Annotated in this window: 41 protein-coding genes (1 of these 41 cut by a window edge); 18 read left to right on the forward strand and 23 right to left on the reverse strand. The window is 69.1% G+C overall.

Features of this window, described 5'->3' with window-relative positions; all coding sequences use genetic code 11:
* The 3 genes in view from kdpB to MBA17_RS44730 are tightly spaced (each overlapping or abutting the next) and all read right to left on the reverse strand, a layout consistent with a single transcriptional unit that may run on beyond the window.
* Positions 1 to 1,137, reverse strand: partial view of a potassium-transporting ATPase subunit KdpB gene (gene kdpB, locus MBA17_RS44720; RefSeq protein WP_274386914.1) — the 5' portion only. It extends 969 nt beyond the left edge of the window; the window shows 1,137 of its 2,106 coding nt (coding positions 1-1,137); the start codon lies at positions 1,135 to 1,137; its stop codon lies beyond the left edge, outside the window.
* Complete coding sequence (gene kdpA / locus MBA17_RS44725) at positions 1,137 to 2,783, reverse strand: potassium-transporting ATPase subunit KdpA (protein WP_238504624.1); 1,647 nt, start codon at positions 2,781 to 2,783, stop codon at positions 1,137 to 1,139. The genes kdpB and kdpA overlap by 1 nt, the downstream gene beginning before the upstream one ends.
* On the reverse strand, positions 2,783 to 2,872 hold the full coding sequence (locus MBA17_RS44730) for a potassium-transporting ATPase subunit F (protein ID WP_238504626.1): 90 nt from the start codon (positions 2,870 to 2,872) through the stop codon (positions 2,783 to 2,785). The genes kdpA and MBA17_RS44730 overlap by 1 nt, the downstream gene beginning before the upstream one ends.
* 792 nt (positions 2,873 to 3,664) lie before the next feature.
* Between MBA17_RS44730 and MBA17_RS44735 the strand changes: the two genes are divergently transcribed.
* Positions 3,665 to 6,490 (forward strand): AfsR/SARP family transcriptional regulator, encoded by a 2,826-nt coding sequence (locus tag MBA17_RS44735; RefSeq protein ID WP_238504628.1) that lies wholly within the window; start codon positions 3,665 to 3,667, stop codon positions 6,488 to 6,490.
* A gap of 478 nt (positions 6,491 to 6,968) precedes the next feature.
* On the opposite strand, the gene MBA17_RS44740 is transcribed toward MBA17_RS44735, so the two are convergent.
* The 3 genes from MBA17_RS44740 to MBA17_RS44750 all read right to left on the reverse strand — a co-directional run bounded on the left by MBA17_RS44740 (position 6,969) and on the right by MBA17_RS44750 (position 9,853).
* Entirely contained in the window at positions 6,969 to 7,586 is a 618-nt protein-coding gene (locus tag MBA17_RS44740) for an ABC transporter ATP-binding protein (RefSeq protein WP_238504630.1), read from the reverse strand.
* A gap of 182 nt (positions 7,587 to 7,768) precedes the next feature.
* Complete coding sequence (locus tag MBA17_RS44745; RefSeq protein WP_238504631.1) at positions 7,769 to 8,635, reverse strand: hypothetical protein; 867 nt, start codon at positions 8,633 to 8,635, stop codon at positions 7,769 to 7,771.
* Positions 8,636 to 8,836: 201 nt separating this feature from the next.
* A complete protein-coding gene (locus MBA17_RS44750; protein WP_238504632.1) occupies positions 8,837 to 9,853 on the reverse strand; it encodes a GlxA family transcriptional regulator in 1,017 nt (338 codons plus the stop codon).
* Between the two features lie 128 nt (positions 9,854 to 9,981).
* Here MBA17_RS44750 and MBA17_RS44755 point away from each other — a divergent pair, with 128 nt between their 5' ends.
* The 3 genes from MBA17_RS44755 to MBA17_RS44765 are packed head-to-tail and all read left to right on the forward strand — an operon-like array spanning position 9,982 to position 11,690.
* The gene (locus tag MBA17_RS44755) at positions 9,982 to 10,866 is read left to right on the forward strand and encodes an NAD(P)-dependent oxidoreductase (protein ID WP_238504633.1); all 885 of its coding nucleotides are present in this window, start codon (positions 9,982 to 9,984) and stop codon (positions 10,864 to 10,866) included.
* Between the two features lie 38 nt (positions 10,867 to 10,904).
* Positions 10,905 to 11,498, forward strand: coding sequence for a maleylpyruvate isomerase N-terminal domain-containing protein (locus MBA17_RS44760; protein ID WP_238504634.1), 594 nt, complete (start codon positions 10,905 to 10,907; stop codon positions 11,496 to 11,498).
* A gap of 39 nt (positions 11,499 to 11,537) precedes the next feature.
* Positions 11,538 to 11,690, forward strand: a complete 153-nt coding sequence (locus tag MBA17_RS44765) for a hypothetical protein (protein ID WP_238504636.1) — start codon at positions 11,538 to 11,540, stop codon at positions 11,688 to 11,690.
* A gap of 45 nt (positions 11,691 to 11,735) precedes the next feature.
* Here MBA17_RS44765 and MBA17_RS44770 read toward each other — a convergent pair whose 3' ends face one another.
* The 3 genes from MBA17_RS44770 to MBA17_RS44780 form a co-directional block, all read right to left on the reverse strand.
* The gene (locus MBA17_RS44770; RefSeq protein ID WP_238504638.1) at positions 11,736 to 12,803 is read right to left on the reverse strand and encodes a peptidoglycan-binding protein; all 1,068 of its coding nucleotides are present in this window, start codon (positions 12,801 to 12,803) and stop codon (positions 11,736 to 11,738) included.
* Between the two features lie 272 nt (positions 12,804 to 13,075).
* Positions 13,076 to 14,011, reverse strand: a complete 936-nt coding sequence (locus tag MBA17_RS44775; RefSeq protein ID WP_238504641.1) for a DUF1838 family protein — start codon at positions 14,009 to 14,011, stop codon at positions 13,076 to 13,078.
* A gap of 183 nt (positions 14,012 to 14,194) precedes the next feature.
* Positions 14,195 to 14,740 carry a dihydrofolate reductase family protein gene (locus tag MBA17_RS44780; protein ID WP_238504642.1) on the reverse strand — a complete coding sequence of 182 codons (546 nt, stop codon included), beginning with the start codon at positions 14,738 to 14,740 and terminating at the stop codon, positions 14,195 to 14,197.
* 619 nt (positions 14,741 to 15,359) lie between these two features.
* On the opposite strand from MBA17_RS44780, the gene MBA17_RS44785 reads away from it, so the two are divergent.
* Together MBA17_RS44785 and MBA17_RS50050 are read left to right on the forward strand one after the other, a co-directional pair.
* A complete protein-coding gene (locus MBA17_RS44785) occupies positions 15,360 to 16,400 on the forward strand; it encodes a hypothetical protein (RefSeq protein WP_238504644.1) in 1,041 nt (346 codons plus the stop codon).
* Positions 16,401 to 16,884: 484 nt separating this feature from the next.
* The gene (locus MBA17_RS50050; protein ID WP_274386915.1) at positions 16,885 to 17,337 is read left to right on the forward strand and encodes a DUF4190 domain-containing protein; all 453 of its coding nucleotides are present in this window, start codon (positions 16,885 to 16,887) and stop codon (positions 17,335 to 17,337) included.
* Between the two features lie 253 nt (positions 17,338 to 17,590).
* Here MBA17_RS50050 and MBA17_RS44795 read toward each other — a convergent pair whose 3' ends face one another.
* Entirely contained in the window at positions 17,591 to 18,097 is a 507-nt protein-coding gene (locus MBA17_RS44795; protein ID WP_238504646.1) for a phospholipase, read from the reverse strand.
* A gap of 334 nt (positions 18,098 to 18,431) precedes the next feature.
* On the opposite strand from MBA17_RS44795, the gene MBA17_RS44800 reads away from it, so the two are divergent.
* The 4 genes from MBA17_RS44800 (at position 18,432) to MBA17_RS44815 (ending at position 22,159) form a co-directional block, all read left to right on the forward strand.
* A complete protein-coding gene (locus tag MBA17_RS44800) occupies positions 18,432 to 19,055 on the forward strand; it encodes a DJ-1/PfpI family protein (RefSeq protein WP_238504647.1) in 624 nt (207 codons plus the stop codon).
* 313 nt (positions 19,056 to 19,368) lie between these two features.
* Positions 19,369 to 20,211, forward strand: a complete 843-nt coding sequence (locus tag MBA17_RS44805) for a hypothetical protein (RefSeq protein ID WP_238504649.1) — start codon at positions 19,369 to 19,371, stop codon at positions 20,209 to 20,211.
* A 99-nt stretch (positions 20,212 to 20,310) separates the two neighbouring features.
* A complete protein-coding gene (locus MBA17_RS44810) occupies positions 20,311 to 21,294 on the forward strand; it encodes a sigma-70 family RNA polymerase sigma factor (protein ID WP_455432973.1) in 984 nt (327 codons plus the stop codon).
* 88 nt (positions 21,295 to 21,382) lie between these two features.
* Positions 21,383 to 22,159, forward strand: coding sequence for an alpha/beta fold hydrolase (locus tag MBA17_RS44815; RefSeq protein WP_238504651.1), 777 nt, complete (start codon positions 21,383 to 21,385; stop codon positions 22,157 to 22,159).
* Positions 22,160 to 22,223: 64 nt separating this feature from the next.
* Here the strand turns inward: MBA17_RS44815 and MBA17_RS44820 are convergent, their stop codons facing one another.
* Genes MBA17_RS44820 through MBA17_RS44835 form a run of 4 tightly spaced genes read right to left on the reverse strand, consistent with a single transcriptional unit; the run spans position 22,224 to position 25,676 of the window.
* The gene (locus tag MBA17_RS44820; RefSeq protein ID WP_238504658.1) at positions 22,224 to 23,423 is read right to left on the reverse strand and encodes an ABC transporter permease; all 1,200 of its coding nucleotides are present in this window, start codon (positions 23,421 to 23,423) and stop codon (positions 22,224 to 22,226) included.
* Positions 23,420 to 24,121, reverse strand: a complete 702-nt coding sequence (locus MBA17_RS44825) for an ABC transporter ATP-binding protein (RefSeq protein WP_238504718.1) — start codon at positions 24,119 to 24,121, stop codon at positions 23,420 to 23,422. Before MBA17_RS44825 ends, MBA17_RS44820 begins: the two co-directional genes overlap by 4 nt.
* 5 nt (positions 24,122 to 24,126) lie before the next feature.
* Entirely contained in the window at positions 24,127 to 25,203 is a 1,077-nt protein-coding gene (locus MBA17_RS44830) for an efflux RND transporter periplasmic adaptor subunit (RefSeq protein ID WP_238504665.1), read from the reverse strand.
* The gene (locus tag MBA17_RS44835) at positions 25,200 to 25,676 is read right to left on the reverse strand and encodes a hypothetical protein (RefSeq protein WP_238504667.1); all 477 of its coding nucleotides are present in this window, start codon (positions 25,674 to 25,676) and stop codon (positions 25,200 to 25,202) included. Before MBA17_RS44835 ends, MBA17_RS44830 begins: the two co-directional genes overlap by 4 nt.
* A 166-nt stretch (positions 25,677 to 25,842) precedes the next feature.
* Here MBA17_RS44835 and MBA17_RS44840 point away from each other — a divergent pair, with 166 nt between their 5' ends.
* Together MBA17_RS44840 and MBA17_RS44845 are read left to right on the forward strand one after the other, a co-directional pair.
* Positions 25,843 to 26,499, forward strand: a complete 657-nt coding sequence (locus MBA17_RS44840) for a response regulator transcription factor (RefSeq protein ID WP_238504669.1) — start codon at positions 25,843 to 25,845, stop codon at positions 26,497 to 26,499.
* 1 nt (position 26,500) lies between these two features.
* Complete coding sequence (locus tag MBA17_RS44845; RefSeq protein WP_238504674.1) at positions 26,501 to 27,640, forward strand: sensor histidine kinase; 1,140 nt, start codon at positions 26,501 to 26,503, stop codon at positions 27,638 to 27,640.
* Between the two features lie 464 nt (positions 27,641 to 28,104).
* Here MBA17_RS44845 and MBA17_RS44850 read toward each other — a convergent pair whose 3' ends face one another.
* Positions 28,105 to 30,294, reverse strand: a complete 2,190-nt coding sequence (locus MBA17_RS44850) for a protein kinase domain-containing protein (protein WP_238504686.1) — start codon at positions 30,292 to 30,294, stop codon at positions 28,105 to 28,107.
* An 11-nt stretch (positions 30,295 to 30,305) separates the two neighbouring features.
* Positions 30,306 to 31,706 (reverse strand): DUF4407 domain-containing protein, encoded by a 1,401-nt coding sequence (locus tag MBA17_RS44855; protein WP_238504694.1) that lies wholly within the window; start codon positions 31,704 to 31,706, stop codon positions 30,306 to 30,308.
* Positions 31,707 to 31,949: 243 nt separating this feature from the next.
* On the opposite strand from MBA17_RS44855, the gene MBA17_RS44860 reads away from it, so the two are divergent.
* From MBA17_RS44860 to MBA17_RS44870, 3 genes are read left to right on the forward strand one after another with little or no spacing between them, the layout of a single operon-like run.
* A complete protein-coding gene (locus tag MBA17_RS44860) occupies positions 31,950 to 33,377 on the forward strand; it encodes a hypothetical protein (RefSeq protein WP_238504695.1) in 1,428 nt (475 codons plus the stop codon).
* Between the two features lie 51 nt (positions 33,378 to 33,428).
* Positions 33,429 to 34,409, forward strand: a complete 981-nt coding sequence (locus MBA17_RS44865; RefSeq protein ID WP_238504697.1) for a hypothetical protein — start codon at positions 33,429 to 33,431, stop codon at positions 34,407 to 34,409.
* Entirely contained in the window at positions 34,406 to 36,334 is a 1,929-nt protein-coding gene (locus MBA17_RS44870) for a hypothetical protein (RefSeq protein ID WP_238504699.1), read from the forward strand. The genes MBA17_RS44865 and MBA17_RS44870 overlap by 4 nt, the downstream gene beginning before the upstream one ends.
* A gap of 31 nt (positions 36,335 to 36,365) precedes the next feature.
* On the opposite strand, the gene MBA17_RS44875 is transcribed toward MBA17_RS44870, so the two are convergent.
* Positions 36,366 to 36,854, reverse strand: coding sequence for an STAS domain-containing protein (locus MBA17_RS44875; protein ID WP_238504701.1), 489 nt, complete (start codon positions 36,852 to 36,854; stop codon positions 36,366 to 36,368).
* Positions 36,855 to 37,129: 275 nt separating this feature from the next.
* On the opposite strand from MBA17_RS44875, the gene MBA17_RS44880 reads away from it, so the two are divergent.
* Both MBA17_RS44880 and MBA17_RS44885 read left to right on the forward strand, forming a co-directional pair.
* Entirely contained in the window at positions 37,130 to 37,873 is a 744-nt protein-coding gene (locus tag MBA17_RS44880; protein WP_238504703.1) for a GAF and ANTAR domain-containing protein, read from the forward strand.
* A gap of 55 nt (positions 37,874 to 37,928) precedes the next feature.
* On the forward strand, positions 37,929 to 38,873 hold the full coding sequence (locus MBA17_RS44885; RefSeq protein WP_238504705.1) for a DNA polymerase domain-containing protein: 945 nt from the start codon (positions 37,929 to 37,931) through the stop codon (positions 38,871 to 38,873).
* 92 nt (positions 38,874 to 38,965) lie between these two features.
* On the opposite strand, the gene MBA17_RS44890 is transcribed toward MBA17_RS44885, so the two are convergent.
* Together MBA17_RS44890 and MBA17_RS50840 are read right to left on the reverse strand one after the other, a co-directional pair.
* Positions 38,966 to 40,141 carry an epoxide hydrolase family protein gene (locus tag MBA17_RS44890; protein ID WP_238504706.1) on the reverse strand — a complete coding sequence of 392 codons (1,176 nt, stop codon included), beginning with the start codon at positions 40,139 to 40,141 and terminating at the stop codon, positions 38,966 to 38,968.
* A gap of 131 nt (positions 40,142 to 40,272) precedes the next feature.
* A complete protein-coding gene (locus MBA17_RS50840; RefSeq protein WP_238504710.1) occupies positions 40,273 to 40,839 on the reverse strand; it encodes a CGNR zinc finger domain-containing protein in 567 nt (188 codons plus the stop codon).
* Between the two features lie 62 nt (positions 40,840 to 40,901).
* Here MBA17_RS50840 and MBA17_RS44900 point away from each other — a divergent pair, with 62 nt between their 5' ends.
* Entirely contained in the window at positions 40,902 to 41,594 is a 693-nt protein-coding gene (locus MBA17_RS44900; RefSeq protein WP_238504711.1) for a maleylpyruvate isomerase family mycothiol-dependent enzyme, read from the forward strand.
* A gap of 132 nt (positions 41,595 to 41,726) precedes the next feature.
* Here MBA17_RS44900 and MBA17_RS44905 read toward each other — a convergent pair whose 3' ends face one another.
* From MBA17_RS44905 to MBA17_RS44920, 4 genes are all read right to left on the reverse strand, one after another.
* On the reverse strand, positions 41,727 to 42,575 hold the full coding sequence (locus MBA17_RS44905) for an LLM class F420-dependent oxidoreductase (RefSeq protein WP_238504712.1): 849 nt from the start codon (positions 42,573 to 42,575) through the stop codon (positions 41,727 to 41,729).
* A 202-nt stretch (positions 42,576 to 42,777) separates the two neighbouring features.
* On the reverse strand, positions 42,778 to 44,157 hold the full coding sequence (locus tag MBA17_RS44910; protein WP_238504713.1) for a glycoside hydrolase family 6 protein: 1,380 nt from the start codon (positions 44,155 to 44,157) through the stop codon (positions 42,778 to 42,780).
* Between the two features lie 428 nt (positions 44,158 to 44,585).
* Positions 44,586 to 45,638, reverse strand: coding sequence for a hypothetical protein (locus MBA17_RS44915; protein WP_238504714.1), 1,053 nt, complete (start codon positions 45,636 to 45,638; stop codon positions 44,586 to 44,588).
* 56 nt (positions 45,639 to 45,694) lie between these two features.
* A partial coding sequence (locus MBA17_RS44920; RefSeq protein WP_238504715.1) for a LamG domain-containing protein occupies positions 45,695 to 45,906 on the reverse strand: 212 nt, incomplete at its 5' end.

Below are 45,906 nucleotides of genomic sequence, written 5' to 3' on the forward strand. Positions count from 1 at the left end.
CAGGCCGTACCTCTCCTTGGCGAAGACCACGATCGAGCGGCCCTCGGGCGTCTCGTCGGCGAGGCTGGACAACTGCGCCGCCTCCGCGAGTTCCTGCTCGGATACGCCCGCCGCCGGCACGAACTCGCCCGCCTGCCGGTTGCCCAGCGTGATGGTGCCGGTCTTGTCGAGCAGCAGCGTGCTCACGTCGCCCGCGGCCTCGACCGCGCGGCCCGACATGGCCAGGACGTTGCGCTGGACCAGCCGGTCCATGCCCGCGATGCCGATGGCCGACAGCAGGGCCCCGATGGTCGTCGGGATGAGGCAGACCAGCAGCGAGATCAGCACGATGCCGGAGACGCCGTCTCCGGTCAGGGCGAGGGAGTCGGGAATGCCGGGGTTCTGACTCTTGGCCCAGATGGCCAGCGGCTGCATGGTCACGGTGGCGACCAGGAAGATGATCGTGAGCGCTGCCAGCAGGATGTTGAGTGCGATCTCGTTCGGCGTCTTCTGCCGGTCCGCGCCCTCGACGAGGGCGATCATCCGATCGATGAAGCTCTCGCCGGGTTTCTGGGTGATCTGGACGGTGATCTTGTCAGAGAGCACCTTGGTGCCGCCGGTCACCGCGGAACGGTCACCGCCGGACTCGCGGATCACTGGAGCGGACTCGCCGGTGATGGCCGACTCGTCCACGCTCGCGATGCCTTCGATCACGTCACCGTCACCAGGGATGATCTCCCCGGCCTCGACGACGACGATGTCGTTCTGCCGTAGCTCGGGCGCGGGGATCAGCTCACCGGTCTGCCTGCGCGCCATGGTGTCGGTCTTGGCCTTGCGCAGCGTCGCCGCCTGAGCCTTGCCGCGCCCCTCCGCGACGGCCTCGGCCAGGTTGGCGAAGACCACGGTCAGCCAGAGCCACACGACGATGGCCCAGGCGAAGAACGAAGGGTCCAGCACCGCCAGGACGGTGGTGAAGGCCGCACCGATCTCCACGATCAACATGACCGGGTTACGCCAGAGCGTGCCGGGGTTCAGCTTCTTGAGCGCGTCGGGCAGCGACCTGAGCATCTGCTTGGGATCGAGCAGACCGCCTCCGACCCTGCCGTTCTTCTTCTGCCCCGGTGTCTGCTCCGGGGCCTCGACCAGTTGGGTCGTCATTACAGGAGTCCTTCTGCGAGCGGCCCCAGCGCGAGCGCCGGGAGGAAGGTCAGGGCGACGAGGATGATCGTCACGCCGACGACCATGCCGACGAACTGCGGCCGGTGCGTCGGCAGCGTGCCGGCGCTTTCGGGTACGGGCTTCTGCCGGGCCAGCGAGCCGGCCAGTGCGAGCACGAAGATGATCGGCAGGAACCGGCCGAGGAGCATGCACAGGCCGAGCGCGACGTCGTACCACGGGGTGTTGACGGTGACGCCACCGAAGGCGGAGCCGTTGTTGTTCGACGCGCTGGTGAAGGCGTAGAGAATCTCCGAGAAGCCGTGCGGGCCCGTGTTGAGCATGGCCGCGAGACCCGCCTCGTTGCCCATCGCCACGGACGTGCCGACCAGCACGAGGATCGGGGTGACCAGGAAGTACATCGAGGCCAGCTTGATCTCGCGGGAGCCGATCTTCTTGCCGAGGTACTCAGGTGTGCGGCCGACCATCAGGCCCGCCACGAACACGGTGATCACGGCCAGCACGAGCATGCCGTACAGACCCGCGCCGACACCGCCGGGAGCGACCTCGCCGAGCATCATGTTGAACAGCGTCATCATGCCGCCGAACGGGGTGTAGGAGTCGTGGAACGAGTTCACGGCCCCCGTGCTCGTCAGTGTCGTCGCCGCGGCGAAGGTCGCGGAGTTGGCGACGCCGAACCTGACGTCCTTGCCCTCCATGGCCGCGCCGACCGCCTGCGGGACGGTCGCGTTGCCGCCGAGTTCGAAGACGTTGGTCAGCGTGACGCTGGCCAGCGCGATGATCCCCATGACGGCGAGGATCGCGTACCCCTGCCTGACCTGGCCGACCATCTTGCCGAAGGTGCGCGGCAGCGCGAACGGGATCAGCAGGATCAGAACGATCTCGAACCAGTTCGTCCACGACGTGGCGTTCTCGAACGGATGGGCGGCGTTGGTGTTGTAGAAACCACCGCCGTTGGTGCCCAGTTCTTTGATGACCTCCTGGCTGGCCACCGGGCCGCCGGTCAGGTTCTGCGTGCCGCCGGTGAGGGCGGTGATCTCGTGCGGGCCGACGAAGTTCTGCACCAGACCACCGGCCACCAGGACCAGCGCGCCGACGAACGCGATCGGCAACAGGATCCGGATCGTGCCCCTGACCAGGTCCACCCAGAAGTTGCCGAGAGTGTCGGAGCCCTTGCGGGCGAAGCCGCGCACCAGCGTGATCGCCACGGCCATGCCGACCGCCGCCGACACGAAGTTCTGTACGGCGAGGCCGGACATCTGGACCAGGTGCCCCATGGTGGACTCACCCGAGTACGCCTGCCAGTTCGTGTTCGTCACGAAGCTGACGGCCGTGTTCCACGCGATGTGGTCGGGGACCGGGTCGAAGCCCAGGCTGAGGAAGAGCTTGTCCTGCAGGCGCTGCAGGCCGAACAGGACAAGCAGGGAGATGACCGAGAAGGCCAGCACCCCTCGCGCGTAGACCCCCCACCTCTGCTCGGCGTCCGGCTGGACGCCGAGCAGGCGGTAGAGGAAGCGCTCGACCACGTTGTGCTTGGTGGTCGTGTAGACCCTGTGCATGTAGTCGCCGAGCGGCTTGTGCACCAGGACCAGCGCGGCGACGAGGGAGGCGACGAAGATCCAGCCCATCAGAATCGCTCCGGGAACAGCAGGGCCGCGACCATGAAGATCACGAGGCCGGCGACCACGAACAGACCAGTGGCGTTGATCGCGCTCACAGGCGCTCCACCGCCTTGACAACGAGCCCGAGGATCACGAACAACGCGATCGTCAGGGCTACGAAGATGACGTCAGCCATCCCCACTCCTCAAATCCGGATGATTGCTACAGGAGTAGCAAAAACCCAGATTTGCCCGGTTTTGTCATTCCTGACGGGTTCCATACGGCCCCGCTCCGAGAATTGACACCGCCCATACGAGGCGGCAGTGCGGGTCAGGGTGGCCAGGCGCACAGTTCGTCGGCGCGCCAACTCCAGCGAGTGGGAGAAGGCGTCTCCCACCCGTCGAGCCCGTTCACGCAGGGCGTCGCTGCTGGTCTGTGGCTCGATGGATCAGCGGGACGGGGCAGGGCGCATGTCGCAGTGCCGGGCGCGGCCGTCCTGCTCGGGTCCGTGGTCCCTTCGGGCACCCCGACGATCAGCGGCGTCCAGGTCCCGGGCGGCTTGAAGGAGTTCGGCCGCCGGAGGGCCGGCACGCGCCTGGGTGAGGATCCTGTGCTGTTCCCCGTCCGCGCCGAATCCGGGGTGGACATCCCGGTCTGGGTGAGCAGGGGTGATCCGCACGTCCGGCCGAGGTGAGTGCTTTGTGAGGGAAATGCCAGCGGGCCTGCCTAGGTTCATCATCGCCCGGGAAACCTGCAAGTCACAGGTAAGCCTGCACGTCTGGACACGCACATGTGAACCAAGACGCCGTAAGTCCGCAGGAAGATGGTGTTCCATCCGTCATCGCCGCGAGTAGGCCCGGCCATCTCGTTATAATGCCGACCCCCTCAAGGAGGGAAGTACACTCCTCATGGCGCTGGAAATCAGATTCCTCGGCCCGTGGCAGGTCCTGGCCGGTGACGAACCGGTCCGGCTCGCCGGGCATCGACGAATCGGTGTGCTGGCCAGACTCGCCCTGGACACCGGGCAGGCCGTACACGCCGAGCGGATCCTCACCGACATTTGGGGAGACAGATCCGCGGCGCCCCCGGCCAAACAACTCCACATCGTGGTCTCCAAACTCCGCGAAACCCTCGGAGCCCACACCACCGAAGAGATCATCCAGACCATGCCCGGCGGCTACCGGCTCGCGCTCGAACCCGACCACATCGACGCCCATCTGTTCCTCCGCCTGGCCAAACGCGCCCGCACCGCCCAGGCGCAAGGGGGCCGCGGCGCCGCGGACGCCCTGTTCCGCACCGCCCTGAAGTTGTGGCGAGGCGAACCACTGGCCGGACTGACCGATCCCTGGGCCCGCATCGAAGCCACCCACCTGGACGAAGAACACCGCACCGTCCTGGAAGACCACGCCGACCTCCGCCTCGCCGCCGGCGACCACCACGCGGTAGCCGCCGACCTGGCCGTACACGTGCGGGCCCACCCACTACGCGAACGCCCCGCCGCCCAGCTCATGCTCGCCCTGCACCGTGCCGGCCGCCCATCCGAAGCGCTCGCCGTCTACCAGAACACCCGCCGGATCATGGTCTCCGAACTCGGCATCGAACCCGGCGCCGAACTACGCCGCCTGCACCAGGCCGTCCTGGTCAAGGACCCCGTCCTCGACCTGACCGCCCCGGCCCAGCAGGTCACGGTCAGCGAGCCGTACATTCCGGCCGAACTGCCCGCCGACACTCAGGCCTTCACCGCCCGCGCCATCGAGATCGACCGCCTGCGTACCGCACTCGGCGCTGCCGGCAGCCCAAGCCAGGGACCGCCCATCACCGTGATCGACGGACCCGCCGGCATCGGCAAATCCGCCCTGACCGTCCACGTCGCCCACGCCATGGCCGCCCGGTTCACCGACGGCGTCATCTACCTCAACCTGCACGGATCCACCCCCGGACTCGACCCGCTGACCCCGGCCCAAGCCCTGCGCCATCTGCTGCGCTCCCTCGGCCTGGACGGCGCCGCCGCCCCCGCCGACCCCGACGAGGCCGCCGGCCGCTACCGCTCCCTGACCGCGACCTGCAACCTGCTGGTCATCCTGGACAACGCCCGCGATGTCCGCCAGATCCGCCCGCTCATCCCCGCCGGCCCCGGCTGCCGGGTCCTGATCACCTGCCGGGACCCGCTGGCCACCCTGGACAACGCCCGCCGCCTCCACCTGGGCGCCCTGAACGCCGCCGACGCCGCCACGCTACTGTCCCGCCTGGCCGGACCCGACCGGGTACACGCCGAACCGCAGGCGGTCGAGCGGATCGTCCACCTGTGCGGCGGCTTCCCCCTCGCCCTGCGGATCGTCGGCGCCCGCCTGGCCGCCCGCCCCGACTGGACCCTGTCCGACCTGGAAGTACGGCTGGCCGACACCACTCGCCGCCTGGACGTGCTGGAGTACGCCGACCTGGCCGTCCGCGCCAGCATCGCGGTCAGCCATCATCATCTGCAAGATGAACCCACCGGCCGCGACGCCGCCCACCTGCTGCCCCTGCTCGGCCTGCTCGACCTGCCCACCCACACCCCCGCCGCCACCGCCGCCCTGACCAGCTGGCCCCACCATCGCGCCGAAGCCGCCCTGGAACGCCTCGAGGACGCCCGCCTCCTCGAGGCCGCCGGACCCGACCGCTACCAGTTCCACGACCTGGTCGGCCTCTATGCCCGCGAACGGGCACACCAGGACCTGCCGGAGGAGGAACGCACCGCCGCCGTACGGCGCGCGCTCCACCACTACCTGACCACCGTCTGGCTGGCCAGCCCCATGCTCGGCCGCGATGCCCTACCACGCTGCCCCGTCGAACTGCCCGACACCCCCTTCAAGGACCCGGACGAGGCGGAACGATGGATCCAGGACGAGCGGGACAACCTGCTCGCCGCCGCGCAGCAGGCGCTGGCCGGCCTCGACCCGGCGACCGCCATCGGCCTGGTCATCGGACTCCACTGGCCCTTCTGCTACCAGGGCTGGCACACCCAACTGGCCGATGTCTACGCGCACGCCATCGAGGTGGCCGATCGCATCGCGGCATGGGAGGACAAGGCCCAGCTCCGCAGCTTCCTCGGCTGGGCTTACCGAGACCAGGGCCGCCACGACGCCGCGATCGCGCAACTGAAGACAGCTCTCACCGACTGGGACCGCGCGGGCCTGCCCCGAAGGAAAGCCGGAGCCCTCAACAGCCTCGGTGTCAGCAACGCGCTCATGGGCCGTCTCGACGACGCGCTCGCCTACCTGGAGTCCGCTTACATGCTCATCGACGACGCCGAACGCCCTGTGGGATCGGTCGTGGTCCGCAACAACCGGGTGCACGTCTACTACCGTCAGGGGCGCTTCGATGAGGCGATCGCGGAAGCACGCCAGTTGGTGGAGTCGTGGCCGAAGGTGGGCCCGCGCACCGATGAAGGCACGCCACACGGTTCGCTGGGCGACGCCTACCGCCACGCCGGCCGACTGACCGAGGCGGTGGAAAGCTACACGACGGCCGTGCGACTGCTCCGCGAGTCGGGATACCGCCTGAAGGAAGCCATATCACGCTGGTGGCTCGGCACCACCCTGCACGACCTCGAACGGCACGGCGAAGCACGGGAACAGTGGGAGGAGTCCGTCCGCCTCCTGCGCGACGCCCGCCTGCTCACACCACGGGAGGCGACCGAGATCCTCGCCCAGCCCGTGCCGGAAACACCCCAGCCGATCAAGAACATGCTCTGACCCTTCATCCGGGCGGGGGGAGCAGAGGATCTCTCCTACGGCCGTACCTTGCAGCCGCGGTTCACCCCCACGGGCGTGGGGAGCACCAGGCGATGACGGGCCCGCCACCGTACGGGCCCGGTTCACCCTCACGCCCAGTGGCGTCGTTGCCACCATGCCCAATCGGCGTCGGGGGACGTAGGCGGCGCCGGTGAGGTTCGACGGAGGTAATACCGGTCGACGGGCAGGACCAGGGCATACAGATGCGGCCTGGCCCACGGAGGTAAGCAGACGAGAGCCTGTTGAAGTCGCCGGCGGGGCGCATCTCCAGTGCACTCATCGCACTCGCACCTACGGATGAGGCGATCAGCGGTTCCCAACAGGGCCGCCTCCTGCCAAGCAACCAGGGCCGCCGCCACCGCGCCCGGCCACATGCGGGTGTGTTCGAGGGCGATCACCGCGGCCATGGGTCGACGGCCAAGCCCGGGAACATGATGGATCACAGCTCTGTGAGTCCGACACGCCGATTCTCGCGTACGGACCTGGGAAGGGCGCCTACGCGGCATAGCCCTTTCTGATCGATGACATGACCAGGATGATCGCATGCCAAGAGCGAGACGTCCAAGCCCCGAGCGCCCAATGCACACCACGCCTCCGGCGGGGGCACGATCTTCGGATTGCCGACCAGAGCGAGCGCGATCGAAAGCCGCTGCTTCTGCCCGCCTGAGAGAGCCTTGTACTGCGTGTTGCGCTTCTCGGTGAGACCAAGGAGCTCCATGAGCTCGCGCCAGTCGGCGGGGTTCCGGTAAAAGGAGCTGTAGAGTTCGAGGGCTTCGGCGACCTTGATCGCGTCTGGGAAGCTGCTCTCCTGCAGTTGCACGCCGAGTCGCTCACGCACCTCCGCCCGGTCCTTGATCGGGTCGAGTCCCAGCACAGAAATCGAGCCCGAGTCGGGCGTTCGCAGGCCGGCGATGCTCTCGACGGTTGTCGTCTTGCCGGCGCCGTTGGGCCCGATGATGCCGAAGATCTCCCCCTCTTGAACGGTGAAAGAGACGTCGTCGACGGCAACGTGCTCCCCGTAGCGCTTGTGCAGATTTCGTACTTCCAACGCGGTCATACTGCGAAGTTACGGGCGCACCGCACCCCGCCACATCGACCGTAGCGTCTGAGCCTAGGTTGATTCGCGCCTCCACCGTTCGGTGGATCCACAGCACCTTGCGGAGCGCCCGAAGCCCTGTTGGTTGTCGCGCTATCTGTCACCGCGGCACGCGGCTGACCTGGGGGACGGAGGTGGAACCGTCAGCGCCTTTGTAGTCCCCGCAGAACTGGCAGGCCCGTGCCGGAGTCGAGCACGAGGCGGTTGCCGAGCGGTCGCGCGAGCGTGACGGTGATCATGGCCGTCTTGAGTATCGCCGGGCAAGGCTCGCCAGAACCGGAGTACTTCTCGTCCACGTCGACCACCACCAGTTGGTCGGTCTCGTAAGCACGCGCCCCGTGAACGGTGTCGCAGGCGCCGTAGCCATACCGGAGAAGCAACTCGCCCGGCTTGCCGGCGACGAGATCGAACGCCATCACCTCCTCGATGCCCGGCTGCACCCGCTCAGGAAGGGCCGTGACGGCCGAAGGGTCGACCGCCACATGGACCTTCTTCTGCTCGACCCCCTCGACGGTGAACTTCCAGGCAGGCACCCGGGCCGTGCCACGGCTGGTCTTCAGCGACACCTCGCCCAGCTCGGTTCCAATCACCCGCAGCGGGCGACATCCCTTGGGCGGGCACTCTTCCTCGATGAGGTCGGCCGGCTTGCTTAACTCCGCGTAAGCGCTGGCCGCCGTGACGAGTGGCACCTGCGAGACCTTGCCGTCCGGCCATCGCACATCCGCGCGGGTCAGGGAGTCCGCGGGCAGCTTGGCCGCCAGATGGTAGGCGCCGTTGTGATCGCTGAGGTTCACCCAGGCCGGAATGTCGCCCACGCGGCCCCACCCCTGCGGGTTCAGCACTTCCAACGCAACGAACCCTTCGCGCCAGGCGCGGTCGTCGGCCGAGCCCTGCCACCGCGTCACCACCTCCCGGGCACGACCCTCGAACCCGCCGGGCGAGACCTGATGCGACGAACCGCAGGAGGACAGAAGCAGCACCAGGGACAGGCACGCGATCGTCCTTCGCACGAGACCTCCTCTGCCCCTGAGATCGGCCGGCGCCCCTCCGTCGCTCAGCTCGACAGCGACCACGCTAGCCCTTCGGGTGCCGACAAACCGGGCGTATCGCTGAACAAACAATTGCACCGCGATCACCAGCAGCACCCGTCCGGCGATCAGAAGGTTATGCGGTCTGGGGGCGTTCTCAGCCTGGCGATCAAGCGCCGGGGGTCACGTCGAGGAGGATGGCGGCTCAGGCGTCGCATGAGGGAAGGCCCGCCGGTAGTCGGTCGGCGATACCCCGATCTGCTTGAGGAAGTGGTGGCGAAGGTTGTTGGCCGTGCCGAGGCCGGTCAGCTCTCCGATCTTCTCGACCGGGAGATCTGTCGATTCCAGCAGATTCTGGGCCCGTGCCAGGCGATGGTTGAGGAGCCACTGAAGGGGAGTCGTCCCGGAGGCCGCCCGAAGCCGCCGGTAGAGCGTACGCGGGCTCATCGCGGCCCGCTGCGCCAGGTCCTCCACCGTCAGCGGTCGGTCCAGGTTGGCCCGGGCCCAGTCCAGTACGGGGCCCAGCCCCTCGTCGTCGGTGTCGGGCACGGACAGGTCGATGAACTGCGCCTGCCCGCCGCCCCGGTGCGCGGGCACCACCATCCGGCGGGCCAGCTGGTTGGCGACGTGCGCGCCGAGGTCACGACGCACCAGATGCAGGCACAGGTCGAGGCCGGCGGTCAGCCCGGCGCTGGTGAGGATGTCGCCGTCGTCTACGTACAGCACCGAGTCGTCGACGTGCACCTTCGGGTAGCGCTCCGCGAGTTGAGCGGTGTGCATCCAATGCGCTGTGGCGCGGCGTCCGTCGAGCAGCCCTGCCTCGGCGAGCGCGAAGGCGCCTGTGCACAGGGAGACCATGCGGGCGCCCGCGTCGTAAGCGCGACGCAGGGCCGTGATCAGCTCCTGCGGCAACGGCCTGCCCTCCTCGACGCAGGAGTCGGGCACCGAGGGCACGATCACGGTGTCCGCGTCGGCGAGGTCGTCGAGCCCGTAGCGGGTACGCAGAGCGAGCCCGGTGTCGGCCGTCGCACCGTTCCGCGCTCCCGCTCCGGTTCCACACAGCCGCAGGTCGTACCAGGGATCGGCCAGATCAGGCTGCGGCTTTCCGAAGACGGTGCAGGGGATGCTCAACTCGTACAGGTCCCAGGAGGGGACCTCTATCTCCTCGGTCACGACCACGGCGACGGAACCAACGCTCATGCTCAGAAGGATATGGCAGCAATTTGGCGATAGCCGTCATCAGTGTCACTGTTTCGGCCCACTGCGCGCTGCGAGCCTGGTTCGTACCTAATCAACCGCCGTGTGCGGATGTACGCAGGAGTTGTGACATGAATTCTGATCTGCAGGCCGTAACCGTTGTCGGGTTGGGTTCGATGGGCTCGGCGCTGGCCGCCGCGTTGCTGGACAGGGGCCACCCGACCACCGTGTGGAACCGCTCGGCTGGCAAGGCCCAGGCGCTGGTCGAAAGGGGTGCCCGCCTGGCCGCGACGCCCGAGGAGTCGATCGCGGCGAGCCCGCTCATCATTGCCTGCGTACTCGACTACGAGGCGCTGCACACCGTGCTCGACCCCGTCGTCGGCGCCCTCGCGGGCAAGGCCCTGGTCAACCTCACGTCCGGCTCACCGGAGCAGGCTCATGAGGCCGCCGCGTGGGCCCAAACGCACGGCGCCGACTACCTCGACGGTGCGATCATGACCACCCCGCCCGGCGTCGGGAGCCCCGAGATGATGTTCCTGTACAGCGGTTCCGACGCGGTCTTCGACGTCCACCGCCCGACCTTGGCCGCCCTGGGCGACCCCCTGCACCTGGGCGCCGACCCTGGCCTGGCCTCTCTTTACGATGCCGCCCTGCTCGGCCTGATGTGGGCCACCATGACCGGCTGGCTGCACGGCATCGCGCTGGTCGGCGCGGAGAAGATACCGGCCACGGCCATCACCCCCATCGCGATCCGCTGGCTGACCGCCGTGAACGGGTTCCTGACCAGGTACGCGGCCCAGGTGGACGCCGGCCGTTACCCGGGCGACGACGCCACCGTCGACGTACAGATCGCGGCGATCGACCATCTCATCCACGCCGCGGCGGACCGGGGCGTCGACAACGCCCTGCCCGAGGTCTTGAAGGCGGCCATGAAACGGGCCAAGGCCGCAGGCCACGGCTCCGACAGCTACGCGAGTCTGATCGAGGTCCTGAAGAACCCGGGGGACGAGAAGTGAGCACGACGCTGACTGCCGCTCATCGCACGTCGGATCCGATGCCTCCGGCCACCGCCGTGCCGTGGACGGACCTGCTGTCGACCGCGACCGAAGAGTGCCTGGATGCCCTGCTCGACGTGGCCGACCAGGACTGGTCACTCGCCGCTCGTGACCTTGACTGGACCTGCCGCCACACTCTCGACCATCTCGCCCTCGGACTGATCGGCTACGCCGGCCTGCTCATCGCCCGGCCCCGCGACCGCTACATCACCCTCTTCGCCTCGCTCGACCCCCAGGCCCCTGTTCCCACCTGCCTGGAGGGTGTCCGTATCGCCGCTTCCCTCCTCACTTCCACCGTCCGGGACGCGGCCGCCGACGCACGCGCCTGGCACCCCTGGGGCCACTCCGACGCCACCGGATTCGCCGCCATGGGAATCACCGAACTGGCCGTCCACACCTACGACATCACCCGCGCTTTCGGCCGCTCCTGGGTCCCACCCGACGACATCGGCTCCGCCGTCCTCGACCGGCTCTTTCCTGATGCTCCGTCAGGGCACGGACCGTCCGACACCTTGTTGTGGTGTACGGGCCGCATCCCACTTCCCGAGTTGCCCCGGCGCGCGACCTGGCAGTGGGCTGGAGCCGTACGCTGACCCGCCCGCGACCTGGCACCGGGATGCCGTCACTCGCGGGTGAGACAGCGGTCGTGCGCGGTGCTCGGCGGGGAGGGAATCGTGCTGCCGACCTTCACGGAGCTGCGTGACCTCGCCGAACGGCTCGGCCGGACCGACTACGACAAGGCCTACGGCCGCGGCAGGAAGCCATCGACGGAGCTGCGCCTATAGGGACGCCATCCAAGGCCGATCAAGGTGAACAACTCCTTGGCCTGGCTACGATATGGCCTGACCAGTGGGTGTACGGCAGGACCAGTGGCGAAAGTCCTTGGTACGGCGCCAGATCTTGTGGGCCGTCTGGATGTTCCACTCAGGGTTGAGAGCCGTCGCCGGTTCAGCGCGGAGAGACTTGAGTTCCAGGTCGGAAAACTGGAAAAGCCCCCACCTCCGCGTGCCGAGGCGATCCGACATGATCCACAACGGATCGAGGAGGGACAGGCATCGAGCCAATTCGGTCGCTCGATCCGGATCCTCGGAGAAGACCTTGCGCAACCGCCGTTCAGTCTGCGCGGAGGTCCATCGTGAAGGCGAGATCTGCTTTCCATCGAGCAGGGCGCGTTTGGTCCGGTGATCGGCCATTCCTGTCGAGGGGAGCCCCATGAGGGTTTGGAAGATCATGACCCGCTGCTTGGTGAACGGTCCGAACCATGCGTCGTCCGGCAGGTCGAGGCCTTGCCTGTGCAGCTGCCGCTGCAGTTCCTGGGCGCAGACCCCATAGGTGCCGACCATCATCGGGTCGGGACACCGGTCCGATAACAGCATGTGTTCATCGGCCGCATCGGTACGGACTCCGCTCACCGCGCCGTCTGCGACGGCCAGCACGAGCAGCCCGGCCACGACGGCAAGCCAACGCCGACCGCGCCTGGCTCTCCCCGCAACGCGACGCTCCTGTTCCACCGTCTCGGGCAGGGACGGGGGAAGCCGGTCCGATTCGCGCGGGTGCCCTGTCGCCGTCGGGTCGGCCGATTCGTCGTCCGGATCATCTCCGGCGGCGGCCGCCGCGATCCGGCGGCGAGCCGCGACCCAGGCGGTCACCTGATCCGGTGTGCACCCGCACGCCCGTGTGAACGCAACGATGAGTTCCACCCGGGGCACCCCCTGCTGGTGCGGGTTGAGCATCCCCCAGCTGGTGCTGATCGGCAGGACGTCACCGGCGACGCGCGCTCGGCGTTCAAGCTCCCGGAACGACAATCCGGACCATGCTTTGAGCCGCCGCAGCTGGATACTGAGCTCTTCGGCGGTCGCGGCATCCGCAGGGTGGGGAAAGGAGCCCTCACTCGCCATCAAGCACTCTCCCTACCGTGTCGGAAGGCCTGTGACCTGCGCAGATGTCGGCGTGAACAATTGTGGACGTTCGTGAACAGCCAGCCTCGCCGATTGTGCGGGATTGATCAATGATAATTCCGACGCCGAAATCGTGCGCCGCACCGCCTTGTCGGCGTCCGACGGCAGGGCTTGGTGCAGCCCGCAAGGGACCGGGCTGGGAGGGTTATCCGTACTGCCGTTCCGGCACGTACGGCGTGGAGCACCGCGTCCCACGTCCATAATCGTGGCCGTCAGGCCCGCCCATTGGCGGCGCACCAGTCGGCCCACGTGGTGGCGCCCTTGCCCAATTGCTTGTTGTAAAACGAAGTCCAGGAGTTCTCGCTTGGGCCGGGCGCGCTGGAAGCGGATTTGAAGAGCGGGTAGGCCGCGTCGACCTCCGCGCGCAGCCACGGCTCGATGTCAACGTAGGACTGCACCGACCAGCTGCGGGCGTGGTAGGTGAGCTGCCCGCGGACGCTGCTCTCCGGCAGGCACATGAACGGCGCCCACGGACTCGTCCGGGACCAGCTGACCTTGGTTTCCATCGCGCCCTTGGGCACCGTGCCCGGAATCGTGCGGGCCGCGACCTCACGGGAGCCGACGTAGAAGTCGAACATCTCCTGGGCCGCGTAGACACCGTTCACCAGGCCGAACGACTCGCCCAACGTGGTGGTGAAGTCCGCGCGCACCGGGATGTCACTGCTCCACACGGTCTCGTCGTGTATCTGCCGCAGGGGCGGGCCGGCGTAGGAGGAGGTGACGTTGAACGGGCCGAAGTTCACCGCGTCGTTGTTGATGGGGACTACGGGATAGGTCTTGAGATCGATCGGGTTCTGCCACTCCCGCAGGATCCTCGTGGGGTCGGCGGGGTCGGTGTAGAAGACGATCTCGCGGGAGAGCTGGTAGAGCTGCGTGGTCCCGGGCACCCGGTATAACCGCCGGATGTTGTAGCCCTCGATGTTGAACAGTTTCCGGCCATGACGCAGCTGCGGATCGTAAGCGTTGCCCTCGATGTTGGCGTAGACGGCTCCCGAGATACGGAAGACCATGTCCCGCCCATCCGGACGTCCGCTGACCTGCAGCGACAGTTGCCCGCTCTTGTCGGTGACCGTCCGGTAGACCGGCCCAGGAGAGGTCGGGCCGTCCGCCTCCTCGCCCGCTGCGGCGCCGGGAACGGCGACGCTCATGAACAGCGCGGTGAGGGCTGCGGACCAGGTTAAACCACGACGCTTGGACAAGAGTGCTCCTGCGGTACTGAGGGGGCGACCGAGACCACGCTGATCATTTCAGCGGATGAGCCTGCGAGTGGAGTTCCGCGAACGCGACGCCCGGCCGGCCCTCTCCCTTACGGGCCTGAGCCCAGGCATCTGTCAGCCGGCGTCCGGAACGTAGGTCAGATTGAGCACGCCGGTCTGGAATGTCTCCGACTTGACCAGCTTCAGCGGGTGGGTCGGGGTGTCCTCGAACAGCCGCTCGCCATGGCCGACGGCGATCGGGTGGACGAGCAGGTTCAGCTCGTCGAGCAGTCCGTTGGCGAGAAGCCAGCGCACGGTCTTCGCGGAGCCGGACATCTGGATGTCGCCGTCGATCCGCTTCTTGAGTTCGCGCAGTTCGGCCTCGACGTCACCGGAGATGACGGTGGTGTTGTTCCAGTCCGCCTTCTCCAGGGTGTTCGACACGACGTACTTGGCGGCGTTGTTGATGAAACCGGCGAAGTCCTGGTCGGCGTCCGTCGTCGTCCAGTACGCCGACCACTCCTCGTACAGCTTGCGGCCCATCAGGAACGCCGCCGCATTCTGCACGCCCCCCTCGACCGCGGCGCCCATCTCGTCGTTGAAGTACGGGAAGTGCCACTGGTCCGGCGACTCGACCACACCGTCCAGCGAGATGAAGAAGTTCGAAACGATTCTGCCCATTGCCTTGCTCCATTGTCGTTTTGGCTATGAGAGTGATCCACAATCCCGAAGTGGACACGTTACTGACGATCTCGCGCGAAGGGAACGAGTCCTCGACTCCGGCTCTTGAACAACCACGTTGACCTGACCGCGGTGCTCCCAGCAGATCAGATCCCAATGGGTCGCCGCAATCGACGTCATCGCCACTGCTCGGCCACACACCCACTCGACGTACGGCGAAACGGACGATCGGCTCTCGACCTTCAAGCCCATCCGCGTCGTTCTCCCTCGTTCCGTTGGCTCCAACTGCCGATATACACGAGATGATCTACCGCGTCCAGTGACATCGGCACCCCGACGGCGCCGACCGTGACGGCAGGGCAGGAATCCTGCACTACTGACCTCACCTCATCCCACAACAGGTTGGGCGCAGCCCTCGTCGTCCCTTGATAACTGGAGCGCTCCAACTCCGGGATGGTCGCGATACCCGTAGTCGGCTGAGGTGGAAACCCGGCCGCCCGCGCTCGACCTACTCCGGCAGGTGAATTTCTTGGAAATTGCCACGAGTTCAAGGAAAGGTGGCCAGCTATTCCGCGCCGCCTAGGCTGATCACCAACTGCGTTATTCTGAGAGGAATGTCATGAATGTGAACCGGCTGGGCAGTCTGGCTGCCGGCACCCTGCTACTGCTGGCCTCGGGCACGGTGGTGTCGGGCGCCGCGTCCGCCTCGGCCTCCACAAGCACCGCGTGCGCCTGGACGCGATCCGCTTTACCCGTGCCGACGGGCACCTTGCGATCCGAGGTCACCGCGACGAACCACCAGGGCGGTTTCTCGGGGCGCGCCGTACTCGCCGACGGCTTCTGGCACGGGGTTTCTTGGCGGAATGGGCAGCTCATCGACTACGGCACCAAGATCGGCAACGAGCCGATAGTAGGTCTGCCGGATGAGACCCGGGCGAGCACCGTGCTGGCCTGGACCGCCATCGCCGCCCCGCCCTACTTCGGGCCCAGCTACGTGATCCTCATCAAGAATGGCCAGACGGAGACACTCGCCCGCCCGGCCAACAATGGATTCATCCGGCCATTCGCCATCAACGAGAAAGGCGATGTCACCGGCCGGAACATGGTAAAGGTCGACAACCAGTACGTGCACCGCCTGCTGCGCTGGCCGGCGGATCAGCCCGGTCAGGTGATCGAGACCGTCCTGCCCGACAAGTACCAGCCCGAGGACGCGGACGAGGACGGCACGGTGCTGCTGAGCAGCCCGAACGGCCCGGCGCTGTGGCGGAACGGCGTGATCACCCCGCTGGCCAAGATCTCGGGGGCGGCCGGCATGTTCGCCACCGACATCTCCAACGGGCGCGTGGTCGGCTCGGTCAGCTACACCTCGCCTTACCGCAGCTACGGAATACTGTGGGACACCGACGGAGTGCCGCGCGTGCTGCCCAACAGCTCCGACACCCAGGCCATCAACCCTGACGGCCTGATCACCGGCACCACGGATGAGGCCACCGGCGGCGGTGAGGGCATCTGGCGTCTCGGCCAGTTCGTCCACGCCGTCCCGAAGTCGCCCACGCACAGCATATGGCTCACGGTCGCCTCGGACGACGGCTCGGTGGCCGGTTACACATACAACGTGAACGACGGCACGGGCGAGTCGTTCGTCCTGCGCTGCGTCTAACCGGGGCAGCGCACGTACGGCACGGGCGGCACCTCGGTGGTGGGGCGCGGCAGAGCCCCCGCGCCCCACCGTCCCGTGGGTGTCGCCGCCTGCGGCAGCGGCATGGTTGAGAGCACACCCCAAGATCGTCACTATTCCGAAATCCACAGGCTCGGCGACGAAGAGCGTTACCTGGCTCGTGAACTTCAAGAAACACGGGCCTACGGTGTCCATTCAAGAACAACCGGAGGTGGGTTTCGATGCTCCCAGCCTCGACCACTCGAACCAGACCAGGGAGTTGCCGCCTTATACCGGGCTGTGTTCCTACGCCTGCCAAAAGGTGCGAGCTTCGACCACCGGCCCCGAACTCTTCGAGGTCCATCCGGAAGTGCGGAATCGTTACTCCCGCCCCGTAAACCCGCCGTGTATTCTGGCTGTCCCATCTCAGGGCGAAGGCGGGTAACTCGCTGCACGAGGGGCGCCCAGGTTTCGACATGGAGATCTCATGGGCTTCCCCTCAGATGACGAGAACAACCGGCCCGGGCCCTACCCGGCTGGAACCGGACCGCACCCCCAGCCCGGCCCGCCGGGTCCGTATGGGCAACCGCCGTACTATGGGCCGCCCGGCCATCAGCAGCCGATCCACTATGTCGGCGCCCCGGGCGTAACGCCCACGTCTGGACTCGCCGTCGCCAGCATGATTTTCGGCCTGGTCGGCTTGTTCGGCGGATGGTGCATGCTCGGCATCCCCTGCTTCATCGCCGTCGTCCTCGGTCACATGGCCACAAGGAAGACCAAACGCGGCGCCAGGTCCGGCCACGGCATGGCGGTGGCCGGGCTCATGCTCGGCTACATCATCATCATCCCCGCCGTCGCCATCTCGCTCATCTTCCTTCTCTATCCGGCGCAGGCCGCCAGCGTCATCAATTCGATTTTTTCGATATTTGACGGCTCCTAGCGACCGCGAGGCCACCCGCTTAACGCGTCCGCGATGAACCGGCGCCTCGGCTTCGTCGACCAGGTCGGCGAAGACCTTCAGGCGAGTTCGAGATCAGACGGGCCCCAGGGTCGCCGTTGCTTCACGTCCGAAGGGGCGACCCAGCCGCCGAGAAGGTGGGCAGCACCGGGCCGGGCGAATGCCCGGCCCGGTGGAAGTCAGCGAGCGGAGGGACCTGCACACGCGGGGGCGGGGTGGGTCACCTCTCGGCGTTCTAGGCTGCTTGTTCGGTGTCCTGGCGGATTCGCTCGATCTCCGCGTCGGTCACGTTGAGGGAGCCGAACTCCTTGACTGCCTGATAGTAAGTCCAGGCGATACCGTTACAGGTGTTCCTGGGGACGCTGGAGTATCCGGCGCACACCTGCTTCATGTCGAAGTAGAACGAGTCGTCGATGCGCGACTTGTTCGCCGGGAAGCGGCTCACCGCCTTGTAGTTGCGGTAGCCGAAGTCGTGACGCCGGCACGACATTCTGAAGTCGAAGCCGAGGGGCTGGTCCGGACTGCTCGAACAGAGGTCGGTCGACCAGTTGAAGGCGTAGTCCCCCCAGCCTGCCTGGTTCTGCCAGGCAGAGACCCAGCTGGCGGCGCTGGCTTGCGTAGGCTGGGAGAATCCGGAGAGTGCACTGAGTTTTTGCTCCAGCGTCACCGCGTGGGCGGGTAGCGCTAATCCGAGTAGGGTGGCGAGGGAGAGGGCGGTGGTTACGAGGGCTCGTTTGAGCATGGGGCACTGCCTTCGTCTGGGGATACCTCTCACGGCATGCGTTCTGCCGTCGCCTAACAATGAGACGAAATATCCCGATCCGCCGGAACGGATAGCAGTCAAGATCGACAAAGTTTCCGTGGACAATTGATATTTACAACCATTGCGGGATCCGGTAAAGACGCGCCCCGAACTCAGACCACGCGGGCAGACACCCGAGCGGTGATCATCAAACCGTGCCGACGGCCCGCCGTCACTGAGAGATATCGGCATGCGCGGGAAACCCCTCGTGCGACGATGCGCGTCGCCATGGCTACCATGAGTGAAAAGTTCGGCATTCGGGTGAGGAGCCTCTGTGCGCATCGTCATACCGCTGTTCGATCGATTCACCGCTCTTGACGCGGTCGGGCCGTACGAAGTGCTCAAATTCCTGCCGGGTGCCGAGATACTTTTCGTGGCCGCACGGTCCGGACCGGTGCGGGATGTTCCCAAGTGGCTGGCCGTTACCGCCGATGCGACATTCGCCGAAACGGACGCCTGCGATGTGCTGCTGGTTCCTGGAGGACCGGGCGCCCGGGGGCTCTTGGAGAACGAGGAGCTTCTCACCTGGATTCGCCGGATGCACCAGGGGAGCACCTGGACGACCTCTGTCTGCACGGGATCGCTCCTGCTCGCCGCCGCCGGCCTGCTGGAGGGACTCACCGCGACGACGCATTGGGCTGCGGTCGACGTTCTGGAGTCGTTCGGGGCCACCTACACGCCCGAGAGGGTCGTTTCACAAGGAAAGATCGTTACCGCCGCCGGCGTCTCTTCCGGCATCGACATGGCCCTCACGCTGGCAGCACGCATAGCGGATCAGACCACGGCTGAAGCAATCCAATTGGCTATCGAATACGATCCTCAACCTCCATTCGACGCGGGTTCCCCCATCAAGGCGCCCCAGGCCGCCAAGGACCTTCTCGTCAAAGGAATCCGTTGAGCGCGGAATCGTCGTAGCGGCCGACGCTCAGGGCGCTGCCTGGTGAACGACGAGAGACCTGGCCGAGCAGGTGAGACCTTGGTGCAATGAGGAGCAGATCCTCCCCCTGGCGCCTACTCTTAGTGAGCAGGCGTGCGACTTGCGTGTTCGCCGGGTCGAGGGAGAGCTGTATATGGCGCGAAGATCGCGTTCGGCTGGAAGGCAGCCTCAGCGGACGTCCGACCAGCCGCAACCGGTCCGTTCCGCATGGCGTACGCGGTTTGTGGGGGCGCGCGGTTCGAAGCGGTCGTGGTGGAAGGGGCCGTTGGTGTGGGTGGGCACGCTCGTCACCGCGGTCGTCACGGCGGTCGTCGCCGCTCTCGCGACGAACGTCAGCCAGAAGGTGTCGGGTGTCGATCGGCCGCCACCCCGGCAGGGGCCGCCGATCAACGTTCAACATGTTGCCGCGGCTCCGACGGGAGGCGATTCCTCCTTCGTGTTTCCGCAGCCTGTCGCCTTGAGCCGGGCCCAGTTGAGGGCCTTTCAGCCGGACGGCGGCCCCGAGAACAACTGGGCCGGCAAGGATTGGAACTATCCGTGGGCCTGGCGGCACGGGGGCGCCTCGATCAACTCCGTCACGATCAAATTGGAGCTGCGCGGCAACCGCGCCGAGCCGATCCGCATCCAGGGGATGGAGCTCGTGAAGCGCTGCACGAAGCCGCACACCGGGACGTTGTTCGAGTCGCCGCCGTCCGGGGAGAATGTGCCGATCTTCATGGGTTTCGATCTGGACGAGTTCCACTCGACGGCCCAGCTGCTGGATGATCAGGGAGAGGTGGCCGGCCCCTACTTCTCCCGTAAAACGATCACATTGACCGACGGCGAGAAGCAGCAGCTCCAGATCACCGCCCGCACGAAACGGCAGGCCTGCGACTTCCATCTGGATGTGCAAGTGCTCGACGGCACGACGATCGTCCATCAGAAGATCGACAACAATGGTCAGCCGTTCCGGGTGAGCGCGTCCGCCGGGCCCCTCTCCGGCTATCAGCGCTTGTACGTGGGAGGTGTCATCAGCCACGACATCGGCTGTGCGGGCTGGGTCGAGGTGAGCCCGCCGAGCGACTTCGACAAGCTGCGCGCCAGGTTCATGGCGGGCAAGCCGAACAGTGGGTGCTGAACGAGTCCTGCCCTGAAGGCCGTCGCCGTTCAGACGCGGTCCGCAGGGGCGCACCGGCATCGGTGGTCCGCCCACACCGGGGTCGGTACTGTCGCCCGCGTGGGTGGATTCGGGCTGAACAAGGTCGTGGACGCGTCCGAGGTGCGGACGGAGCAGTACCGGGCCGAGCTGATCGGATACTGCTACCGGATGCTGGGTTCGCCGTTCGAGGCGGAGGACGCCGTGCAGGAGACCATGGTCCGGGCCTGGAGAAGGTTCGACGAGGACCGGGGGCCGCTGCGGCCGTGGTTGTACCGCATCGCGACCAATGTCTGCCTGGACATGCTGCGGAGCGCTCAGCGACGCGCCCGTGCGATGGATTTCGGCCCGTGGCTGCACACCGGCCCCGACCTCGGCGAGCCGCTTCCGGAGGGCGCCTGGGTGCAGCCGGTCCCGGACAGCCGGGTCGTACCCGCCGACGGGGATCCGGCGGAGGTCACCGCGCAGCGCGAGACGATCCGCCTGGCGTTCGTCGCCGCGCTCCAGCATCTGCCGCCCCGGCAACGGGCGGTGCTGATCTTGCGCGACGTGCTGTGCTGGAAGGCGGACGAGGTCGCCCGGCTGCTGGACAGCACGGTCGCGTCGATCACCAGCGCGCTGCAACGCGCCCGGACGACGCTCCGGACGATCCCGATCGCCCCGGCCGAGCCGTTCCAGCCGATGGACGAGGCGCAGCGGCGGCTCCTTGCCCGTTACTGCGACGCCTTCGAGCGCTACGACATCGAGGCCATGGTGTCGCTGCTGCATGAGGACGCCACGACGTCCATGCCGCCGTTCCGGTGGTGGCTGCGCGGCCGCGCCGAGATCCGCCGAACACTGCTCGCCGCCGGCCGGCCCTGCGCGGGCGCTCGCCTGACGCCGACCGTGGCCAATGGTTCGCCGGCGTTCGCGCAGTATCTGCCGACCGGGCCGGACGGCCGGCACGAGGCGTTCGCGCTCGTCCTCGTCACGCTCTCGGACGGCCTGATCACCGAGCTGACGACCTATCTGGACGCCGACCGCCTGTTCCCGATGTTCGACCTGCCTTCCGTGCTCCCGTCCTGAATCCGCCGACCGACCGATGAGTTTCCGGCTGCCGCTCCGTATTACCCGGTGTACACCCACACACCCGAACGAAGAGGACGGCGGCACGATGGCTGACCACGTAAACGTGAACGGCGTACGCATGTGGTTCGACGAGCAGGGCGACGGGGACCCGCTGGTGCTGCTGCACGGCGGCCTCACCGACAGCAGGGACTTCGCCGGGAATCTCGCCACGCCGGCGAGCCGGTTCCGGCTCCTGCTGCCCGACCGCCGGGGGCACGGCCACACCGCCGACGTGGCGGGTCCGATCACGGTCGGGGTGATGGCGCAGGACACCATCGCGTTCCTGGAGAAGGTCGCCGACGGACCGGTACGGCTGGCGGGTTACAGCGCCGGCGCGGTCGTGGCGTTGTGGGTGGCCGTACGCCGCCCCGACCTGGTCGAAAGGCTCGTGCTGATCAGTGGAGGCTTCCATCCGGATGGCATGATCCTGCGGCCCGACGCCGACGGTACGCCACCGGAGCCCTTGGTCGCGGCCTACGCCGAGGTGTCGCCCGACGGTGCGGACCATTTCCCCGTCGTGCTCGCCAAGATCGCCCGGTCGGTGAACGAGGAACCCGGGCTGACGCCGGCCGACCTGGCCGCCGTCACCTGCCCGGCGCTGGTCATGGCCGCCGACGACGACATCGTGACGTTGGAGCACACGCTGGCGTTGTACCGGGGCCTGCCCGACGCCCAGCTGGCCATCGTCCCCGGCACGTCCCACCTGCTCCTCCACGAGAAGCCGGAGCTGTGCACCCGGCTGGTCACCGACTTCCTGGCCGATCCCCCCGCGCCCACCTGGATGCCGATCCGCCGCGCCGCCGCGCAGGACGCCTCCGGCTGACCCGCGTCGAGATTCGTTCCCACCGGACGGACCGAGCTTCTGGGGCGGCGACGCCGGTTCAGACTCAAGGTGCGGCCAGGGCTTCGGTGGGAGCGAGACGCGCGGCCCGTACGGCGGGCCATAGGCCGGCAATCGTGCCGATCGCGACCGTGACCGCGACTCCCCCGGCGACCGCCGTCGCGGGCACCACGGTCTGCCACCCCTGCGATGTCGCGTACCCGGCGGTCACCAGGCTGCCCAGCACCGCCCCGGCCACGCCGCCGAGCACCGACAGCAGCACCGCCTCCACCAGGAACTGGCCACGGATCTGGCCCCGGTTGGCGCCCAGGGCGCGGCGCAGCCCGATCTCGCCGCGCCGCTCCAGCACCGAGATCACCATGGTGTTGGCCACGCCGACGCCCCCCACGACCAGGGCCACCGCGCCGAGGCCCAGCAGCAGGCCGGTGAACGCCTGTTCGGCGAGCTTCTTGGCGGCCAGCGCGTCCGAAGGGCGGGACACCTGCACCTCCCCGGGGCTTCGCGGGTTGGCGGTGGGCGCGAGCAGGGAGCGGACCAGGTCGATCCGCTCCTCGTCCGCGCGCACGTAGACGGTCGTCGGATGGCCCTCGTGGCCGAACAGCCGCCGCGCGGACGGCCCGCCGACCAGCGCCGCGGTGTCGATCTCGGGCGCCAGCTCGACCGGCGCCAGGATCGCGATCACGGTGTGATGGACCCCGCCGATCAGCACCTGCACCCCGTCGCCCACCCGCGTGATGCCCAGCCGGGCGGCGCTCGCCTGGCCGAGGACGACCACCGGGTAGCGGGCGGTGGCGGGGTTGAGCCACGTCCCCGCGGCCAGCCGGGCCTTGAGGACCGTCAGGAGTTCCAGGTCGGCGGCGTGAACGGTGATGCCGCCGCTCTCCCCCTTGGGGATCCGGTCGTGCCGGTAGACGCTCACGTCATCCACCCTGGCGGTGGAGGTGGCCTGCCGTACGCCGTCGGTTCTGCGGACCATCGCGGTCGCCTCCGGGGGCAACTCCGCCTTACCGCCGAGCAGCGCGTCGCCGGGGCCGACGGTGAGCAGGTTGGTGCCCAGGCGGCTGATCTGCGCGTCGAGGTCGGCCCTGCCGGAGGAGGAGATGCCCACCACCGACACCATCGCCGCGATGCCGATCGCGATGCCGAGCGCCGACAGGAAGACCCGGGCCGGCCGGGTGCGCAGGCCGGCGCCGCCGGTGCGCAGCATGTCCGCGGGCGACAGTCGAACCCGTGACCTCCTGCTCATGACGGTCCCCTCTCGTCCTGCCGGGTGTCGGCGACGACCCGGCCGTCCCGCACCTCGATACGGCGCGGCAGCGCCGCGGCGACCTCCCGGTCGTGGGTGATGACCACGACGGCCGAGCCCGCCTCGTTGAGCTCGCGCAGCAGTTCGAGAACGGCCGTCCCCGAGGCGGAGTCCAGCGCGCCGGTGGGCTCGTCGGCGAGGAGCAGCAGCGGTTCACCGACGATGGCCCTGGCGATGGCCACCCGCTGCATCTGCCCGCCGGACAACTCGTGTGGCCGATGGCGGGCCCGGTCGGCCAGGCCCACCTTGGCCAGCGCCGCCTCGGCCCTGGCGCGCCGCTCCCTGCGCGGCACTCCGGCGTACAGCAGGCCGTCGGCGACGTTGTCGAGCGCGCTGACGCCCGCCGCCAGGTGGAAACGCTGGAAGACGAAGCCGATGGCACGGGCGCGCAACTCGGCGGTCCGCCGGTCGCCGAGCGTGCCCACGTCGTGGCCGTCGATGCGGACGGTCCCGCCGGTCGGCACGTCCAGCGTGCCGAGAAGGTGCAGCATGGTGGATTTGCCCGACCCCGACGGGCCCACGATGGCCACGAACTCCCCCGGCCCGATGGCGAAGCTCACCTCGCGCAGGGCCGCCACCCCGCCCGGATAGAGACGCGAGACTCCGACCAGTTCGGCGACCGGCGGGCCGCCGGTCATCGAACTCACCGGGCCACCTCGACCCGGGCTCCGGCGGCCAGGCCCGCGCCCGCCACCTCGACCTTCCCACCGGCGAACATGCCCGTCCGGACCTTGACATCCCGGACGGAGCCGCCGGGGCCGACGAGGGTGACGCCGTAGCCGCCGCCGGGCAACGCGATCAACGCCGACACCGGCACCGCCAGCACGTCCTCCTTGCGGGAGCTGACCAGCGAGACCTCCACCGGCGCGCGGTCGAACCGGCGGGCGGCGCGCGAGGCGGCGATGTCGATGGTCACGTCGACCGTGTCCTCCTTCGAACCCGTGCTGTTCGTACGCTTCTTCACCGTGGAGCCGATGGCGGTCACCTTGCCCTTGACCGTCGATCCGCCGGGAAGGGCGACGGTGACACCGCCTCCCTTGCGGACCAGGCGATGGTCACCGACCTTGATCGGTACGGTGGCCACCCGCCGCAGCGAGGTGAGGGTGAGCACCGGCGTGCCCGGCGCCAGCATCTGACCCAGGGCCGCCTTACGGCTGTCCACGCGCACCGGTCCGGGCGCGAACCACACGGTGGCCGGATCCACCTCTCCGGTCTCCTTCTGGCCGCGGTCCTCCTGCCACCGGCGGACCGCGGCGGCCGTGGCGTAGCTGTAGTCGTCGTCCACGGTGAACCCGGTGTAGCCGATGGCGGCCAGCGCCTGCTCCAGTTGCCGGACGTCCTTGCCCTCGTCGCCCTCCTTGAGGGTGCGATAGGCGGGCCGCGTGCCGTACAGCAACGTGACGATCCTGCCGTCCGCCTCGTAGAGCCGCTTTCCCTGCCGGATGACCCGGCCCTTGCCGGGACGCCAGGTGAGCCGGCCCGGCACGGCCGCGCCGACCTCGGCGCGACCGGCGTACCCGAGTGTGCCCTGCACGGTCTTGCGTTCCAGCAGCGTCATGCGTTCGACGGCCGCCGTGACCCGTGGGGGCGGCGCGGCGCGCGGTGTCTCGGGCGACGGGCCGCCGTCCAGGACGAGCGTGACCGCGGCGACCACGGCCACCACGGCCAGGACGGCCGCCGCTCCGGCCGCCGCACGTCGGCCGGGTCGCCGTTCGGTCACTGCCGCACCTTCGCGGCGCACTCCTGTGCCGCCTTCAGCATCTTCTCCCCGCCCGCGGAAATGGCCATCCCCTGTCCGCGCTTGGGGTCGTCGATCTCGATGCCCTTCTCCCGCATGCACTTGGTCATCGCGACCTGCCGCTGGTACATGGCCTCCGGGTCGGCGGCGTCGGGGTGCGCCAGCCTGAGCTTCTCGCAGGCCTTCTTCGCCTTGTCGGTTTCGGGACCGGGCTCCGGCATCATCATGGCGCCGCTGGGCTCAGGGTCGGGCATGTCGACGCCGTTGTCGCGCATGCACTTGGCGTACTTGAGCTGGCCCTCATGGAACGCCGCGTCGTCCTGGGCGATGGGCCCGACGGGGCCGGCGGACGCGGCCGGATCGGCGCCGGCCGCGGGTTCCTGCGCCTGGCCGCAGGCCGCGGTCGCCATGGCCAGGACGGCTGTCGCCAGAATGAGGCGGATGGGGCGTCGCATGCGATCCTCCGATATCGGTCACCGCCCGGCCAATCGCCGAGCGGACGACCATCAGGACAGCACCCCCGCGGTTACGCACCGGTTAGCAGGCCATCCGCCCCGCTTAACCGGAAACTAACGCGCTATCTGGATAAATAGGCCGCATCTGCAACAAGGGGAGTACGTCGTGCGCCTGCTGATCATCGAGGATGAGTCGACGCTGGCCGACATCCTCGCCGAGGGCCTGCGAATCGAGGGGATCGCCACCGACATCGCCCTCGACGGCGACCGTGGTCTGGAACTGGCCACCGTCCACGACTACGACGTGATCATCCTGGACCGGGACCTGCCGCTCGTGCACGGCGACGACATCTGCCGAACGCTGGCCGGCCGCGACGGGGTCAGCGCCCGCATCCTCATGCTCACCTCGGCCGGATCACTGGAGGACCTGGTCGGCGGGCTCGCGCTGGGGGCCGACGACTATCTGTCGAAGCCGTTCTCCTATCCCGAACTGCTGGCGCGGGTGCACGCGCTCGCCCGCCGCGCCAGGCCCGCCGCCGCACCGGTCCTGACGTGCGGCGGCGTGGAGGTGGACGTGCAGCGCCGCACCGCCCGCCGCGACGGGCGTCAACTGACGCTGACCCCGAAGGAACTGGGCGTGCTGGAGGAGCTGGTACGAGCGGAAGGAGCGCCCGTGTCCACCGTCCACCTGCTGGAGAAGGTGTGGGACGCCGAGCTGGATCCGTTCAGCGGGGTGCTCAAGGTCGTCGTCCACGGGCTGCGCCGCAAGCTCGGCGACCCGCCGCTCATCCAGACCGTGTCCCGCTTCGGATACCGGATCTGAGGTGGCCAGACTCACCGTCAGGGGACGGCTCACCCTGGTCTACGCGGCCGTGTTCGCGGTGGGTGGGCTGCTGCTGCTCGGCCTGAACTACGCGATCGTGAGCGGCAGCCTGGCCGAGCGCGGCAGTTCGGCGATACTTGCACGCACCACCCCTGACCCGTCCCTCACCGTCTGGCCCACACCCAGGGCGACGAGGGCCATCGTCTTCGCCTCCACGGAGGCGCTCGACGACTACCGCGCGGCGGTGCTGTCGGACATGCTGCTGCAGTCCTCGCTGGTGCTGGTGGGCGCGATCGGGCTCGCCGTACTGGCCGGGCGGGTCATCGCCGGGCGCACGCTGGCCCGGCTGCACCACATCACCGCGACCGCCCGCGAGCTGTCCGAGCGCGACCTCAACCGGCGCCTCGCCCTCGACGGGCCACAGGACGAGCTCAAGGAACTAGGCGACACCTTCGACGCCATGCTGGGCCGGCTGCAGGACGCCTTCGACAGCCAGCGCCGCTTCGCCGCCAACGCCTCCCACGAACTGCGCACTCCGCTGGCCATCCAGCGCGCGGCCGTCGAGGTGCCGCTGACCACCGGGCAGGTCCCCGCCCACCTGCTCCCCGCGATGAACCGGGTGCTCGACGCGTCCCAGCGCAGCGAGCGGCTGATCGCGGGCCTGCTGCTGCTCGCCTGCGGGGAGCGCGGCCTGGCCGAGACCCGGCCGGTGACCCTCTCCCAGGTCGTACGGCAGGCGTGCGAGATGCTCCCCGACGACCACGACGTGGACGTACGCCTGCGGCTCGGCCCCGGCCAGGTCGACGGTGACCCCGTGCTGCTGGAGCACCTGGTGCGCAACCTCCTCGACAACGCCGTTCGCTACAACGTCCCCGGCGGCCGGGTCGCGGTCACCACCGGGACCGGCCCGAGCGGCACCGAGGTGACGGTGACCAACACCGGCCCGCGGATGGCCGCCGACCAGACGGCCGGGCTGTTCCTCCCCTTCCACCGGGGCAACGGACAACGGCTGTCGCGTGCCGACGGAAGCGGCCTGGGGCTGTCCATCGTCCGCTCGATCGCCGACGCGCACCGCGCCACCGCCACGGCCATCCCCGGCCCGGACGGCGGGCTCGTCGTCACGGTCACCTTTCCTGCCTGACCTCCCCGCTGGGCCGACTCATCAGTTCTCGGATGACTTCGCCCGCATAACGGGCCTTCCCGCTTCTCATCCGCCCGGGGGTAATGAATCACGGGTCCCGATAATTCACGACAAATGAAAGACGCACGCCGAATTGTCCGAACTTTACCAAAAGTGCCCACATGGACGCTAAATGGCTAATGCTCCATTTGTTAAATTGGTGTTGATTTCGGGTGATTCAACACGAGCGCCTGGCGATCTACGGCCGGGGCGTGCCGTACCAGCGCCAGGTGGTGAGGCGTGGGTTTCCGGGGAGGGCGGCACGGCCCTGCGGCACGCGGAATCCGACGATTGCCTGCGGGGGTACGGCTCACGCGGCGTGGCCGACCTTCGCGAGGTACGGCTCGCACGGTGTGGCCGACCTTCGCGATCTGCGCCTCGCGTGGCGTCGGACGAGCCTTCGCCAGGAGGATGAGCGGCCGGGGTCAGAGCTTCTTGAGGTAGCGGTCCACCTGGGCGCGGAGCGATGGGCGCAGGCCGGCGAGCAGGCGGTCGGCGCGGCCGTCCGACGATGCCCTGAGCAGCCCGGCGACGGTGGCCGGTGGGACGTGGCCGAGCACGTCGCAGGCGCGCCGTACCGACATCGTCTCCAGCAGCCTGGTGGAAACCGGGACCACGCCGAGGGTGCCGATGACGCCCGCGGCGGTCCGGGCGTCGGCGTGCGAGAGGATGCGCACCGCCTCGCTCGGCCGTAGCTCGCTCATCAGCCCGGCGGCCCCCGCGGAAGTCGTGTAGTCGAGCGCCCTGCCGACGCGGGCGGGTGGCAACGACTGGAGCAGGGCCGCCGTCTGCGCGGGCCTGGCCGTCATCGAGGAGAGCAGGGCGCCCGCTGTTCGTGACGAGACTTCGGCGAGGATCGAGGCGGCTCTGTTCCCCGGCATCGCCTGCAGGATGGTGGCCGCGGCCGACGCATGCACCAAGCTCAGCAGCTTCTGGGCGGTCACGGAGGGAAGGGCGGCGAGCAGCTCCGCGGCGGCGCCGGCCGCCATGCCGGTGAGCAGCTTGGCCGCGTCGGCGGGGTCGAGCCTGGCCAGTTCCTCGGGCCTGGGGGACGCCGGCTCCACGGCGGCGTGCCGGACCGGCCGGAGCCACGTCGGCTGAGGTTGCGCCGGGTGGAGTCGTACCGGCTGGGGTTTCCGCGGGACGGGCTTCGTGGGCGTATTGTCCTCGGGCTCACGCGGTGGGACGGGACCAGGCGACGAACCGGGTTTCGGCGACGGGGCAGGTCGTTGCGCCGGCAGCGGACTTGACGCGGGAACGGGCTTGTCTGAGGCGCCGGGATTCGGCTCCGGTCGCACGCCGGGACTACGTGCAGGCGGCACACCGGGACCCGGCTCCGCAACCACGCCAGGACTACGCCCAGGCGGCACACCAGGACCCGGCTCCGCAACCACACCGGGACTACGCGCAGGCAGCACACCAGGACCCGGCTCCGCAACCACGCCAGGACTACGCCCAGGCAGCACACCGGGATCCGGCTCCGGGAATGGGCCGGGTACCTGGACGGGTTCTGCCGCGACCGGGCTGAGCTCCGACAACGGGCTGGGCGACACGGCAGGGGCGGGCACGGCAGGACTGGGCGCCGGAAGCGGCCTCGGCGACGGGACTGGGTTCGCCGCTGGGCGAGGGCTGCGCTCCGGGCCGGGACCGGGATCGCGATCGGGCGCAGGACCAGGCGTGGGATCGGGACTGGGCGCGGGGGTGGGGGTGGGATTGGGGGTGGGATTGGGGGCGGGGCCTGATTGGGGGGGTGGGAGCGAGGCGGGGTTGGGCGGCTGCTGAGGGGTGGACGGGCGGACGGGGTGAGGGGGTGGGCCGTGGGCGATGGCGTTCAGCAGTGGGATGACTTCCTCGGCGGTGCCCCGCTGGGCGGGATCCTTGTGCAGCAGCCTGAGGATCGCGTCGTACAGTGCTCCCGGGCAGGTGGCGGGTGGGGGCGGGTGGCTGGTGACGGCCCGCATGGTCGCCGAAACGGTGTCGCGCCGAAACGGGGAGTACCCCTCCATGGCGTAGAACAGGGTGACGCCCAGGGACCACAGGTCGGAGGCGGCGGTGGGGTCGAGACCGTCGATCCGTTCGGGTGCGGTGAACTCCAGGGTGCCGGGCAGGACGTTGTGGGAGGTGAGGCCGCTCTCGCCGAGGATGCGCGCGATGCCGAAGTCGAGGAGGACCACCCCGCCCGTCTCGCTGATCATGATGTTGGCCGGCTTGACGTCACGGTGCAGCACCTCGGCCTCGTGCGCGGCGGCCAGCGCGGACAGCACCTCCCCGCCGATCGTGGCGATCTGGCGTTCGCTGAGCCCGCCCCGGCTGATCAGCTTGTAGAGCGACTGCCCCTTGATGTAGGCCATGACGATCCAGGGGTGGTCCCGCTCCAGGAACATGTCGTAGATCCTGACGATCCCCGGGTGGTCGATGCTCGCGGGGGCCCGCGCCTCGATCAGCGCCCGGCGCTGCCGTACGGACAGCGGCTCGCCGCCGGGGGTCAGTACGAGTTCCTTGAGCGCCACCCGGCGTTTCAGCAGTTCGTCGATGGCGAGCCAGACCGTTCCCATCCCGCCGCTGCCCAGTTCGGACAGCAGCCGGTAACGCTTTTTCACCAGCTGGTTCGGCATCGTCGCCGGGCTCAGGTCTCGTCGGGGAAGAGCTCGAACTCGCCCGAGCGGCTGGTGTCCGGGCCGGGTTTGCGGATGGTCCTGGTGTCCGACATCTCGCGGAGCAGCTCATCGTCCAGGGAGCCCCGGTTCTCGCCCTCGTCGGGCATGGTGGGCGTGGGCTCCGTGTGCGGCCTGGGCGGCGGCACGGTCATGGTGGGCGTGGGCTCGGGCTTGAAGGAGTCGGGGATCACGGGCTCGGGCTGTTCTGCGCGGGGCGTCCAGATGTCCCACACGGTGGTGGGGCCGTTCTCGGCCTGCGGGCTGGGCCGGGCCCCGAACTGGGGGGCGATGCTGTCGCGGGCGTTGCGCAGTTCGTGGTTCGCCGCGACCGCCAGGACCTTCTCGTAGTTGCCGGAGCGCTGCATCAGTTTGACCGCGACCGGCAGGCACTCGATCAGCAGGAACAGCAGGAACAGCAGGATGTGGGCGGTCCGCAGGGTGATGTCCTGGCCGGACACCTCGTTGAGCGCCTGCAACCGGATCAGCAACCCGTCACTGGCCCGGTTCTCCGCGTCGAACGCCGCCTGCAGGTCGCGCTGCGCTCGCAGCGCGGCGTCGAGCTCGTCCTGGGCCTTGGGCAGCTCGGACTTGGCGGTGGCGAGCCGGATCTGCTTGGCGCCCTCGTCGGTGTCCGCGAGCTCGGCCTTGCGGTCCTCGATCTGCCCGTTGATCAGATCGACCCTGGCCTTGGCCTTGTCGTACGCTCTCTTGCTCGCCTGGGCCAGCACGCCGTCGCCCTTGCGTGGGCAGCGGTCGCCGCCGTACAGCTGGCACTGCCATTCGTTGTAGTGCTTGGTGGCCTGGGCCTGCTGGGCGTTGCGTTCCTTGGTCAGCGCCTTGATCTTCGGGTCTCTGGCCGGGTCGAGCGGGACGTCGCCGTTGGAGGCGACCACCTTCTGCAGGCTGCTGACGTTCTTGCGGAGCCGGGCGACGTTCTGCCCGACGGTGCCCTCGGCCTGCTGGTCGGCGAAGGAGTTGGCACGTTCCTGCTTGATCTCGACGATCTGCGCCTCGATCTCGGCGTTGAAGATCTGCAGGACCAGCGGAGTGGAGATGGCCAGGCCGAGCAGCACCGCCATGATCACCCTGGGCAACGCCAGCCGCCAGCGCCGCGGCCCGTCGGCCTGCATGGTGCCGACCAGCCACCGGTCGAGGCTCATGATGGCCAGCGCCCAGATGAGGCTCGCGGGGATGGCGAGGAAGATGCTCACCTCGAGCGCGCTGTTGAGGGCGAACGTCATCGACACGAACGCCAGCACGCTTGTGGTGAGCACCGCGCCGCCGATGCCTTCGAACTTGGCTTGTTCCGTGGGGCAGCGCGCGAGGATCTCAGGCCGAGCACCGGACAGGGTTATCAGAAACTTTTTCATCTACGCCCTTCCAGATGGCGCCCCAGCTGGGAGACTTCTCTGCGGGGTATCACCGGATCTCGCATCCTAATATATTTTCGACATCCAGCTCCGACGAAGATATGGATTCTAGCCGCCTGAACCCTTAAATGATCACTTAGTGTAACGAGAGAAGGCGGCGGAAAGATATCAGCGCAGAGGCAGTGGCCGCCGTCCCAGGATGTAGTGAATGAATCCATTCGAGAACCATGACGGAGGCCGCAGTTGACGGAGTCGGGCGAGGATCTGCTCACCAAGGCTCTCGCCGAGGCCATCGCGCAACTCTCAGGTCCCCGACGGTTAACCGTCGTCGAAGTGACCGTCAGCGGAATCACCACCTTCGGCCTGCGCCGCGACGAGACCGGCACGCCCCGTTGCCGGTTCGGCCCGCCGGTGCCCTGGACCGACCTGGCCGGTGACCCGGCGACCGACCCCCCGGAAGAGGCCACGGAGGAACAGGTGCTCCTGGCCGCCGTCGGCGTGCCCCCCGGCTCCGAGGTGTTCCTCGTGTGCGGCTCCCCCGACGACCCCCCGACGGCCCAGGTGATGGAGTGGCTGCGCGCCGCGCGGCCGGAGGCCACGGCGTTCACCCGGCCCGGCGCGCGGGTCGAGACGCTGCTCCGCGAGATCCTCCTCCACGAGCCGCTGTGCCGCTCCTACGACCTCGTGGTGCTGAAGCGGCACCCCGAGACCGGCCGGCTCGAACTGTCCAGCCATCCGCTCTTCCTGGTCGGGGCGCGCCGCGGCGACACGCTCAGGGTGCAGGTCCGCTGCGACCACGGCGACGAGTACGGCACCGCGTTCGCCGTGGTGGCGTGGCAGGGCCCGCGGCCCCGGCTGCTGTCGGTGCAGACGGCCAGGCTCACTCCCGGCCGCTACGACTTCACCGCCGAACTGGAGCGTCCGGGCCGGGTGAGGTTCGTCGGCCTGCCGGGGCTGGTGCGCGACGACCGCGACTGGGCCGAGCTGATCGCCGCGGTGCCCGCCGTACTCGGCGGTGAGGTCGAGCCCGCGCATCTGATCTGCGCGGTCGAGGTGAGCGGGGCCGCCAAGCAGGTCGACGAGCGGCTGATCCGGGTCCGGCAGATGATCACGGTGATGTCCGGCGGGACCACGCCGGAGCTCGTCGTGTCCCTGGTCGCCTACGGCGCGCACTCCTATGACCGCAGGGCCACGCAGGAGCCGGTGGAGGTGGCCGGTTGGCTGATGTCCCCCGAGCAGGCCCTGCACTCCCTGACCGACTGGGAACGGCGGGGCGCCACCACGCCGGGCTACCCGTACGCGGCGCAGGTCGAGGACATGCTGGCCGAGGTGGCCGACCGCCTGGGAAAGACCGAGCCGCGCAGGACGGTGCTGCTGACGGTAGGCGACCGGCCGCCGCATCCGCCCAGGGTGCATCGGTCGGAGATACTGCCCTGCCCCGACCGGCACGACTGGGAACTGCTGCTGGCCTGGATCGAGCGGCGGGCCGGCATGACGCTCGGGGCGATCTGCGACCGGCCGCCCGAGCAGGCCGACCCGATCTGGCAACGCCTGGGCGGCGGCGCGCCGATCCAGCTGGAGGTCGCCGATGTCCGGCGGCTCGGCGACGACCTCGGCCTGTCGCCGCCGAAGGCCCAGCGGATCCCCTTCCCTTTGATCGAGACGCCATGACCGGGATCGCGACGGGGATGCTGGTGAACGACGAACGGAATGAGGTCCGCCATGGTCTCTGACGCGGGACCCGCCCGCCCCAACATCGCGATGTGGGGTGCGCCGACCAGCGGCAAGACCACGCTGCTGGCCGCGCTCAGCATCGCCCTGCTGCAGAGGAGGAGCCCGTGGCGGATCGTCGGCGCGGACGACGCGTCCACCGCGTTCCTGAAGGACAAGGCCGCCGCCCTGTCCCGGGGCAAGGAGTTCCCCCGGGCGACCCAGGCGATGGACCGTTACCGCTGGGTGCTGATCGGCGAGGGCGAGCAGCGCGACGGACTCCTGCGCCGCAGGCCGAAACCGACCCCCGCGCCCAGGATCGGCCTCAACCTGCTCGACCCGCCCGGCGGGGTGTACGGCGACGAGCCGGACAAGTTCGGCACCGACCAGCAGGAGTTGCTCGACAACCTGGTCGGCAGCAAGGGCATCGTCTTCCTGTTCGACCCGCTGCGGGAGTTCGAGAGGGGTGACGCCTTCGACTACCTGTACGGCGCGCTGACCCAGCTCGCCGGGCGGATGCTCGGCTCGGACGGATACACCGGGGACAGGCTGCCGCACCATCTCGCCGTCTGCATCACCAAGTTCGACGAGTATCGCGTGCTGGAAACCGCGAAGGAACTGAAACTCCTGGTCACCGACCCCGAAGACCCCTACGGCTTTCCGCGCATCGACGACGATGACGCGGTCGAACTCTTCAAATGGTTGTGCCGGATATCGGCCAGCGGCAGCGCGGAGATGGTGCTGAACGCCCTGGACCAATTTTTTCGGCGTGACCGAATCAAGTTTTTTGTCACGTCCTCTATCGGCTTCTACCTCGACCCGAGGACGAACTTCTTCAATCCCGATGACTACCAGAATCTCATTCCGAAGCCGGCCGAGGGCGTCTCGTTCCACATCCGCGGCCCGGTGCACCCGATCAACGTGATGGAGCCGATCGTGTGGCTCGGGGAGAGGCTCGCGGGTGAGCCGCCGAACGAAGGGCCCGGCCGATGAGCGGGGAGACCGTCCAACTGTCGGCCGAGTGGGCGATCGAGGGAAAGCAGCCGGGCAGCCTCGACGACTACGGGATCCTGGCCTGCAGCCAGGGGCAGCTCGGCCACAACGACTTCGCGAAGATCAAGACGCGGTACACCACCGGGACCCCCGAGGAGCTTCCCCAGGTGACCCTCGCCTGGGTCGGCGGCGGCGAGAACACCCGGCTGGTGCTCGCCATCCAGGAATGGTCCGACCAGGAGGACAGGACCGGGCGGCAGATCGCCGTCACCCGCTACTTCTGCGTGCCGTACTCTCAGGTCGCTGCGCAGCCGGTGTCGTATGAGGCGCTCTACCTCGCGCTGGACCGGAGCCCGCTGCCGGCCGCCGACCCGCTCACGTTCAGCGTCCCCAGGCTCGATCCGGCGGCCATCGCGGCGCGGATCGACGGGACGGCCATCGGCGCGGCGGCGCTGCTGCTGACCGACCAGCACGTCTGCGTCCTGCGGGGCGAGTCGCTCCCGCTGCTCGACAGGCTCCGCTTCCTGGACACCGTCGCCGCACTGCTCCCGTACGGCATGCGGACCAAGCTGACGGCGGCCACCTGGACCAGCAGCACCGCCGAACACAAGATCAAAGTTTCGTTCGCCAGGCATGTCCCCGAGGGCACGCACTCGATCATCTGGGGTGGTCTGGCGAGGGTCCCGACCAAGGCCTACGACGTGGGTCACTACCTTGACCTGCTGCTGCACTGCTCCCGCTACACCGAGCTGGTCGGCTGGCTCGCCGCCGCGGGCGAACCGCTGGCGTTCCAGCCGAGCGGGGTGACGAAGGCTCTGGCCACGCTCGCGGCGTTCCACGTCCCGTCCCGCTCCGGAGACGTCACCGTCGCCATCGCCAACCCCGTCGACCACTACAGCGTCGAGGCGCTGCTGAACGAGTGCGCCGACCTGGTCCCGCAGGGGCAGTCCCTCCGGCTCACCGCGATCCTGGACGGCCTGGCCCGGCAGGCCGGGGCACGGGGGAACGCCGCCACCAGAGACGAGCAGGTCCACTACCGAAAGATCATCAGGGAACGCCGCCTGCTGGAGGGCGACCGGGGACTGCCGGAGAGCCTGCACCTCCAGCTGTGCGGCGTGATCCTGGCCGTCGGCTACGGCCCGAAGCTCGTCTTCGAGGACATGCGGCGGATCTTCCAGGACTTCGCCCCCACCAGCGTGCTGATGGCGGCGATGGTGCGGATGCCGGCCGAGCCCCTCGTCGCTCTCACCCTGGCAGCCAGGCTGGGGCCCGAGACGCTGACCATGGTGCTGGACGCGCTGGGGACCGCCTGCCTCGTCGAACTGGCGGCCAGGGAGCCGCATGACCCGCTGCTCGTGCAGGTCATCTGCGACGAGCTCGTCAGGCGGGGCAGCAACGGCGCCGAGGACCCGGACATCGCCATGACGCTGCGGGAGCACCGCTACCTCGTCGACGCCGTCCAGGCGCTGCACCCCGATCGGGTGGAGGTGCAGTTCGTGTTGCTCCGCAAGCTGCTCAAAGCGGCGTACGGCCCGTCCCTGCACCGACGGGAGTTCGAGGAGGTCGTCGGCGACCCTCCCGACTTCGGCTCGCCCCCGCTGATGGCCGCCGCGATCACGCTGCACGGACCGGGCGCCGGGGAGATCATCCTCACCTCGGTCGCCGACCGGCTGCGCGGGGCACGGCTCCCCCACGACACCATGCGCATGGTGGAGACCTACCTCTCCCAGCCCGCGTCGGCCGAACCCCTGCCCGAGCCGCGCGGCCGCCTCTCCCCGTGGGCTCGGCTCACCCACGGCCGGCCGCGTTCCCGCAAGTCCGCCCAGACTGCCATCCCCGTACGCACGCTTTACACCCTGCTGGCGGTGTTCATCGCCCTCTCGATCATCGAGTTCATCGCGCTGTTGCCGATCGCACAGCGGTGATCGACGCGCGGATCTCGTCTCCCCGCAGCGCTCACGCGGACCTGGTGTGCGAACCGCTGTCCGGGCGGTGCCCGAGGCCGTGACCGCAGCCGTCGTCGGCCGACCCGTCGGGCCACCCGGCGGCGATGGGCCTGGGCAGGGAGATGATGGGGAAGGAGACCGGGCCGCCGATCTCGGCGAGAAGTGCCTCATCGAGGGTGGCGTACATCTGGATGGAGGTGCCCCGGGCACCCGACTGCATCAGGTGGGTCAGCCGCTGCAACGCGGGGAGGGGCTCGGCGATCGACAGCGCCCCGCCGAGACCGGTCAGGGTCGTGTGCACGTTGTTCAGCACCCGGAAGCCGCACACATCGCAGAAGCGCAGCCGCGCGGCGGCCACGATGACGTGGCGAATCCCCTGGCTCGGCAACGGGCGCAGCACCGCGTCCGCCAGGCCGGCGCTGCTGAGGTCGAGCTCACCGTCGATTTCCACCACGGCCGTGTCCTGGCCGACGGTGGTCGAACGCACCGACAAGATCATCGGCAGCTCCTCTCGATCTGATGCCGGCCGCCGGTGGAAACGTGACGGCTGCGACGACGAGAAGATGGAGTCCCTGACACAGGTGCTTACCTCCGCAACATGGCGAGGCGGCCGCGTCTCTGGACCGATCTTCACGATACTCGCCCCTCGGTGTTTAAGCACTCCCGAACGTGTGTAAGGCTGGCAAAGTCGACGAGGGTATCTCTTATCCGCTCACATAGCGACTTGTCGCCGATGGCCAGGTCGGCTGACATCCCAGACTCGAAGGCCGCGCCATGTCCTCACCATCGATCTCGCCCGCGGGTCCCGCATGGCCGGACGCGCTGCTCTCGCTCCTGCTCTCGACCGGGACCTTCGACGCCTTCCTGCACGAGTTGACCGTGCTGACGGTGAAGACGCTGCCCGAGGACAGCCGATGCGGCATCACCATCACCCGAGACTCGCACGCCGCGACCATCGCCAACAGCGACGCGCTGACCCTGGCGATCGACGAGATCCAGTACCGCACCGGTGAGGGTCCCTGCCTGGAGGCCGTCGCCGACGGCGAGATCCACTACATCGCCGACACCTCCGACGAGCGGCGCTGGGCGGCGTTCTGCGCCGAAGCCTTCGCCCACGGGGTGCGCAGTTGCCTGGCGCTGCCGCTGCTGGGGCCGTTCGGCCCGGTGGGCACCCTCAACTTGTACAACTCCCGCCCCGACGCCTTCGACACCGTCGCCCAGGCACGGATCGGGAGGTTCGCCGGCAACGCCGCCGGCGCCGTCGCCCTGGCGCTGCGCATCGCCGACCAGACCAAGCTGAACGAGGACCTGCGCGCCACCCTGGCCTCGCGCAGCGTCATCGACCAGGCGATCGGCATCGTGATGGCGCAGCAACGCTGCCCCGCCCCGGTCGCCTTCGCCACCCTCAGCCGCGCCTCCCAGAACCGCAACCTCAAGATGCACGACCTGGCCGCCGAGATCGTCACCGCCGTGGGCGGCCAAGCGCCCGGCTCCGGCCCCTTCGAGCCACCCGGATGACGCTTCGTCCTGAGGGATGTTGATTTCGCGTCCCCCTATGGGCATCGTGGGGCGGGTGACCAGCGATGAGACGCGGGACGAAGTATCGCTCACCAACCTCGACCAGCCCCTGTTCGACGGGGCGGACGCCACCAAGCGGGACCTGGTCGACTACCTGGACGCGGTCCGCGACCGCATCATCCCGGTCCTGCGGGACCGCCCCCTGTCGGTGATCCGCGTACGGCCGGGCCAGGCGCCGTTCATGCAGAAGAACGTCCCCAAGTACACCCCCTCCTGGGTGCGGACGATGCCCGTCTGGGCGGAGGCCTCGCACCGGGAGGTGTCCTACGCCCTGTGCGACGACCGCCGGACCCTGCTGTGGTTCGCCAACCAGCGGGCGGTGGAGTATCACCCGGCACTGATCCGCGACGGCCATTTCACTCATCTGATACTCGACCTCGACCCGCCGGAGGAGAACGCGTTCCCGCAGGCCGTACAGGCCGCGTTCCTCATCCGGCGGGCCCTCGACGACGCCGGGCTGGCGGGCGCGGTGAAGACCAGCGGAGCCAAGGGCGTGCACGTGTTCGTGCCCGTCGAGGCGGGGGCCGCGATGGAGGACCTGGCCGCGGCCACCCGCGCCATCGCCGCACGCGCGGAACGCGTCAACCCGGAGATCGCCACCACGGCGTTCATCCGCGACGATCGCCAGGGCAAGGTGTTCCTCGACTCCACCCGGGCCGGGGGCGCGACCGTGGTGGCCGCCTACAGCCCGCGGATCCGGCCGGGCGCGCCGGTCTCCTTCCCCCTTCCGTGGGAGCGGCTCGACCAGGTCACACCTGCGGATTTCACCCTCAAGACCGCGGCCCGGCTGCTGGCCGACGGCGACCCCTGGGCAGAGCTCATGCCCGAGCCACAGCGGTTGCCGCCCGACCTGGTCGAGGAGGGGCACACCATCCCGGTCGCCCGCGTCCAGGCGATGCACGAGGGCAAACGCCGCGCCCGCGCCCGCCGCGCCGAATGACCCCTGCCACCACCCACCCCCGGCCCGGCGAACACCCACTCCACCGTCCGCCCGACCCACCGGAGGACCACTCCACCGTCTGTGTCCGGACCTCACAGAAGGGCCACTCCACCATCGGCCCTGACGGGTGCGAGGGGGCCGAAGAAGGCGCGGATCGCGTTGACGAGCATGTCGGGTACGGCCATCGCGACCATGTGGCTGGGGCTGTGGCCGTCCTCCCAGGACACGATGTCGTTGGTGCGCTCGGCGATCCGGCGCAACGCCGCCGGACCGCCATGCGACACCCCGGTCGGCACCTTGTCCTGATTTATCGGCATTCCCGCCGCGCCTTCGTAATACGGCCAGGACGAGGAGCCCGCCGTACCGGTCAGCCAGTAGAGGGTCGCGTTGGTGAGGAACTGATCCCGGCGAACAGGCTCGGCCCCGGCGTCGCCCCACCCGTCGAACTCCTTGAACCTTTCCACCAGGTAGGCGAGCTGGGCGACCGGCGAATCGGTGAACCCGTAGCTGAGCGTCTGCGGCCGGCTCGCCAGGTACGGCCCGTAGCCGCTGCCTCCGGCGAACCACTGCACCGCCTCCGCCAGGCTCTCCCGTTCCTCGTCGGTCAGCCCTTCGAGCTCGGCCGGGTCGCCGGTGGGCACGCCGAGCCCGGCGGTGATGTGCGCACCCACCATGTGCTCGGCGTCGACGACGGCCAGCTCGGGCGTGACCAGCGCCCCCGCGTCGTTGCCGTGCGCGCCGTACCTCTCGTAGCCCAGCCGGCTCATCAGCACGGCCCAGGTGCGGGCCACCCGGGCGATGGTCCACGGCCGCTCGTCGGCCGGCTCGGGGAACGGGGAGAAGGCGAACCCGGGTAGCGAAGGCGCGACGACGTGGAAGGCCACGGCGGGGTCGAGGCCGTGCGCCCGGGGATCGGCGAGCGGGCCGATGACGTCCATGAACTCGGCGACGGTATTCGGCCAGCTGTGGGTGAGGATCAACGGGAGCGCGCCGGGCTCGGGCGACCGTACGTGGACGAAATGCACCCCCTGCCCATCGATCTCGGTCGTGAACTGGGGAAACGCGTTCAGCCTGGCCTCCTCCCCACGCCAGTCGTAGCCGGTGCGCCAGTACTCCGCCAGCTCCCTGAGATACCCGACCGGCACCCCTCGGCTCCACTCCGCCCCAGGCAGCACGGCAGGCCAGCGCGTTCGTGCCAGCCGGTCCCGGAGATCATCCAGGTCGGCCTGCGGGATGTCGATGCGGAAGGGCCGGATCTCGGTGCTCATGGTCATCCTTCGGAGGTCGTGGTGCCGTACTCCTCGACCGTAGGAGGGATATAGGTCAACTTATGGCCTAGATAGTCCACTCCCAGCCTGTGCCGGTGTGGTTGTGCTCGGCGTCGCCGGGTCGGTGAGGTCTAGGACGGCGGCGCGGCACGGCGGGCGCGGTAGGCGGCCATCTTGGCGCGGGCGCCGCAGGTCTCCATGGCGCACCAGCGGCGATGGCCCGCCCGGCTGGTGTCCACGAACAGTTGCGAGCACGGGTCCTGCTCGCACACGTGGACGCGCTCGGCGAGCGGCCCGCCGAGCAGGTCCACGGCGTCGCGGGCCAGCTCGGCCAGCAGCGTCTGGAGCGTGGCCGCGCCGTTCACCTGGCGGAGGCGGCCGTCTGCGGCGATCTCCAGCCGGTGGGTCCTGGCCGGCCGTACGGCCCAGGCGTTCACGGTCGCGAGCGGGGAGGCGGGGATCTCCTGGGCGAGCCGGTGAGCGGTGAACACCTCGAACAACGACTCTCTCAACGCTCGGGCATCTTCCAGCTCTTGGGCGGAAATCTCCGGAACGGTGGGGGCCATGCCGGCGGCGGCGAACCAGCGGGCCAGGTCGGCAGGGGCGATCAGGCGCTCGACGGCGTCCATCCCGCGATGGCCCACGGTCGCGACGAAGTCGAGGCAGAGACGCCCGCCACGGAACCGGAAACTGTCCACGCCCCGAGGTTACCCGTTGAACCGGTATTGACGTTACCCGTTAAACCAGTAACCTGCTCTGCATGACGCCGACCGAACTCGTCTCCCATGTCCACACCGGGCACCGCCGTCTGGAAGGTCTGCTCGCCGATCTCACCGACGACGACATCCGCGCGCCGTCCGCGTTGCCCGGCTGGACCCGCGGGCACCTCGTCACCCATCTCGCCAACCTGGCGCACGCCTTCACCCGCCAGGCCGAGTACGCCCATCAGGGGCGGCTCATCGAGGTCTACGACGGCGGGCGGCCGGGCCGTGACGCCGCCATCGAGCGCGGCGCCGGCCGTACCGCCGCGGAACTGCGCGAGGCGACCACCACGGCGCACGCCACCCTGGAGAAGGCGTGGGCCGCGACCGGGGACGACGGCTGGGCACTGCCCGTCAGCTACCGCGACGGGGAACTGCTCGACACGGTCGTCACGCGCCGGCGAGAGGTCGAGATCCATCTGGCCGACCTCGACCTCGGTTACCTGCCGTCGAACTGGCCGGTCGAGTTCTGCGAGCACACCGCGACCTTCCTCGCCCCGCGCGTCCCCGACGGGATCAGGCTGACCCTGTCCGCGACCGACACCACGTGGAACTGGACCTCCGGCACGGGAGAACCCGTCGTGGTCCGTGGGCCCGCGGGCGACCTGACGGCCTGGCTCGCCGGACGGTCGACCGGCGGTCGGGTCACGGCCGAGAACGGCGACCTGCCCCAACTCGACCCCTGGCCGTGACCCGGACCGGCCTCTGGCCGTGACGCGTCAGTCTGAGGAGACCGCCTTCTGGCGCGGCACCGTGCGCGGTGCGCCCGGGAGCCGGGCGCCCGCCGTCCGGTCGTGGTGTGCGTGCCCGCACCGAACACGACCTCAGTTCAGAACCGCGGCGAGCGCCCGGTAGCCGGGCATCGGGTCCTCGCCGGGCGGGGCGAGGACCTGCACGGCGACGTGGTCGGCGCCGGCGTCGAGGTGCGCGGTGAGGCCGGCGGCGACGGTGGCCGGGGTGCCGTGCAGGGCGAGCGCGTCGATGAGCCGGTCGCTGCCGCCGTCGGCGACGTCGTCCTCGGTGTAGCCGAGACGCAGCAGGTTGTTGACGTAGTTGCGTAGCTGCAGGTAGGGATTCGCGACGACCTCGCGGCCGAGGGCGCGCGCCACCGTATCGTCGGTGTCGACGACGGCCTTGTGCTCGGGGGCGAGCAGCGGACCGGGGCCCATGATCTCCCGGGCCTGCCGGGTGTGGTCCGGGACGACGAGGTAGGGGTGCGCGCCCGCGGTGCGGTCGGCCGCCAGCTTGAGCGCACGGGGGCCGAGCGCGGCCAGCACCCGCCGATCCTCCGGCACGCCGCCGCTGTCGAGCTGGTCGAGATACTCGACCATCTTCTCGTAGGGCCGCCGGTAGACGTCCACGGCTTCCCGATGGCCCACCCCGACGCCGAGCAGGAACCGGTCCGCGTGCCGGTCGGCGATGCGCCGGTAGGACCGGGCCAGGGTGGTGGCGTCGTTGGTCCACATGTTCACGATCCCGGTGGCGACGGTGATCGTGCTGGTCGCGTCGAGGATCCGCGACACCGACTCCAGGTCGGCGACGGAGGACTTGCCCATCCCGAGCCACGCGGTCCCGTAGTCGAGGGCTTCGGCCTCCACGACCAACTCCCTACGCGTCCCGTCGTCGAACGCGGGACCGAGCCAGACGCCGAACCTGCCGAGATGGAGTGTCATCAGCTTCCCCAGTGCTAGACGGCCGATTGCCTTTCGAACCGAAATCTTCCCGCCGCACACCACCGCTCACCGGCCGGCCGCCCCGCCCTGACCAATCGTTTAACCGCGCCGACTCGGCAACCGTGCCGACGTCGTTCGACGGCACCGACGCGGCGGGGCCGGCCGCCGGCAGACGGCCGGCCCCGCCGCGCGGGAGAACGGGTTACTGGAGGGGCGGGTTGGCGTTGCGGACGAGCTCCTGGAACTGGGCCGAGAACCAGTGGCCCGAGAGCGGAGCGTTCGGCAGCGCCCCCGACATGTTGTACTGGTTGCGTACGTTGCCTTCATAGGTCGGGTCGCACATCCGGTCGAAGCCCTTGCCCTCGTCGTTGTCGATGAACTCGCTGGAGCCGTCGGACTCGCCGGGCGGCTTGATCCAGGCGTAGGCGTCGATGCCCGGCTCGGGGGCGGCGACCGGGCGCTCACCCAGGCCGGCGCCGGCCTGGTTGCACCAGTTGCCCAGGTGGAGCCGGCGGTCGGTGCGACCACCGTCCACGTAGGCGTCGGGGCTGGTCCGCGGTCCCGGGCCGGTCGGGCGGTCCGCACCGCCCCAGCCGTTGCGGGAGGTGTCGATCAGCATGCCGATCGACGAGTCGAACCCGGCCTGGACGAGCCGCTGCCGGAACGCCTGCGCGAAGGACAGCTCATCCACGTACCGGTTCCAGTCGATCCACTTGGCGTGCTCGCGGACCGCCTGACCGTTGACCGTGTCGCCGATGGCGAAGTAGGGCTCCTTCAGCGCGCCGTAGTTGGCGGTGTTGGTGATGAAGCCGGTGACGTTGCTCAGCGTGCTGCCCGAGGCGGTCGCGGCCTGGGCGAACAGGGTCGCGGAGGGGCCGAAGTTGTCGTCCCAGCCGATCCAGCCGTGGTGGCCGGCGTCGATGTAGTTGTAGACGTTGCCGATCGCGCCGAACTGGGCCAGGGCGTATCCGACGCCGGTGACGTAGTTGCCGTTCGTCTTCATCGTGTCGCACTCGGCGGTGGCGGTCTCGCGCGGCGTGACGTTGGTGACCAGGTTCGGCAGCGAGTCGATCTCGATGACCGTCACGATCCGCAGGCCGGCGTACGCGGGGTCGGCGAGGATGTCGGCGATCGGGTCGATGTACTCGGTCTTGTACCGGCCGATCTCGTCGGCCTTGAGCTCGCCGTTGGACGCCAGCGCGGAGCAGTCCCTGCCGGGCAGGTTGTAGATGACGAGCTGGATCACCAACTCCTGACCGGCGGCCTGACTCACCGCCTCGTCGAGGTGGTCGCGGAGGCCCATGCCGTCGCCGACCCCTTCGATCGCGGCTATCCGATCGAGCCACACGGCGGTCGGCTGGTCGGCGATGGCGCTGCCGCCGGGCTCGGCGGCGGCCTTCGCGGACCACTCGGGGTTCACGTAGACCTCGGCTCCCGCGTAGGGATTGTCCACGCGTGCCGCGCTGGCCGGGGCCGCTACGGCGAGGACCATCCCGCCTGCTGCGAGGGCGAGCGCGGTGGCCGACACCAGCGCGCGACGAGATCGTGACCATGCGCGACGACGGAAGGCATCTAATCTCATGGGTTCTCCTTTTGGGATCTCTGTGGGCTGGATCGCGTCGATTTTGGGAGCGCTCCCACACACTGTGGCGATGCCCTCGATCTCATTCGGAGCAGGCCGTCAGCGCTTGACACTCAAGCTGTCGCGCAACCACATCGCCTGTCAACCATCGCGTTACGGACGACCGAAAGCATCACCTTCGGACCCCGATCGCGCCATCGCGTGTTCACCAGGCGAGAAGCGCACACCCCAGAAGGCTCATTTGTGAGATCTGGACATGAAATTCCCTGAAAACCGGACTTATCGCAATCTGGTGGCGATACCACGTGGTCGCCACCGCGGCGAACGGTGAACGCCGCGCTAGATCCTCAGGTCACCGACGCGCGGCGGGACTCCGGGGGTCACGCTGACGAACACGGCCGCCACCACGCGCGGAGCGGAACGAGACCTCAGCGGGGCCGGTCCCCGTTGAGGGAGTAGCGCACGATCTGGTCGCCGGCGACCCCCCACAGCGTCGGGCCGCCGGGGACGCCCGTCACGGCGGTGATCGGGGCGGGTGGCGCGGCCGACGACCAGCGGCCGTTCGCGTATCTGAGCAGCCGGTAGGTCTCCGGAGGGTCGGTTTCCGGGTTCCAGCCCATGGCCGGCAGCCACAGTGCGCCGTCACGGCCGCGGGCGATGCCGGTCAGCTTCCCCGCCGACACGTCCACGGTGTGCCAGGCGACGCCGTCCCATCGGTAGAGCAACGGGCGGAACGTGCCCTCGGGGGTCGCCCATCCGCCCGCCGCCCACACCTCGCGGGGGCCGGTCGCGAGGATGGCGGTGAGCCGGGCGTCGGAGGAGCCGGACGGCGGATTCACGGCGGGCAGCGGGCTACGCGTCCACGCGACGCCGTCGAAGCGCATGACCGCGGGTCTCTCGCCGGCCTCGCCCGCCACCCAGATGTCGCGCGGGGAGAGGGCCGCGGCGGCGTGGCCGGTGACCGGGGTCCGGTGCGACGTCCAGCGGCGTCCGTCGAAGTGGCGGGCCCGCTGTTCGCCGAACGTCCACGCCTGCCGATCGCCCACCGCGAGCACCTCGGTGGCCTCGCCCGGGATGAAGCTCCAGCGCCTGCCGTCGTGGTGCAGCAGGCCCGACTCGCCCGCCTCCGGATCCTCCGCGACCACCCAGACGTTGCCGCTCCGCACCGCGTCGACCTTGGTGAGGACCAGGTCGCGGGCCCTCTTCGGCACCTCTTTGACGAGCCGCCGCCAGGCGTGGCCGTCCCACCGCAGCAGCAGGGCCTGGTGACCGTCGGTGCCGTAGGCCTGCTCCCCCACCGCCCACGCCTCGCCCGCGCCCGTCGCCGCGACGTCGGACAAGGTGGTCGCCTGGTCCAGGGCCGGCTGGGTGTGAACGACCCGCCAGCGGCCCTGCTGCTCCGCCTTCTGTTGCGGCGGTGGCGGCGAGGCGGGCGCGCACGCGGACAGGACCAGCAGGGCACACAGGCCGATTCGTCTCACCCGGGTGACCGTAGCAACACGCCGGCCGCGTGTACGGCCGGCGTGTCGTACGGACGTCAGCCGACGGGTGCGTTCATGTCGGTCTGGATCTGGGCCGCGGTGAGCGCCCGGTCGTAGACCCGGACCTCATCGATCAACCCGTCGAAATGCTCACCCCACACACTGTTGCCACCGATCCGCAACACCCCCTCGTCCACCCGGATCGGACCCGACGCCGCCTGCTGAGCCACCTGCACACCATTCACGAACAAACGCACCATCGACCCGT

The organism is Dolomitihabitans soli, assembly GCF_022213955.1.
Classification (GTDB): domain Bacteria; phylum Actinomycetota; class Actinomycetes; order Streptosporangiales; family Streptosporangiaceae; genus Streptosporangium_A; species Streptosporangium_A soli.

Coding starts and splice junctions, on each gene's coding strand:
- MBA17_RS44740 (WP_238504630.1), bottom strand. CDS start 7,586: ATGACCGCGTTGGAAGTACGAAATCTGCACAAGCGCTACGGGGAGCAC.
- MBA17_RS44785 (WP_238504644.1), top strand. CDS start 15,360: ATGAATGTGAACCGGCTGGGCAGTCTGGCTGCCGGCACCCTGCTACTG.
- MBA17_RS44900 (WP_238504711.1), top strand. CDS start 40,902: ATGACGCCGACCGAACTCGTCTCCCATGTCCACACCGGGCACCGCCGT.
- MBA17_RS44825 (WP_238504718.1), bottom strand. CDS start 24,121: ATGACCGGCGGCCCGCCGGTCGCCGAACTGGTCGGAGTCTCGCGTCTC.
- MBA17_RS44865 (WP_238504697.1), top strand. CDS start 33,429: ATGGTCTCTGACGCGGGACCCGCCCGCCCCAACATCGCGATGTGGGGT.
- MBA17_RS44750 (WP_238504632.1), bottom strand. CDS start 9,853: ATGAGCGTTGGTTCCGTCGCCGTGGTCGTGACCGAGGAGATAGAGGTC.
- MBA17_RS44855 (WP_238504694.1), bottom strand. CDS start 31,706: ATGAAAAAGTTTCTGATAACCCTGTCCGGTGCTCGGCCTGAGATCCTC.
- MBA17_RS44875 (WP_238504701.1), bottom strand. CDS start 36,854: ATGATCTTGTCGGTGCGTTCGACCACCGTCGGCCAGGACACGGCCGTG.
- MBA17_RS44780 (WP_238504642.1), bottom strand. CDS start 14,740: ATGGGCAGAATCGTTTCGAACTTCTTCATCTCGCTGGACGGTGTGGTC.
- MBA17_RS44755 (WP_238504633.1), top strand. CDS start 9,982: ATGAATTCTGATCTGCAGGCCGTAACCGTTGTCGGGTTGGGTTCGATG.
- MBA17_RS44775 (WP_238504641.1), bottom strand. CDS start 14,011: ATGAGCGTCGCCGTTCCCGGCGCCGCAGCGGGCGAGGAGGCGGACGGC.
- MBA17_RS44890 (WP_238504706.1), bottom strand. CDS start 40,141: ATGAGCACCGAGATCCGGCCCTTCCGCATCGACATCCCGCAGGCCGAC.
- MBA17_RS44835 (WP_238504667.1), bottom strand. CDS start 25,676: ATGCGACGCCCCATCCGCCTCATTCTGGCGACAGCCGTCCTGGCCATG.
- MBA17_RS50050 (WP_274386915.1), top strand. CDS start 16,885: ATGGGCTTCCCCTCAGATGACGAGAACAACCGGCCCGGGCCCTACCCG.
- MBA17_RS44760 (WP_238504634.1), top strand. CDS start 10,905: ATGCCTCCGGCCACCGCCGTGCCGTGGACGGACCTGCTGTCGACCGCG.
- MBA17_RS44910 (WP_238504713.1), bottom strand. CDS start 44,157: ATGAGATTAGATGCCTTCCGTCGTCGCGCATGGTCACGATCTCGTCGC.
- MBA17_RS44905 (WP_238504712.1), bottom strand. CDS start 42,575: ATGACACTCCATCTCGGCAGGTTCGGCGTCTGGCTCGGTCCCGCGTTC.
- MBA17_RS44735 (WP_238504628.1), top strand. CDS start 3,665: ATGGCGCTGGAAATCAGATTCCTCGGCCCGTGGCAGGTCCTGGCCGGT.
- MBA17_RS44795 (WP_238504646.1), bottom strand. CDS start 18,097: ATGCTCAAACGAGCCCTCGTAACCACCGCCCTCTCCCTCGCCACCCTA.
- MBA17_RS44850 (WP_238504686.1), bottom strand. CDS start 30,294: ATGCCGAACCAGCTGGTGAAAAAGCGTTACCGGCTGCTGTCCGAACTG.
- MBA17_RS44880 (WP_238504703.1), top strand. CDS start 37,130: ATGTCCTCACCATCGATCTCGCCCGCGGGTCCCGCATGGCCGGACGCG.
- MBA17_RS44815 (WP_238504651.1), top strand. CDS start 21,383: ATGGCTGACCACGTAAACGTGAACGGCGTACGCATGTGGTTCGACGAG.
- kdpA (WP_238504624.1), bottom strand. CDS start 2,783: ATGGGCTGGATCTTCGTCGCCTCCCTCGTCGCCGCGCTGGTCCTGGTG.
- MBA17_RS44870 (WP_238504699.1), top strand. CDS start 34,406: ATGAGCGGGGAGACCGTCCAACTGTCGGCCGAGTGGGCGATCGAGGGA.
- MBA17_RS44770 (WP_238504638.1), bottom strand. CDS start 12,803: ATGGCGAGTGAGGGCTCCTTTCCCCACCCTGCGGATGCCGCGACCGCC.
- MBA17_RS44820 (WP_238504658.1), bottom strand. CDS start 23,423: ATGAGCAGGAGGTCACGGGTTCGACTGTCGCCCGCGGACATGCTGCGC.